Origin of the sequence: Promicromonospora sp. NPDC059942, assembly GCF_042731755.1 — a bacterium.
In the GTDB taxonomy this organism is placed as follows: Bacteria; Actinomycetota; Actinomycetes; order Actinomycetales; family Cellulomonadaceae; genus Promicromonospora.
The window spans coordinates 130,972-173,228 of record NZ_JBHWLR010000006.1 but is presented as its reverse complement, the minus strand read 5'-3'; the positions used below and the strand labels follow the sequence as shown (position 1 = coordinate 173,228).

37 protein-coding genes and 2 pseudogenes are annotated in these 42,257 nt (G+C 72.2%); 28 read left to right on the top strand and 11 right to left on the bottom strand.

Annotated elements, in window-relative coordinates; translation table 11 throughout:
- Window positions 1–138: 138 nt before the first annotated feature.
- The 3 genes from ACFV9Q_RS12070 to ACFV9Q_RS12060 all read right to left on the bottom strand — a co-directional run bounded on the left by ACFV9Q_RS12070 (window position 139) and on the right by ACFV9Q_RS12060 (window position 3,536).
- Complete coding sequence (locus ACFV9Q_RS12070; protein ID WP_377234615.1) at window positions 139–1,305, bottom strand: trypsin-like serine peptidase; 1,167 nt, start codon at window positions 1,303–1,305, stop codon at window positions 139–141.
- Window positions 1,306–1,416: 111 nt separating this feature from the next.
- The gene (locus ACFV9Q_RS12065) at window positions 1,417–2,067 is read right to left on the bottom strand and encodes a response regulator (RefSeq protein ID WP_377232529.1); all 651 of its coding nucleotides are present in this window, start codon (window positions 2,065–2,067) and stop codon (window positions 1,417–1,419) included.
- Window positions 2,068–2,135: 68 nt separating this feature from the next.
- A complete protein-coding gene (locus ACFV9Q_RS12060; protein ID WP_377234614.1) occupies window positions 2,136–3,536 on the bottom strand; it encodes a sensor histidine kinase in 1,401 nt (466 codons plus the stop codon).
- 195 nt (window positions 3,537–3,731) lie between these two features.
- Between ACFV9Q_RS12060 and mtrA the strand changes: the two genes are divergently transcribed.
- Genes mtrA through ACFV9Q_RS12040 form a run of 4 tightly spaced genes read left to right on the top strand, consistent with a single transcriptional unit; the run spans window position 3,732 to window position 7,924 of the window.
- Window positions 3,732–4,412 carry an MtrAB system response regulator MtrA gene (mtrA, locus tag ACFV9Q_RS12055; protein ID WP_026366090.1) on the top strand — a complete coding sequence of 227 codons (681 nt, stop codon included), beginning with the start codon at window positions 3,732–3,734 and terminating at the stop codon, window positions 4,410–4,412.
- 32 nt (window positions 4,413–4,444) lie between these two features.
- Window positions 4,445–6,193 carry an MtrAB system histidine kinase MtrB gene (gene mtrB, locus ACFV9Q_RS12050; protein WP_377234613.1) on the top strand — a complete coding sequence of 583 codons (1,749 nt, stop codon included), beginning with the start codon at window positions 4,445–4,447 and terminating at the stop codon, window positions 6,191–6,193.
- Entirely contained in the window at window positions 6,193–6,510 is a 318-nt protein-coding gene (locus tag ACFV9Q_RS12045; protein WP_377234612.1) for a hypothetical protein, read from the top strand. The genes mtrB and ACFV9Q_RS12045 overlap by 1 nt, the downstream gene beginning before the upstream one ends.
- Entirely contained in the window at window positions 6,494–7,924 is a 1,431-nt protein-coding gene (locus ACFV9Q_RS12040; protein ID WP_377234611.1) for an LpqB family beta-propeller domain-containing protein, read from the top strand. The genes ACFV9Q_RS12045 and ACFV9Q_RS12040 overlap by 17 nt, the downstream gene beginning before the upstream one ends.
- Window positions 7,925–8,036: 112 nt before the next feature.
- Here the strand turns inward: ACFV9Q_RS12040 and hpf are convergent, their stop codons facing one another.
- Together hpf and ACFV9Q_RS12030 are read right to left on the bottom strand one after the other, a co-directional pair.
- Window positions 8,037–8,702, bottom strand: coding sequence for a ribosome hibernation-promoting factor, HPF/YfiA family (hpf, locus tag ACFV9Q_RS12035; protein WP_377228453.1), 666 nt, complete (start codon window positions 8,700–8,702; stop codon window positions 8,037–8,039).
- A gap of 260 nt (window positions 8,703–8,962) precedes the next feature.
- Window positions 8,963–9,706: a ComF family protein gene (locus ACFV9Q_RS12030; RefSeq protein ID WP_377234610.1), complete on the bottom strand. Its 744-nt coding sequence runs from the start codon at window positions 9,704–9,706 to the stop codon at window positions 8,963–8,965.
- 107 nt (window positions 9,707–9,813) lie between these two features.
- On the opposite strand from ACFV9Q_RS12030, the gene ACFV9Q_RS12025 reads away from it, so the two are divergent.
- The 3 genes and pseudogenes from ACFV9Q_RS12025 to ACFV9Q_RS12015 form a co-directional block, all read left to right on the top strand.
- Complete coding sequence (locus ACFV9Q_RS12025; protein ID WP_377234609.1) at window positions 9,814–11,076, top strand: winged helix-turn-helix domain-containing protein; 1,263 nt, start codon at window positions 9,814–9,816, stop codon at window positions 11,074–11,076.
- A gap of 25 nt (window positions 11,077–11,101) precedes the next feature.
- Window positions 11,102–12,607, top strand: a pseudogene (locus ACFV9Q_RS12020) (cation:proton antiporter); the annotation flags it as partial.
- Between the two features lie 132 nt (window positions 12,608–12,739).
- Window positions 12,740–12,844 (top strand): annotated as a pseudogene (locus tag ACFV9Q_RS12015) (DUF3027 domain-containing protein); the annotation flags it as partial.
- A gap of 7 nt (window positions 12,845–12,851) precedes the next feature.
- Here the strand turns inward: ACFV9Q_RS12015 and mnhG are convergent.
- The 6 genes from mnhG to ACFV9Q_RS11985 are packed head-to-tail and all read right to left on the bottom strand — an operon-like array spanning window position 12,852 to window position 19,482.
- The gene (gene mnhG, locus ACFV9Q_RS12010; protein ID WP_377234608.1) at window positions 12,852–13,211 is read right to left on the bottom strand and encodes a monovalent cation/H(+) antiporter subunit G; all 360 of its coding nucleotides are present in this window, start codon (window positions 13,209–13,211) and stop codon (window positions 12,852–12,854) included.
- Window positions 13,208–13,639, bottom strand: a complete 432-nt coding sequence (locus tag ACFV9Q_RS12005) for a monovalent cation/H+ antiporter complex subunit F (RefSeq protein ID WP_377234607.1) — start codon at window positions 13,637–13,639, stop codon at window positions 13,208–13,210. Before ACFV9Q_RS12005 ends, mnhG begins: the two co-directional genes overlap by 4 nt.
- Window positions 13,636–14,250 (bottom strand): Na+/H+ antiporter subunit E, encoded by a 615-nt coding sequence (locus ACFV9Q_RS12000; protein WP_377234606.1) that lies wholly within the window; start codon window positions 14,248–14,250, stop codon window positions 13,636–13,638. The genes ACFV9Q_RS12005 and ACFV9Q_RS12000 overlap by 4 nt, the downstream gene beginning before the upstream one ends.
- Window positions 14,247–15,908, bottom strand: a complete 1,662-nt coding sequence (locus ACFV9Q_RS11995) for a Na+/H+ antiporter subunit D (protein WP_377234605.1) — start codon at window positions 15,906–15,908, stop codon at window positions 14,247–14,249. The genes ACFV9Q_RS12000 and ACFV9Q_RS11995 overlap by 4 nt, the downstream gene beginning before the upstream one ends.
- Window positions 15,905–16,438 (bottom strand): Na(+)/H(+) antiporter subunit C, encoded by a 534-nt coding sequence (locus ACFV9Q_RS11990; protein WP_377234604.1) that lies wholly within the window; start codon window positions 16,436–16,438, stop codon window positions 15,905–15,907. Before ACFV9Q_RS11990 ends, ACFV9Q_RS11995 begins: the two co-directional genes overlap by 4 nt.
- Window positions 16,435–19,482 (bottom strand): Na+/H+ antiporter subunit A, encoded by a 3,048-nt coding sequence (locus tag ACFV9Q_RS11985; RefSeq protein ID WP_377234603.1) that lies wholly within the window; start codon window positions 19,480–19,482, stop codon window positions 16,435–16,437. The genes ACFV9Q_RS11990 and ACFV9Q_RS11985 overlap by 4 nt, the downstream gene beginning before the upstream one ends.
- 309 nt (window positions 19,483–19,791) lie before the next feature.
- Here ACFV9Q_RS11985 and secA point away from each other — a divergent pair, with 309 nt between their 5' ends.
- From secA to nucS, 21 genes are all read left to right on the top strand, one after another.
- Window positions 19,792–22,746 carry a preprotein translocase subunit SecA gene (gene secA, locus ACFV9Q_RS11980; RefSeq protein ID WP_377234602.1) on the top strand — a complete coding sequence of 985 codons (2,955 nt, stop codon included), beginning with the start codon at window positions 19,792–19,794 and terminating at the stop codon, window positions 22,744–22,746.
- A 215-nt stretch (window positions 22,747–22,961) separates the two neighbouring features.
- The gene (locus tag ACFV9Q_RS11975; RefSeq protein WP_377228464.1) at window positions 22,962–24,254 is read left to right on the top strand and encodes a homoserine dehydrogenase; all 1,293 of its coding nucleotides are present in this window, start codon (window positions 22,962–22,964) and stop codon (window positions 24,252–24,254) included.
- A 12-nt stretch (window positions 24,255–24,266) separates the two neighbouring features.
- Window positions 24,267–25,382 carry a threonine synthase gene (gene thrC, locus ACFV9Q_RS11970; RefSeq protein ID WP_377234742.1) on the top strand — a complete coding sequence of 372 codons (1,116 nt, stop codon included), beginning with the start codon at window positions 24,267–24,269 and terminating at the stop codon, window positions 25,380–25,382.
- Window positions 25,382–26,398, top strand: a complete 1,017-nt coding sequence (gene thrB / locus ACFV9Q_RS11965) for a homoserine kinase (RefSeq protein ID WP_377234601.1) — start codon at window positions 25,382–25,384, stop codon at window positions 26,396–26,398. The genes thrC and thrB overlap by 1 nt, the downstream gene beginning before the upstream one ends.
- A gap of 353 nt (window positions 26,399–26,751) precedes the next feature.
- Window positions 26,752–28,614, top strand: coding sequence for a transcription termination factor Rho (gene rho, locus ACFV9Q_RS11960; RefSeq protein WP_377234741.1), 1,863 nt, complete (start codon window positions 26,752–26,754; stop codon window positions 28,612–28,614).
- 145 nt (window positions 28,615–28,759) lie between these two features.
- Entirely contained in the window at window positions 28,760–28,978 is a 219-nt protein-coding gene (gene rpmE, locus ACFV9Q_RS11955) for a 50S ribosomal protein L31 (RefSeq protein ID WP_119142620.1), read from the top strand.
- A 185-nt stretch (window positions 28,979–29,163) separates the two neighbouring features.
- The gene (gene prfA / locus ACFV9Q_RS11950) at window positions 29,164–30,252 is read left to right on the top strand and encodes a peptide chain release factor 1 (RefSeq protein ID WP_377234600.1); all 1,089 of its coding nucleotides are present in this window, start codon (window positions 29,164–29,166) and stop codon (window positions 30,250–30,252) included.
- 75 nt (window positions 30,253–30,327) lie between these two features.
- Window positions 30,328–31,299, top strand: coding sequence for a peptide chain release factor N(5)-glutamine methyltransferase (prmC, locus tag ACFV9Q_RS11945; protein WP_377234599.1), 972 nt, complete (start codon window positions 30,328–30,330; stop codon window positions 31,297–31,299).
- A gap of 19 nt (window positions 31,300–31,318) precedes the next feature.
- A complete protein-coding gene (locus ACFV9Q_RS11940; protein WP_377234740.1) occupies window positions 31,319–32,026 on the top strand; it encodes an L-threonylcarbamoyladenylate synthase in 708 nt (235 codons plus the stop codon).
- Complete coding sequence (locus tag ACFV9Q_RS11935) at window positions 32,023–33,273, top strand: MraY family glycosyltransferase (RefSeq protein WP_377234598.1); 1,251 nt, start codon at window positions 32,023–32,025, stop codon at window positions 33,271–33,273. Before ACFV9Q_RS11940 ends, ACFV9Q_RS11935 begins: the two co-directional genes overlap by 4 nt.
- Window positions 33,270–33,734, top strand: a complete 465-nt coding sequence (locus ACFV9Q_RS11930; protein ID WP_377234597.1) for a hypothetical protein — start codon at window positions 33,270–33,272, stop codon at window positions 33,732–33,734. The genes ACFV9Q_RS11935 and ACFV9Q_RS11930 overlap by 4 nt, the downstream gene beginning before the upstream one ends.
- An 89-nt stretch (window positions 33,735–33,823) precedes the next feature.
- Window positions 33,824–34,765 (top strand): F0F1 ATP synthase subunit A, encoded by a 942-nt coding sequence (atpB, locus tag ACFV9Q_RS11925; RefSeq protein ID WP_377234596.1) that lies wholly within the window; start codon window positions 33,824–33,826, stop codon window positions 34,763–34,765.
- 129 nt (window positions 34,766–34,894) lie between these two features.
- On the top strand, window positions 34,895–35,125 hold the full coding sequence (locus tag ACFV9Q_RS11920; RefSeq protein WP_377234595.1) for an ATP synthase F0 subunit C: 231 nt from the start codon (window positions 34,895–34,897) through the stop codon (window positions 35,123–35,125).
- Window positions 35,125–35,703, top strand: a complete 579-nt coding sequence (locus ACFV9Q_RS11915) for a F0F1 ATP synthase subunit B (RefSeq protein WP_377234594.1) — start codon at window positions 35,125–35,127, stop codon at window positions 35,701–35,703. Before ACFV9Q_RS11920 ends, ACFV9Q_RS11915 begins: the two co-directional genes overlap by 1 nt.
- Window positions 35,703–36,515, top strand: a complete 813-nt coding sequence (locus ACFV9Q_RS11910; RefSeq protein WP_377228471.1) for a F0F1 ATP synthase subunit delta — start codon at window positions 35,703–35,705, stop codon at window positions 36,513–36,515. The genes ACFV9Q_RS11915 and ACFV9Q_RS11910 overlap by 1 nt, the downstream gene beginning before the upstream one ends.
- 56 nt (window positions 36,516–36,571) lie before the next feature.
- A complete protein-coding gene (atpA, locus tag ACFV9Q_RS11905) occupies window positions 36,572–38,200 on the top strand; it encodes a F0F1 ATP synthase subunit alpha (RefSeq protein WP_377220356.1) in 1,629 nt (542 codons plus the stop codon).
- A gap of 3 nt (window positions 38,201–38,203) precedes the next feature.
- Window positions 38,204–39,100 carry a F0F1 ATP synthase subunit gamma gene (locus ACFV9Q_RS11900; protein WP_377234593.1) on the top strand — a complete coding sequence of 299 codons (897 nt, stop codon included), beginning with the start codon at window positions 38,204–38,206 and terminating at the stop codon, window positions 39,098–39,100.
- Window positions 39,101–39,155: 55 nt separating this feature from the next.
- A complete protein-coding gene (gene atpD, locus ACFV9Q_RS11895) occupies window positions 39,156–40,637 on the top strand; it encodes a F0F1 ATP synthase subunit beta (RefSeq protein ID WP_377234592.1) in 1,482 nt (493 codons plus the stop codon).
- Between the two features lie 104 nt (window positions 40,638–40,741).
- Entirely contained in the window at window positions 40,742–41,002 is a 261-nt protein-coding gene (locus tag ACFV9Q_RS11890) for a F0F1 ATP synthase subunit epsilon (protein WP_285108336.1), read from the top strand.
- Between the two features lie 12 nt (window positions 41,003–41,014).
- A complete protein-coding gene (locus ACFV9Q_RS11885) occupies window positions 41,015–41,440 on the top strand; it encodes a DUF2550 domain-containing protein (RefSeq protein ID WP_377228474.1) in 426 nt (141 codons plus the stop codon).
- Window positions 41,440–42,135 carry an endonuclease NucS gene (gene nucS, locus ACFV9Q_RS11880; RefSeq protein WP_377234591.1) on the top strand — a complete coding sequence of 232 codons (696 nt, stop codon included), beginning with the start codon at window positions 41,440–41,442 and terminating at the stop codon, window positions 42,133–42,135. Before ACFV9Q_RS11885 ends, nucS begins: the two co-directional genes overlap by 1 nt.
- Window positions 42,136–42,257 lie beyond the last annotated feature (122 nt).

The window sequence follows — 42,257 nt, the reverse complement described above, 5'->3', positions numbered from 1 at the left end:
CTTTCCCTAGAGGGGCGGTGGGGGGGGGGGGGGGGGGGGGGAGAGGGGGGGAGGGGGCGGGGGGAGAGAGAGAAGAGGCAGGGACGGGGGGGGCGTTTTGCCGCTGCTGCTTACCCGTCGATGCTCATCCGTTGCTGCTCATCCGTTGGTCTGGACGGCGAGCTGGTGCACCGCGCTGTCGAAGTGCGGCGCTCCGATGGAACGGTTCTGCGGGGTCCCGTACGAGGTGACCCCGCGGACGTACCCCAGGCGGGTCTTGTCGCTGTAGTGCCACACCCACGGGCCGCCGGAGGACCCGGTGCCGAAGTTGCACCCGCTGATCAGCGAGGTGCGGGCCGCGACGCTGCTCTTGCGGGTCATGCCCTGGCAGCCCCACATCACCTCGCCGTAGTCACGGTTCGACGGGTAGCCGAAGACCTTCACCGGCCAGCGGTAGTACTGGTCGATCTTCAGCCCGTTGCCGCCGACGGCCGGGACCACGCGCTGCCCCGCCTCGTTCGCGAACGTCGTGATCATCCCGACGTCGCGGTACCAGCCCTGCGCGGTGCCGCCCTTCTGCACCCAGGTCTTGAAGGTGTGCAGGGTGCGCGCCTGGAACGTCCCGTAGGGCGTCGGGTCGGCCGCGTTGCCGTCGTACCTCGGCACGAAGACCAGGTTGCTGTGCCAGGTACCGCCCCGGCCCTCGTGCACGCAGTGGCCCGCGGTGATCACCACCCGCTTCGACTTGGTGTTGATCGTCGCCGCCGAGCAGTAGCTCCCGCTCCCGTAGCCGCCGATGAAGAGCTTGCCGGTGCTGATCGGGAACGTGTTGATCGACTGCGTCTGCGCCCCGCCCGCCGAGGCCTTCTCGGGCGCCACCGGGCGGGTCACGGTCGTGCCCGCCGAGGCGTCGTCGCCCAGCCGGGTGGCCGGGAGGTCGCCCGCGCGGCCGACCGTGGTGCCGGCCATGAGCTCCGTCGCGACGCCCTTGGCCATCTTCTCGACGAGCGCGGGGTCGCCGGGGGCGTCCAGCGGCTTCGCCGCCGCCATCCGCTCCTCGGTCCAGTACTCCAGCACGGCAGGGTCCCCGCCCTCGGCGTCGACCCGCTGCATCTCCTGGGCGGAGTAGGTGCGCCGGGCGGCGCCGTCCGCCTTCAGGACCGGCGCGACGGTCGACACGATGCCGGTGTCGGCGGTCTTGGCCGCCCGGGCCACCGACGCGCCGGTGGCGGTCACGCCCCAGGCCGTCGGAACGACGGCCACCGTTGCCGCGACGGTCACGGTGGCCGCCACGGCCGTGAGGCGCAACCTCTGCGTTCTGCCCATAGATCTCCCCTGTCCACTTGTCCGGTTCATCCGGTCCATGCCGAATCGGACACATCGTAGACAAGAACCGTTAGGGGGTCTATCGCTTTCGGCGGTCGGCTCCGCGCGCGGTCACACGCCGAGGTGCCGGAGCACGGCCAGGACCCGGCGGTGGTCGGCGGCGTCCTGCGGCAGGTCCAGCTTGGTGAAGATGGCCGCGACGTTCTTCTCGACCGCCCCGGCCGACAGGTGCAGCAGGTCCGCGACGGCCTTGTTGGACCGGCCCTGCGCCATGAGGCCCAGCACCTCCCGCTCCCGGGCCGACAGGCGCTCCAGGGCGGTGTCCTGCCGGGCGGAGCCCATGAGCTGCGTGACCACCTCGGGGTCCAGCACCGTGGCTCCCCGCGCCACGCGGCCGAGCGCGTCGACGAAGTCGCGCACGTCGGCCACCCGGTCCTTGAGCAGGTAGCCCACGCCGCGCGCGTCGCCGGCCAGGAGCCGGCTCGCGTACCGGGTCTCCACGTACTGCGAGAACAGCAGCACGGGCAGGCGCGGGTGCCGGGCGCGCAGGCTCAGCACGGCCCGCAGCCCCTCGTCGGTGAAGGTGGGCGGCATGCGGATGTCCGCCACCACGACGTCGGGCAGCGACTCCTCGCGGACCGCCCGGGCGACCTCGCGCTCCAGCGCGATCCCGTCCCCGACGCCGGTCACGGTGTGGCCCCGCCGCGTCAGGAGCGCGGCGAGGCCGTCGCGCAGGATCGCCGAGTCCTCCGCGATGAGCACGCGGAGCCCGGCGCCGGCAGCGGCCGTCGGGCCGGCGCCGGCGCCGGACGTCGGCTCGGCCGGGCCGGTCACGCGCGTCCGGCCGGGCCGGTGGTGGGCAGGGTCACGGTGACCACCGTAGGCCCGCCGGCCGGGCTGGACAGGTCGAACGTGCCGTCGACGGACCGCACCCGGTCGGCCAGCCCGGCCAGGCCGGACCGCAGCCCCGAGCCGTCGGGCGCGACGACCACGGCGCCGCCGCGGCCGTCGTCGCGCACGCGGATCCGGAGCGCCGCCCTGGCGCCGCCGGCCCCGGCCACGGGCTCGACCAGCACGTACACGCCGGAGGCGCGGGCGTGCTTGGCCGCGTTCGTGACGAGCTCGGCCACGCTGAAGTACGCGATCGACTCAAGCGCCGGGGCCAGCCGGCCGTCCGCCTCCACACCCGGGTCCACGTCGACGGTCACGGGCAGGGGCGACCGTGCCGCGAGGGTCTCCAGCGCCACGCCGAGGCCGCTGTCGAGCGCCGGCGGGTGGATGCCCCGGGCCAGCTCGCGCAGCTCGGTGAGCGCCTCCTTGGTCGACGCGTGCGCGGTGTCGACCAGCTCCACGGCCTGGGTGACGTCGCCGCCGTCGGCGAGCTGCTCGCGCGCCTCGCCGAGCTGCATGGCGACCGCGACCAGGCGGGCCTGCGTGCCGTCGTGCAGGTCGCGCTCGATGCGGCGCAGGCGGGCGTCGGCGTCGTCCACGGTGCCGGTGCGGGACCGCTCCAGCTCGGCGACCCGCAGGCTCGCCCGGGTCGGGCTCAGCAGGCCGCTGGTGAGCACCCGGAAGAGCAGGGCGAACATCCGCGTGATCCACGGCCAGCAGAAGAGCAGCAGCAGGCCGGCGAGCGCGGCGAGGGCCAGGCGCGGGGGCGTGTCCAGGAAGTACGCGTCGCCGAACTGCGCCCCGCGGTGCAGCGCGCCGTCGGCGCCGGGCTGCTCCGGCAGGTACCGGTACCAGAACCAGTAGGTGAGGCCGCCCAGGCCGGTGGCCAGGAACGTGATGCTCGTGACGAAGGACAGGATGGCGAGCGGGAACGTGACGAACATGAACAGCAGGGCGCGCCAGCCGGTGGCGTCGCCGATCAGGGAGCCGATCGTGCGCCAGAAGCCGCGCGGCCGCACGTACGGGGCGGGCACGGCGACGTCGAGGTCGAGCAGGTCGCGGGCGAGGCCGCGGTACATCGCGCCCCAGCCGCGGCCGCCGGCCACGACGGCCCCGGCCACGAACAGCCCGACCACCGTGACGGCGATGCCGGCGGTGAAGCTGACCGCGAAGAGCGTGTAGGTCAGCGCGAACGGGGCCAGCAGGAGCACCAGCGTCAGATAGCCCTGCTCGCGCCAGGTGCGGGCCGCGAACGGTGCGGTGAGGAAGCCGGGGCCGGGCCGCGCGGCGCCGTCCGGGACGACGGCGGGTGCGAGCCGGTCGGCGGTCATGGTTGTCATGGTGCCAGGTTCGCCCCTGCCGGGGTGGGGGCGACATGGGGTCGACCGCCGGGTTCTCCGGGGGTTTTCCCCCGTACCGGGGTGTGGTCCACCCGCGGCCCCCGGCATACCCCCACCGGGTGAACCTGGGCCGAACACGCCAGGTCGGGGCGCACGAGGCCGGGTTTGCTGGACCAGGCTGGCACACTGGAGGGCATGAAGGTACGAGTTCTTGTCGTCGACGACGACACAGCACTGGCGGAGATGATCGGCATCGTCCTCAAGGGCGAGGGCATCGAGGCGATCTTCTGCGCCGACGGGGACTCCGCGCTGGGCATGTTCCGGACCCATCAGCCCGACCTCGTGCTGCTCGATCTCATGCTGCCCGGCAAGGACGGCGTCCAGGTCTGCCGCGAGATCCGCGCCGAGTCGGGCGTGCCGATCATCATGCTGACGGCCAAGTCCGACACGCTCGACGTGGTGGTGGGCCTCGAGTCCGGCGCCGACGACTACGTGTCCAAGCCGTTCAAGCCCAAGGAGCTCGTCGCCCGGATCAAGGCGCGCCTGCGCCGCAGCGAGGACCCGGGCCCGGAGCGCCTGGTCGTGGGCGACGTCGAGATCGACGTCACGGGCCACACCGTCATGCGCGACGGCGAACGCATCGCGCTCACCCCGCTCGAGTTCGACCTGCTCGTGGCGCTGGCCCGCAAGCCGTGGCAGGTCTTCACGCGTGAGGTGCTGCTGGAGCGCGTGTGGGGCTACCGGCACAGCGCCGACACGCGCCTGGTCAACGTGCACGTCCAGCGCCTGCGCTCCAAGATCGAGCGGGACCCGGAGAACCCGGAGATCGTGCTGACGGTGCGCGGTGTCGGCTACAAGGCGGGCGCGACACGCTGATGCCGTCCGGCCTGGCCGCGCGGCTTCGCCGAGTGGTCTCACGGGCCCGGGTGGTCACGGTCCGGGCCACCCGCCGCGGGGTCGCGCAGTGGCGCTCCTCCTTGCAGCTGCGGGTCGTCACCACCGCCCTCGCGATCGGCCTCGCGGCGATCGCCGTGCTCGGGCTGTACCTGTCGACGTCGGTGCGGGACGGGATCTACGAGCAGCGGCTCGCGGCGATCGACCGGGAGGCCGCCGCCCTGACGACGCAGGTCTCGGAGAACTTCTCGAACTCCGCGACGACGTCGAACGGCGACCTGCAGAGCCTGCTGAACGACACGGTCTCGACGCTCACCGCCACCAGCGGCTCCACCGCGCAGGACTACTTCCTGCTGCAGGAGCCCGGCGGCACCGCGCAGGTGTCCGACGTCGTGTCCCGGGGTGACCTGACGGACGTGGTCATCACCGACGAGCTGCGCCAGGCGAACATCGCCTCCGAGGACGACCAGGTGCTCCAGGCGGTGGGCATCCCGGCGGCCGACGACCCGGGCGTGGTCCGGCCGGGCGTCATCGTGGGCTCCACGGTCCAGGCCGCGCCCGACGCCCGCTACGAGATCTACTACCTCTACTCCCTGGAGCCCGAGCAGGAGACGCTGTCGTTCGTGCACCGCGTGCTGCTCGCGGGCGGGTTCGGGATGCTGGCCCTGCTCGGCGTCGTCACGTGGACGATGGCCCGGCAGACCGTGACGCCGGTGACGCGGGCCGCGACCGTGGCCGAGCGCCTCGCCGAGGGGCATCTCTCGGAGCGCATGCCCGGCGCGCGCGGCGCCGACGAGATGGCGAGCCTGGCGCGGTCGTTCAACGAGATGGCCGACAGCCTGCAGGACCAGATCCGGCGCATGGAGGAGCTCTCCGCGATGCAGCGGCGGTTCGTCTCCGACGTGTCGCACGAGCTGCGCACGCCGCTGACGACCATCCGGATGGCGAGCGAGATCATCCACGAGTCGCGGGACCAGATGGACGCGGACGCCAGCCGCTCCGCCGAGCTGCTGCTGGGCCAGATCGACCGGTTCGAGTCGCTGCTGGCCGACCTCCTGGAGATCAGCCGGTTCGACGCCGGCGCCGCCGTGCTCGACGCCGAGCGGCGCGACCTGGGCGACCTGGTCATGTCCGTGGTGGAGCAGGCCGCCCCGCTGGCGGAGACCAAGGACGTCCGGGTCTCGGTGCGCCTGCCCGACGGCGACGCCGCGGCCGACTTCGACCCGCGCCGGATCGAGCGCATCCTGCGCAACCTCGTGGTCAACGCCATCGAGCACGCGGAGGAGCGCCCCGTCGAGGTGACGGTCGCGGAGAACGACCGCGCGGTGGCGGTCGTGGTGCGCGACTACGGCGTCGGCATGACCAAGCAGGAGGTCGAGCACGTGTTCGACCGCTTCTGGCGGGCCGACCCGGCGCGCGCCCGCACCACGGGTGGCTCCGGCCTGGGCCTGGCGATCGCCCTGGAGGACGCCCACCTGCACGCGGGCCGCCTCGACGCCTGGGGCCGCCCGGGGCAGGGGGCGAGCTTCCGCCTCACGCTCCCGCGCAGCGCAGGAATCCAGGTGGAGGAGCCGCCGGTGACCATGGCGCCCGCCTCGCACGGGCCCGGTGTGCTCACGGGGCAGGTCCCCGTGGTGCACCCGTCCGCCGGCCCGACCCCGACGCAGATCCCCGACCTGTCCGACCACGACCTGGACGAGCGCGGCGAGCGCGACGAGCGTGCCGGATCGAGATCCGCGACGACCGACCTGGAGGTGCGCTGATGCGCAGGGCAGCGAACACCGCGGTCGCCGTCGTCGTCGCCCTGCTCGCCGCCGTCGGGCTCGGGGCCTGCGCCCAGATCCCCACCTCCGGCCCCGTCCGGGTGGGCACCGCGCCCGTCGAGCCGCAGACCGACATCGCGTTGCTGCCGCGCGGACCCATGCCGGGTACGGAGCCGCAGGCGATCGTGTCGGGCTTCCTCGGCGCGGCCGCTGCCGCGGCGACGTCGCCCAAGGAGTTCCAGACCGCTCGGGAGTTCCTGACCAGCGAGGTCGCGGACGCCTGGGACCCCGGACGAGGCGGTGCGCGTCGTCCGTGAGGCGCCGCTGCCGGAGCCGCTGGAGGGGGAGATCGACCTCGGGACCACCGAGACGGTGGAGATCGTCGTCCGGGCGACGACCATCGCGACCCTGGACAGCACCGGCGCCTACACCGAGGTGGGCAGCCCGCGCGAGGTCGGCTACCGGTTCACGCTCGTCATGGTGGGCGGCGAGTGGCGCATCTCCGCGCTCGACAACGGCGTGCTCGTGCCCGCCAACCTCTTCGCCAACCAGTACCGGGCCACGCGGCTGTACTTCCCGAGCGCGAACGAGATCACGACCCTGGTGCCCGACCTGCGCTGGTTCCCGCGCCGGCTGTGGCAGAAGGTGGCCGTGGAGCAGATCCTCGCCGGGCCGCCCGAGTGGCTCCAGGGCGCCACGCAGTCCCTGGTTCCGGACGGGACCGGGCTCGTCTCGCAGTCCGTCCCGGGCCGGGACGACGCCGACGTCGTGCCGATCCGGCTCACCGAGCAGATCAGCGAGGTGCCGGCGGCGCAGCGCAAGGTGATCGCGGCGCAGCTCTCCGCGACCCTTTCCGAGGGCGCCGGCCGGGTGGTTCCCGTCGAACTGTTCAGCAACCAGAACCGGCTGTCGGTCGACGCGGCCGACGTGGACCTGCCGGCGACGATCGCCCAGGCGATCGTGCTCAAGGACGACAAGCTGTACCGGGTGGACGACGGCCGGCTCGTCGAGCACGACGTGTCCATCGACCTGTCGGGCATCGACCCGACCGCGCTCGCCGTCAGCCCCGGGACCACGCCCATCGTGGTGCGCGACGGCACGGACAGGATCGTCAACCTCTCCCTCGACGAGGGCGAGGGCCCGGTGCCGGTCCTGGAGGGGGCCGACCTGGCGGCGCCGTCGGTGGACAAGTTCGGCAACACGTGGACCAGCGGCGACGCAGGCGAGCTGCGGGTGGCGACGGACACGCTCGACGTGGTCGAGCTGAAGCCCGAGTGGCTCAAGGGCCGCAGGGTGGTCAGCGTGTCGGTGTCGCCGGAGGGCTCGCGCATCGCGGTCGTCAGCGAGACGCCGTCCGGCCGCCAGGTGCAGGTCGCGGGCGTCGTGCGCGACGCCGAGGACGCCCCGGTCAGCCTGGCGGCGGCGCTGTCGGTCGCCGCGCCCGTGGCCGACGTCGTGGAGGCCCGCTGGGCGGGGCTCACCACGCTCGCCCTCCTGACGCGCAACGGTCAGGGCACGTCCTCCGTCTGGAACGCAGGCGTCGGCGGCCTGGCCGGTACCGCCGGGCAGTCGCGCCAGCTCCCGGGGCTCACCGACGTCGCGCAGATCGCGGCGGGCGTGACCGACCAGGGGATCCTCGTGCTCACCGAGGACGGCGACCTGGAGCACGAGGAGACCGGCGTCTGGCAGCCGATCGCCGAGGACGTGGACCTCGTCGCCTACCCGGGCTGACCTGGCTCCTGTTCCCGCGCGGGAACAGGACGGGAACAGGAGGGCGGCGGGGCGGAACCGTATCCGCCTCGCCGCCATCCTGTTCTCGGCTGTGCCTACCCGGCCCGCTCCGCTACGTCAGGTCGGTGACCGGGGCGCCGCCGCACGGGTTGTCGAGCTGGATCACACCGAACGACCAGCCCTTGCGCTTGTAGAGCACCGACGGACGCGACGTCTCCTTGTCGATGAAGAGGTAGAAGTCGTGGCCCACCATCTCCATCTCGTAGACCGCGTCGTCCAGGGTCATCGGGTCGGCGTGGTGCAGCTTCTGGCGGATCACCACGGGCGAGTCGCCGATCGTGGTCTCCACGGAGTCACCCGGCGCGGCCAGCGCTGCCGGGGTCGAGATCTGGGGCTCGGGTCCGCTGGAGCCGCCGTCGGTCAGGATCTCGTCGAGCGGGCGCACGTCCACGGGGGCGAGCACCTTGTTGTTCCGGTGGTCCTTGCGACGGTCCCGGGCTCGGCGGAGTCGTTCGTTCAGCTTGTCGATCGCGAGGTCCAGGGCGCCGAAGCGGTCGTCTGCCGCAGCTTCGGCGCGGATCACCGGGCCCTTGGCGCGCAGCGTGAGCTCGACGCGCTCGCGGTTCTCGGACAGCCGCGGGTTGTTCTCGTGCGTGACCTCCACGTCCACCCGGCGTACGTAGGGGGACAGCAGCTCCACCTTGGCGAGCTTGTCCTCCACGTGCTGGCGAAAACGGTCTGCCACGTCCGTGTGCCTGCCGACAACGACAATTTCCATGTGCGTATCTCCGCTCCGGGAACACTGGGCCACGCCGTCCCTTGCCGGCGGCGCGCGCCCTTCTCTACTGGGTCAGGCACCCCCTGCTGGTGCCGGGCACGTACCACCTCCCGTCGCGGCGCCCGACAACTTCGTCGAGCTCGGATCTTGCGTGGGAGGTTCAGGCTAACTCCGTCGCCTGGGTAACGACAGTCCCAACCAACGGTGAACAAGACGACACAGATCTGTCACACTTTCAGGTTCGGATCGGAACGTCGCTTTCACCCGACGCTCACGTCTCCGAGATCTGAGCGCCGCGTCCCGGGGGCCGGGGTCGCTGCCAGCACGGTTGCTCCCAGGACGTCGTGGCCGCACTCCTCGAGGGCTCGTTCGACGGCGGCGAGGGTCGCGCCGGTCGTGAGCACGTCGTCCACAAGAATGCACACGGATCTTTGTCCGAGCGCCCGCGCCCCGCGTCTCGTCATGCGGACGGAACCGCTCAGGTTGCGCCCGCGGGCCCGCGCGCCGAGGCCCACCTGGTCCCGGCCGCGCCCGGTCCGGACGAGGGCGGGCACCACGTGTGCGGGCACACCGCCGTCGTGCAGCCCCGTGGCCACCGCCCGGGCCAGGACGGCCACGGGCTCGCGGCCGCGCGCCCGGCGCGCGGCCCCCGTGGAGGGCACGGGCACGACCGCGAGCGGTGCACCGCTGGCGGGGGAGAGGACCGGCCCGAGGCGGGCGACGGCCCGGCGCAGCGCGGGTGCGAGGAGGCGGTCGAGGTCGGCCCGCCCGCGGTCCTTCCAGTGCACGACGACGTCGCGCACCGGGCCGGCGTACGGCGTCAGCGCCCACACGGGCACCGGCGGCACGCCGTCGAGCCGGTCCAGGCGGGGCGCGCCGTGCTCGACCCGCGCGAACGGGGCGGCGAGGAGCGCCGCGCACCGGGCGCACCAGGGCACGTCGGGCTCGCCGCACGGGCAGGCGACGGGCAGCAGGAGGCGAGCGAGCTCACGGACGGGACGCACCCGCCCACCCTGCCCGCCGCCGCGCCCCGCCGCCGGTTGTCCACAGGTCTGTGCACGTCGGGGGGAGCGTCGGCGCGAGTGTCAGTGGTGCGCGGCAGGATGGGGCCGTGCAACCGATCCAGATGTCCCTCGACCAGGCACGCCGGGCCGCCGTGGCGGCCCAGGGCCTGCATCGCCCGCGCACCGACGGGCCGCGCACCATGCGGCACGTCCAGGGCGTGATCGACCGGCTCGGCCTGTTCCAGATCGACTCGGTGAACGTGCTGGCCCGCGCGCACCTGCTGCCGCTGTTCTCCCGGCTCGGCCCGTACGACACCGACCTGCTGGACCGGGCCACGGTCTCGGGCCGGCACGCCCGGCGCTCGACCCGGGGCGCGGCGGCGGACCGGCGGCTCGTGGAGAGCTGGGCGCACGTCGCGGCCTACGTGCCCCCGCACGTCTGGCCGCTGCTGGCGTTCCGCCGCCGGTGGTTCGCCGAGGAGTACGACTGGCGCGAGCTGGACGGCGTGCGCCTGCCCGACGCACCTCAGGTCCGCGAGGTGCACGACCTGGTGGCCTCCGAGGGCCCGCTGTCGGCCTCCCAGATCCACGACCGGTTCGTCTCCGAGGGGCGCTCGGTGCGCCGCAAGCGCGGCACCTGGTGGGACTGGAGCACCGAGAAGCGCGTGGTCGAGCACCTGTTCTTCACCGGCGAGGTGGTCTCGGCGGGGCGCAACGCGCAGTTCGAGCGGCTCTACGACCTGCCGGAACGCGTGCTGCCGCCGTCGGCCCTGGTCGAGGTGCCCGAGCTCGAGGCCAAGAAGGCCCTGCTGGAGCTCGGCGCGCGGGCGCAGGGGATCGGCGACGCGCGCAGCATCAAGGACTACTACCGGCTCAAGGGGCCGGTCGCGGACCGGGCCCTGGCCGAGCTCGCCGAGGAGGGCGTGCTGCTGCCCGCGCGCGTGGCCGGCGGGTCCGAGAAGTGGTTCCTGCACCGCGACGCCGCCCGTCCGCGGCGCGCGGCCGGGCAGGCCCTGCTCGCCCCGTTCGACCCGCTGGTCTGGGAGCGCACCCGCCTGGAGCGCCTGTTCGGCATGCGCTACCGGATCGGCATCTACACCCCGGCCGCCCAGCGCACCGACGGGTACTACGTGCTCCCGTTCCTCGAGGACGCGCAGCTCACGGCCCGCGTGGACCTCAAGGCCGACCGCGCCGCGGGCGTGCTGCGGGTCCAGTCGGCGCACGCCGAGCCGACGCTGACGGACCACACGCCGGCCCGGCTGGCGCACGAGCTGCACGCCATGGCCAGGTGGCTGGGTCTGGAGGGCGTGACCGTCGAGGACAAGGGCACCCTTTCACCCGCACTGCGTGCCGCGGCGGCGGTTTCCTGAAACACGCGACAACTAAACTCGGGGCATGGCCACCGCTGCGATCTTTCTGGTAGCCACGGTCGCGGCCGGGCTCGGCGCGGTGCTGCTCCGGCTGCCGCCGCTGGTCGGGTTCCTGGTGGCCGGGTTCGCGCTCCACGCGGCGGGGGTCCAGGAGCCGGCCTACCTCGGGACCGTCGCCGACCTGGGCGTGACGCTGCTGCTCTTCGGCATCGGCCTCAAGCTCGACGTCAAGACGCTGCTGCGCAAGGACGTCTGGTTCACCACCGTCGCGCACCTGCTGGTCAGCGTCGCGATCGCGGTGGGCTTCCTCGGCCTGCTCGGCGTCGTCGGCTTCTCGATGCTCGCGGGCGAGGGCCTGGGCGTCCTCGCGCTCCTCGGGCTCGCGCTGTCGTTCTCCTCCACGGTGTTCGTGGTCAAGGTGCTCGACGGCCGCTCCGACCAGTCCGCCCTGTACGGCCGGATCGCGATCGGCGTGCTCGTCATGCAGGACCTGATCGCCGTCGTCTTCCTGTCGGTCGCCTCCGACCACCCGCCGAGCCCGTGGGCGTTCGCCCTCGTGCTCCTGATCCCGGGCGCCTGGCTGCTGCGCAAGGTGTGGTCGCGCGTGGGCCACGGCGAGCTGCAGGCGCTGTTCGGCGTGGCCGTCGCGCTCGGCCCGGGCTACGCGCTGTTCGAGGCGGTGGGGCTCAAGGGTGACCTCGGCGCGCTCGTCATGGGCATGCTGCTGGCGGGCCACCCCGCCGCCACCGAGCTGTCCCGCAACCTGTTCACCGTCAAGGAGCTGCTGCTCGTCGGCTTCTTCGTCTCGATCGGCTTCTCCGGCGAGCTGAGCTGGCAGGCCGCGATCATCGGGCTGCTCCTGCTGCTCATGCTGCCGCTGCAGGCCATCGTCACGGCCGTGCTGCTGCGCCTGATGCGCCTGCGCAAACGGACGGCGATCCTGTCCGGGCTGGTGCTGGCCAACTACTCCGAGTTCGGCCTCATCGTGGTCGCGGTCGGCTCCCAGACCGGCCTGCTGCACGACGAGTGGCTCGTGGTGCTGGCCGTCGCCGTCGCCGCCAGCTTCGTGTTGTCCTCCGCGATCAACACGCGCGGCAACGAGTTCGCGATGTCGCTCGCCAAGCGCTTCCCGTCCAAGCCCAACGAGTGGCTGCACCGGGAGGAACGGCTCATCGACGTGTCCGGCGCGGAGGCGCTCGTGCTCGGCATGGGCCGGGTCGGCCGCGGCGCCGTCCGGCAGCTCCGCGACGACTACGGCATGGACGTCGTGGGCGTCGAGCACGACCCGACCCGGGTCACCGCCCTGCGCAGCGAGGGCTTCACGGTGGTGCAGGCCGACGCGACGGACATCGAGTTCTGGGGCCGGGTGCGCAGCGCGGGCGCCGTCCGCCTCGCGATCCTCGCCATGCCGTTCCACGCGGCCAACCTCATCGCGCTGTCCCAGCTGCGCGCGAGCGGGTTCGAGGGCACCGTCGCCGCCGTCGCCCGGTACGACGACGACGCGGCCGAGCTCGAGCGGCACGGCGCCGACGCCGTGTTCCACCTGTACGGCACGGCCGGCCTGGCCCTCGCCGACGAGGCGGCCGAGGCGGCGCTCGGGTACGACGCCGCCGAGCAGCTGCGCGACGCGCAGGCGGAGCGCCGGTCCGCCGCGGCATCCGCCGACGAGCCCTCCGGCGAAGCGGCGGACGAGCCGGCCGACGAACCGGCCGACGAACCGGCCGACGAGCCTGCCGACGAGCCCGCCACCAGCGGCGGCGCGGCCTAGCCGGGCCTCACATCTGATCCCGCTGCGCCGAGGAGCGCGCCGGGAAGGCGTCGTCCTCGGTGTCCAGGAGCGTCGCGTCCACGCAGCGCGTGCGCAGCCCGGCCCGGCCGACCATGTAGGCGGCCACCGGCGACGTCATGAGCTGGAAGATCGCGACGAGCAGGAGCATCGTCGCCGAGCCCTTGTCCTGCAGCCGGAGCGCGACGCCCGCCAGGAGCAGCAGCAGGCCCAGGACCTGCGGCTTGGCCACGACGTGCATCCGGGAGAGCAAGTTGTCGAACCGCATCACGCCGACCCCGGCGGAGAACGAGAAGAAGGCGCCGAGCAGCAGGCAGACGGCGGCGGCGACGTCGGTCACGACGGTCATGACTCCTCCCGCCCGTCGACGGCGCCCGAGGGCGACTCGGAACCGGCCGCGCCCGAGCCGGCCGCACCCGAACCGGCCGCGCCCGAACCGTTTGGCCCCGCCCCACCCGGCCCCGGGCCGACCGCGCCCGGCCGCGGCCCGGACCGCTGCGCGGCGGTGCCGTTCTTGGGGGGCTCGACGGCGGCGAAGCGCGCGATCGTCACCGACCCGATGAACCCGACCAGCGAGAGCACCAGGAGGATGGGCACGGACTCGGTGCGGCGGGAGATCGCCGCCTCGACGGCGATGGCGCCCACGAGGGCGGTGGTGAGCACGTCGAACGCCACGGTCCGGTCCAGCATGGTCGGCCCGCGCTCGATCCGGACCACCGCGAGCAGCGCGCCCACGGCGAGGAGGGTGGTCGCTACCACCCCGACGGCGAGCATCATCGGCGTTCCTCCTTGTCCAGGGTGTACGGAGCGAGCCCGACCCGGGCCAGCTCGGCGCTCGGTGCGAAGGCGCGCAGCAGCCGGGCCTCCAGGTCGAGGGTGGCCTTCCGGACGCCCTCGGGCCCGCCCGACGCCGCGATGTCCAGCACGTGCAGCCGCAGGGTCCGGCTGGGCCGGTCGAGGTCGATCACGAGCGTGCCCGGGACCAGGGACGACAGGCCCGCGGTCGTCGCGATGAACAGGTCCGAGTCCGCGCGCAGGGGCACCGAGACCAGGGCGCCGTGCGGCGTCGGGCCGCCGCGTGCGGTGCGGCGCGGGACCACGGCGGTCCACGCCACCTGGAACGACGCCAGCACGAGGTCCCCGACGAACCGGCCGAGCAGGTGGAGCAGCGGGCCGACCCGCAGGGTCGTGGCCGTGCCGATGGGCGGCAGCGGGAAGGCCAGCGCCACGAGCGCGCCGAGCAGCACGCCGGACAGCACGTTCGCCCAGGACAGGTCGCCCCACAGGAGCACCCAGAGCACGGCGCCCACGACCATGGTCGGCCAGAGCGTCACGAGCCGGCGCGCCTGGCGGCGCCACGGGCCCTGGGCGGTGTCGGTGTGGTTCACGGCTCCACCTCCACGGTGTCGTCGGTGACCTTGTTCGACTCGCCGGTGCCGCGCGGCGCGCCGTCGGGGAACACGGCCTCGATGTAGGTGTGCCCGTCCATGACGGACTCGGCCGCCCGGTCGGCGTAGTCGTACAGCGGGCCGGCGATCACGGTGAGCCCGACGCTGACGGCCACCAGCGCCGCCGTCGGACCGACCATGCCCCAGGGCAGGGGCGTCGGCTCGGGCAGCTTCTCGGGGCAGGGCTGCCAGAACGCTTTGTTCCAGGCCCGGACCACCGCGTAGAGGGTGAGCAGCGAGGTGACCACCGAGCCGACGACCAGCACCCAGGCCAGCCCGGAGCCGTCCACGACACCTGCCTCCAGCAGGCCCACCTTGCCCAGGAACCCGGACAGCGGCGGGATCCCCGCCAGGTTCATGGCCGGCACGAAGAACAGGACCGCGAGCCCGGGCGCCAGGGTGGCGAGGCCGCCCAGGCGGTCCAGCGACGTGGTCCCGGTGCGGCGCTCGATGAGCCCCACGACCAGGAACAGCGCCGTCTGCACGGTGATGTGGTGCACCACGTAGAAGATGGCCGCCGCGGTGCTCGCCTGGGTGGCGAGCGCGACCCCGAAGATCATGTAGCCGATGTGGCTCACCAGCGTGAACGACAGCAGACGTTTCACGTCGTCCTGCGCGACCGCGCCGAGGATGCCCACCATCATGGTGGCGAGCGCCAGCACGAGCAGGACGTTCTCCAGGACCTCGTTCCGCGGGAAGAGCAGCGTCTGGGTGCGCAGGATCGCGTACACGCCGACCTTGGTGAGCAGGCCCGCGAACACGGCGGTGACCGGCGCGGGGGCCGTCGGGTACGAGTCCGGGAGCCAGGCGGACAGCGGGAAGATGGCCGCCTTGATGCCGAACGCGAGCAGCAGCAGCGCCTGGATGCCGAGCCGGACGCCGGGGTCGATGTCGGGCAGGCGCTCGGCGAGCTGGGCCATGTTCACCGTGCCGGTGGCGGCGTAGACCAGGCCGACGGCGACGAGGAACACGATCGAGCTGAGCAGCGCGACCACCACGTAGACGCTGCCCGCCCGGATGCGCTCGACGGTCCCGCCCAGCGTGAGCAGCACGTACGAGGCGGCGAGCAGGATCTCGAAGCCGACGTACAGGTTGAACAGGTCGCCGGCGAGGAAGGCGTCCGCCACACCCGCGGCGAGGATGAGGAACGTCGGGTGGAAGATCGCCACGGGCAGCACGTCGCGGCGCACGTCCTCGTCGGCGTCCGGGTCCTGGGCCTCCAGGGCCTCGCGCAGGATCTTCGTGTCCTTGGTGGCGGGCGCCGTCCGGTCGTCGCCGTCGGCGATGCCCTGCGCCATCGAGTAGAGCAGCACGCAGAGCAGCACCACGCCGCTGACCAGCAGCATCAGCGCGGAGAGCGGGTCGGCCACGAGGTTGACCCCGACGGGCGCGGCCCATCCGCCGACGTCGATGACGACCGGGCCGTCCTGGGCGGCGACCACGAGGCCCGCGGCGGCGGCCACCACGACGGACAGCGCGACCACGGAGATGATCCGCTGCGCCCGTTCGTACCGGTGCAGCGCCAGGGCGAGGCCCGCGGCGAACAGCGGTACCAGCACGGGCAGGGGGACGAGCGTCTCGGTGCTCCACAGGTTCACGCGCCATCACCCCCGCGGGTGCCGGCGCCGGGCCGGGCGGCGTCGTCCGACCCGGAGGCGGGGTCCGGTTGCGCGACCTCGTCCCGCACGGCCACCGCCTCCTCGTCCAGGGTGGACCCCGACTCCTCGGCGTCGCTGTCGGCGTACGACGGCGCGTCCGCGACGGCGAGCCGCGCGATGCGGGTGTCCTCCAGGTCGTCCTGCACCTCGTCGTGCCCGTGCAGCTGCCACGAGCGGTAGGCCATGGCCAGCACGAACGCGACCAGGGCGAGCGTGATGACGATGGACGTCAGCACCATGGCCTGCGCCAGCGGGTCGCTCATCGGTTCCGCGGTGGCGCCGGTGATGGGCGGCGCCCCCGCGCGGCCGCCGGCCACGAGGATGGCGAGATTGGCCCCGTTGCCCATGAGCACGAAGCCGAGCAGGACCCGGGTCAGCGACCGTTCCAGCAGCAGGTACACGCCCGAGGCGAACAGCACGCCGACGGTCAGCAGCAGCGCCCCCGAGGGCACGGTGTCGAGCACGATCATGCGCGGTCACCCCCGGTGCGGACCTCGACGCGCCGGCGTTGGCCGATCGACCAGGCGAAGGGTTCCGCCTGCCGGTCCAGCTCGGCGCCGAAGGTGCGCAGGATGTCGATGACCAGGCCGATGACCACGAGGAACACTCCGACGTCGAAGAACAGGCTGGTGACCAGGTGCACGTCGCCCAGCACGGGCAGGTGCAGGTCGAGGATCGTGCTCTCGAGCGCCTCCTGCCCGGCGAGCAGCGCCACGAGGCCCACGCCCGCCGAGAGGAACAGGCCGGTGCCGAGCACGAGGCCCGGATGCACCGGGGCGGCCTCGCCCAGCTCGAACCGGCCGCCCGCCAGGTAGCGGACGGTCAGGGCCAGGCCGGCCACGAGGCCCGCCGCGAACCCGCCACCCGGCGCGTTGTGCCCGCTGAACAGCAAGAACAGGGCGAACAGCATCATGGGGTGGAAGATCACGCGGGTGAGCACCTCGAACAGCATCGACCGCTGCACGGGGTCGAGCGTGGGCCCGGCGAGCAGCCACCGGCCGCGGCGCGCCGGCTGCGCGCTGGCGCTGTCGCCGGGCTGGACCGCCTGCGGGTTCGCGGCCCGGTCGAGGCGCAGGACGTCGCCGCTGCGCTGCCGCAGGAACACGAGGGACGCGACGCCGGTGGCGGCCACCAGGAGCACCGAGATCTCGCCGACGGTGTCCCAGGCGCGGATGTCGACGAGCGTGACGTTGACGATGTTGTGCCCGCCGCCGAAGGTCTCGGCCTCCACGGGGAAGTCGACGGAGACCGGCGTGTGCACCCGCACCAGCGGCGCGGCGGCCACGAACGCCATGACGACCAGGCCCGTGACCACGCCGATCGCGAGCCGCACCCAGCGGCTGGCCGCCAGCGGACGGTCGGAGAAGTACGGCGGCAGGCGGCGGAGCACCAGCACCATGACCACCAGGGTCAGGGTCTCGCACAGCACCTGGGTCAGGGCCAGGTCGGGCGCGCCGTGCAGCAGGAAGAGGGCCGCGTTGCCGTAGCCGGCCACGCCCGCCAGGATCACGGCCTTGAGCCGGCGGCGGGCGCGCGCCGTCAGCACGGCGGCCAGCACGACGACGAGGACGACGACGAGCTGCGCCGGGCGGTCCCACGGCACCAGGGCGAACGGGCCGAGGTGGAGCACGCCGTCGCGTCCCGCGGCGTCCTGCGCGACGGGGAGACCGTTCGGCTCGCCCACCAGGCCGAAGGTGAGCGCGAGCCCGGGTCCCACGGCGAGCGTCACGAGGATGACACCCAGGTAGAAGGGCAGGGACCCGCGCTGCGTGCCGGCCGTGACGTCGCTGGCCAGGCGGTCGAGCTTGCGCATGAAGCGGCGGTAGAGCACGTCGGCGCCGTCGGGGGACCACAGCGAGTCCTGCAGCCGCTCGACGCGGGCGCGCTGCCAGAACGCGAGTCCACCGGCCAGGAACACGGCGACGGTGATCGCGAGGGCGGGCGTGAACCCCTCCCAGAGGGTGAGGTGCCCGGGCTCGCCGGCGGGGTAGGTGTTCGCGTACGGGGCGAGCAGCTCCTGGCCCACCTGGGGCACGAGGGCCACGACCAGGCCGAGGACCGCGAGGACCAGCGGCGGCGCGACCATCCAGAACGGCTGCGGGTGGATCGTGCCGGGCGCGGCCTCGGGCAGCGCGGGGGGAGTGGTCGTCGGCGTCGTGCCGGGCGCCGCGCCGTGCGCCGTCGCGACCTCTCGTTCCAGGGGTTCGGCGGTGGCCGGCAGGCGCGGCTTGAACGCGCCCCAGAGGAACCGCAGCCCGTACGCGACGGTGAGGGCCGAGCCCACGGCGACGACGACGGTCATGACCCGGCCGAGCAGGTCGCCGTCGTGCTCCCAGGCCGCCAGCGCCGCCTCCTTGGCGACGTAGCCGGCGAACGGGGGCAGGCCGATCATCGAGGCGGTCGCGAGCGTGGCGGCCAGGGCGGTGACCGGCAGCCGCCGTCCGACGCCGGCGAGCTTGCGCAGGTCACGGGTGCCCGTCGCCGCGTCCACCACGCCGACCACGAGGAAGAGCGACGCCTTGAACATGGCGTGCGCGCCGAGCAGCGCGAGGCCCGCCAGCGCGGTGGCGCGCGTGCCGTAGCCGAGCAGCACCGTGAGCAGGCCGAGCTGGGAGACCGTGCCGAACGCGAGGACCAGCTTGAGGTCGTGCTGGCGCAGCGCGCGGTACCCGCCGAGCAGCAGGGTGGTGCCGCCGAGCACGAGCACGACCGTGCGCCAGGCCGTGAGGTCCGAGTACGCGGGCGCGAACCGGGCCACCAGGTAGATGCCCGCCTTCACCATGGCGGCCGCGTGCAGGTAGGCGGACACGGGCGTGGGCGCCGCCATCGCGGCGGGCAGCCAGAAGTGGGTGGGCACCAGGGCGGACTTGGTGGCCGCCCCGGCCAGCAGGCAGACGACGGCCACGGTCACGGCCGGCCCCGTCGGCGGGTCGGCGACGACGGCCGACACGCTCCACGTGTCGGCGGCGACCCCGAGGATGACGACGCCGACCAGCATCGCGAGCCCGCCCGCGGTGGTCACGACCAGCGCCTGCATGGCGGCCCGGCGCGACGACGTGCGGTCCGCGTAGTGGCCGATCAGCAGGTAGGAGAACACCGTGGTGAGCTCCCAGAACACGAACAGCAGGAGCATGTCGTCAGCGGTGACGAGGCCGGCCATCGAGCCCGCGAACGCCACGAGGATCCCGCCGAACCGGCCCAGGCCGCGGGCGTCCTTGGCGAAGTAGGCGCTGCAGTACAGGAGCACGAGGGCGCCCACCGCGCCCACGATCAGCAGCATGAGCCAGGACAGGGAGTCGAGGCGCAGGTCGACGGCCAGGCCCAGCGCGGGGATCCACTCCACGCGTTCCGTGGGCGTGCGGCCGGCGTACACGGCCGACGTCTGGGACAGGGCATACGCGGTGGCCCCGGCGGGACCGAGGGCGAGCACCCAGAAGGCGCGTCGACCGAGGCGGGCGAAGAGTGCGGGCGCGGCAAGGGCCAGGACGCCGTGGGCGAGGAGTACCGGAAGCACGTCCGTTCCGTCCTGTCAGGGCTCGTGGACAGGACGTCGTGCCAGGGGTACCAGGTGCGAACCCGGGGTCGAGCACGGGACGGCTTGCCGCGCGAGCGCGGGCGGGTGGGCGATGTGACCACTCTATCCGGTGTCGGTCTCCGGTTCGTCACGAGGAACCCATGACGTGCTCAGGAACCGCATGCTTCCCGTGATCGTTACCCCGAGAGCGAACCCCGTCGGTCCGCCGTCCGCTCTGGGCCACCCGCTCAGGTTTACGGCCTACCATGGGCGACGGCGAAAACTCGACGACGACCTGGGAGAACCCGCGTGTCCATCCTCGACAAGGTCCTTCGCATCGGCGAAGGACGTGTCCTGAAGAAGCTGCATAACGTGGCTGAGCAGGTCAACCGCTTGGAGCCCAGCTTCGTCGAGCTCAGCGACACCGAGCTGCGCGAGGAGACGGCCCGCTTCCGCGAGCGTCTCGAGCACGGCGCCGACCTGGACGAGCTGATGCCGGAGGCGTTCGCGGCGATCCGCGAGGCGGCCCGGCGCACCCTCGGCCAGCGGCACTTCGACGTGCAGATCATGGGTGGTGCGGCGCTGCACCTCGGCAACATCGCCGAGATGCGCACCGGTGAGGGCAAGACGCTGGTGGCTACCACCGCGGCGTACCTCAACGCGCTGTCGGGCGACGGCGTGCACGTCATCACCACGAACGACTACCTGGCGAAGTACCAGGGTGACCTGATGGGCCGCGTCTTCCGGTTCATGGGGATGACCACCGGCGTCATCCTGTCGGGCCAGACCCCGGCGCAGCGCCGCGAGATGTACGCCGCGGACATCACCTACGGCACGAACAACGAGTTCGGCTTCGACTACCTGCGCGACAACATGGCGTGGTCGACGGACGACCTGGTGCAGCGCGGGCACAACTTCGCGATCGTCGACGAGGTGGACTCGATCCTCATCGACGAGGCGCGCACCCCGCTGATCATCTCGGGTCCCGCGGCCGGCGACGCCAACCGCTGGTACACCGAGTTCGCCAAGGTCGTGCTGCGGCTGGTGCCGACCGTGGACTACGAGGTCGACGAGAAGAAGCGCACCGTGGGCGTGCTCGAGCCGGGCATCGCGAAGATCGAGGACTACCTCGGCATCGACAACCTGTACGAGTCGCTGAACACGCCGCTGATCGGCTTCCTGAACAACGCCATCAAGGCCAAGGAGCTGTTCAAGCGCGACAAGGACTACGTCGTGCTGAACGGCGAGGTCATGATCGTCGACGAGCACACGGGCCGTATCCTCGCGGGCCGCCGCTACAACGAGGGCATGCACCAGGCCATCGAGGCCAAGGAGGGGGTGGAGATCAAGGCGGAGAACCAGACGCTCGCCACGATCACCCTCCAGAACTACTTCCGCCTGTACGGCAAGCTCTCGGGCATGACCGGTACGGCCGAGACCGAGGCCGCCGAGTTCCAGGGCACCTACAAGCTCGGCGTCGTCCCGATCCCGACGAACAACCCGCCGCAGCGCCTCGACCAGCCCGACCTCGTCTACAAGAACGAGGACGGCAAGTTCAACGCGGTGGTCGCGGACATCGTGGAGCGGCACGCCTACGGGCAGCCGGTCCTGGTGGGCACCACCAGCGTCGAGAAGTCGGAGCTGCTCAGCGCCAAGCTGAAGAAGGCCGGCGTGCCGCACAACGTGCTCAACGCGAAGGAGCACGAGCGCGAGGCCGCGGTCGTCGCGATGGCGGGCCGCAAGGGCGCCGTCACGGTCGCCACCAACATGGCCGGCCGCGGTACCGACATCATGCTCGGCGGCAACGCCGAGTACCTCGCGGTGGCCGAGCTCTCGGAGCGGGGCCTCGACCCGGTCGAGACGCCGGAGGAGTACGAGGCCGCCTGGCCGGAGTCGCTGGAGAAGGCGAAGGCCCGCGTCGCCGCCGAGCACGACGAGGTCAAGGAAGCCGGCGGCCTGTACGTGCTGGGCACGGAGCGGCACGAGTCCCGCCGCATCGACAACCAGCTGCGTGGTCGTTCCGGCCGTCAGGGCGACCCGGGGGAGTCCCGGTTCTACCTGTCGATGCAGGACGACCTGATGCGGCTGTTCAACTCCGGTCTCGCCGAGTCGATGATGAACCGCGCCGGGTTCCCCGACGACATGCCGCTGGAGTCCAAGATGGTCACGCGCGGCATCATGTCCGCGCAGGGCCAGGTGGAGTCCCGCAACTTCGAGATCCGCAAGAACGTCCTCAAGTACGACGACGTCCTGTCCCGCCAGCGCACGGTCATCTACGCCGAGCGCCTGCGGGTGCTGGAGGGCGAGGACCTGCGCGAGCAGGTGCAGCACTTCCTCACGGACACCATCACGGAGTACGTCACCAACGCGACCGCCGAGGGCCCGCCCGAGCAGTGGGACCTGGACGCGCTGTGGACGGCGCTCAAGGCCGTCTACCCGGTGTCCCTGACGCCGGAGGAGGTCGCCGACGAGGCGGGCGGGATCGACCGGCTCGGCGGCGACATGCTGCTGGAGGAGATCCTGTCCGACGCGCGGGTGGCCTACCAGGCGCGCGAGGACGAGCTCTCGGCCCCGGCCATGCGCCAGCTCGAGCGCCGCGTGGTGCTCTCGGTGCTGGACCGCAAGTGGCGCGAGCACCTCTACGAGATGGACTACCTCAAGGAGGGCATCGGGCTGCGCGCCATGGCGCAGCGCGACCCGCTGGTCGAGTACCAGCGCGAGGGCTTCCAGCTCTTCCAGGCGATGACCGACGCCATCAAGGAGGAGTCGGTCGGGTTCCTGTTCAACCTCGAGGTCACGGTGCAGCAGCCGGGCGCCGAGCAGGCGGAGGACGGCGGCTCCGAGCTGCCCGCGGCCGGGCCGGTCCCGCCGCGCGGCCGCCTGGGCACGGGCCAGCCCGACGCCCCGCCCACCACGCAGATCCCGGTGGTCCAGCCCGCGGCGGCCCCGCAGCAGGGTCAGCAGCCGCCGCCTCCGCGCCAGCGCCGTGCGGCGGGCGCGGCCACGGAGCCGATCCTGCTCGCCAAGGGCCTGGACGCCCCGAGGCAGCAGCAGCCGCTGACGTACTCGGCCCCGAACGAGGACGGCACGGGCTCGGCGTTCATGCAGTCGTCGGACGGCGCGCGCCGCCGGGCGTCCCTGCACGGCGAGGCGACGGCCGCCACGAGCGACGGCCGGACCTTCCCGGGCACGCCGCGCAACGCGCAGTGCCCGTGCGGCTCGGGCAAGAAGTACAAGGTCTGCCACGGGATCAACGAGGCCTGACCGGCCCCGCGAGCCCGGACCGCCGAGGTAGTCACCAGGTGACTGCCTCGGCGGTCTTTTTGCGGGCAGGCCGTTGGGCCAGGCGCCCTGGGGCCGCTGTCGTGAGACAGGGCGCCCGTATGTCGGACGCTCCGGTTACCCTGGTCGCAACGTCCCGACCCGTGCGGAACCGCACCGGGAGCGGACCGTCCCCCGAACACGAAAGCAGGATCGCTGTGCCTGTCCCCGAGCCCGCCCGCGGGCTGCGTGTCGCACTGCTGGGCTGTGGCGTCGTGGGCACCGAGGTGGCCCGGATGCTGCTGGAGCAGGGCACTGATCTCGCCGCCCGCGCGGGCGCTCCGCTGGAGCTCGCCGGCATCGCCGTCCGTGACGCGAGCCGCCCCCGCGACGCCGCCATCCCGCCCGAGCTCCTCACGGAGGACGCCGGGTCGCTGGTGGACGGCGCGGACATCGTCGTCGAGGTGATGGGCGGCACCGAGCCCGCGCGGGCCCTGCTGCTGCGCGCGATCGAGGGCGGCGCCGCCGTCGTCACGGCCAACAAGGCGCTCCTGGCGGCGGACGGCCCCACGCTCTACAAGGCGGCCGACTCCGCCGGCGTCGACATCTACTACGAGGCCGCCGTCGCGGGAGCCATCCCCATCGTGCGGCCCGTGCGGGAGTCGCTCGCGGGCGACCACGTGCGGCGGGTCCTGGGCATCGTCAACGGCACCACCAACTACGTGCTGGACCAGATGGCCACCAGCGGGCTCGACCTCGACCAGGCGGTCAAGCAGGCGCAGGAGCTCGGCTACGCCGAGGCGGACCCCACGGCCGACGTCGAGGGGTACGACGCCGCGGCCAAGGCCGCCATCCTGGCCAGCCTCGCCTTCCACACCCGCGTCTCCGCGGACGACGTCGCCCGCGAGGGCATCACGGGCGTCACGTCCGACGACGTCGCGTGGGCCGCCCGCACCGGGCACGCCGTGAAGCTGCTGGCCATCGCCGAGCAGACCGGCGAGGGTGTCTCCGTGCGCGTGCACCCGGCGCTCGTGCCGCTGGAGCACCCGCTGGCGGGAGTGAAGGGCGCGTTCAACGCGGTCTTCGTCGAGGCCGACGCCGCCGGGCCGCTCATGTTCTACGGCCAGGGCGCCGGCGGCCGGCCGACGGCGTCCGCGGTGCTGGGCGACGTCGTCTCGGCGGCGCGCCACCGCGTGCTCGGCGGCAAGGGCCCGCAGGAGTCCACGTACGCGGCCCGTCCGCTGCTCCCGGCGGACGCCGCCGTGACGCGCTACCAGGTCCGCCTGCTCGTCGCCGACCTGCCGGGCGTCCTCGCCCAGGTCGCGGGCGTCGTGGGCGACCACGGCGTCTCCATCGACACCGTGCGCCAGACCGGGCCCTCCGAGGGCACGGCCGAGCTGCTGCTGACCACCCACGCGGCCCGTGAGGCGTCGCTGGCCGCCACCATCGCGGCCGTGCGCACGCTCGAACCGGTCCGTGAGATCACGTCCGTCCTGAGAGTCGAAGGCTGAACCGTGCCCGTACTGCCCGCAGAACCGAACGTCCCGTCCGCCGGCCCGGACCGCGCGCCCGCCTCGCGCCTGTGGCGTGGCGTGATCGCCGAGTACGCCGACCGGCTGCCCGCCCACCTCCAGCAGAAGATCGTGACGCTGGGCGAGGGCGGCACGCCGCTGGTGCCCGCCCCGGCGCTGTCCGAGCGCACCGGCGCCGAGGTCTACGTCAAGGTCGAGGGCATGAACCCGACCGGCTCGTTCAAGGACCGCGGCATGACGGCCGCGATCTCCGCGGCCGCCGGCCGCGGGGCCCGCGTCGTCGTGTGCGCGTCGACGGGCAACACGTCGGCGTCGGCCGCGGCCTACGCGACGCGCGCCGGCATGGTCTGCGCGGTGCTCGTGCCGGACGGCAAGATCGCCATGGGCAAGCTGAGCCAGGCCGTCGCGCACGGCGCCCGCCTGCTGCAGGTGGACGGCAACTTCGACGACTGCCTCATTGCGGCCCGCAAGCTCGCCGACACGCACCCCGTCGAGCTCGTGAACTCGGTGAACCCGGACCGGATCGAGGGCCAGAAGACCGCCGCCTTCGAGATCGTGGACGCACTGGGCGACGCCCCGGACATCCACCTGCTGCCGGTCGGCAACGCCGGAAACATCACGGCCTACTGGAAGGGCTTCACCGAGTACGCCGAGGCGGGCGTCGCGAGCCGCACCCCGGCCATGTGGGGCTTCCAGGCCGCGGGCGCCGCCCCGATCGTCAAGGGCCACCCGATCGACGACCCGGACACGATCGCCACCGCCATCCGCATCGGCAACCCCGCCTCGTGGGAGCTGGCCGAGCAGGCCAGGGACACCTCGGGCGGCGTCATCGAGGCCGTCACGGACGAGCAGATCCTCGCGGCGCACCGGATCCTGTCGGCCGAGGTCGGCGTGTTCGTCGAGCCGGCGTCCGCCGCCGGTGTCGCCGGCCTGCTGGCCCGGCACGAGCGGGGCCTGGTCCCCGCGGGGGCGCGCGTCACCATCACGGTGACCGGCCACGGGCTCAAGGACCCGGGCTGGGCGCTGCGCACGCCCGACGGCGGCGAGGTCGAGCCCGTACGGGTCTCCGCCGACGTCGTCTCGATCGCCGACGCACTGTCACTCTGATGCAGCTCGGCGCCGACCACGTGCGGGTTCGGGTGCCCGCGACGAGCGCGAACCTCGGGCCCGGCTTCGACTCCCTGGGCCTCGCGCTGGCCCTGTACGACGAGGTCGAGGTGCGCCTGGTGGCGAGCTCCGACGTGGTCGTGGAGATCGAGGGCGAGGGTGCCGGGGAGGTCCCCCTCGGGGAGGACCACCTGGTGGTGCGTGCGCTGCGGCGCACGCTGGACCTCGCGGGTGCCGTGCCCACCGGCATCCACATGACGTGCCACAACGTGATCCCGCACGGCCGGGGCCTCGGCTCGTCGTCGGCCGCCGTCGTGGCCGGGATCGTCGCCGCGCGCGCCCTGCTCGCAGACCCGCGGGCCATCGACGCCGCCACCGTGCTGGGCCTGGCCACCGAGTTCGAGGGGCACCCCGACAACGCCGCGCCCGCGATCCAGGGCGGCGCCACCGTCGCGTGGACCACCGCCGACGGCCCGCGGGCGGTCGGGCTGGACATCGACCCGGCGATCGAGGCCACCGTGCTGGTGCCCGACGTGCGGCTCGCGACCGCCCGCGCCCGGGCCGCCCTGCCCGCGCGGGTCTCGCACGGTGACGCCGCCTTCACGGCGGGCCGCGCGGCACTCCTCGTCGAGGCCCTGGCCCGGCGTCCGGAGCTCCTGTTCGACGCCACGGAGGACCGGCTGCACCAGCCGTACCGGGCGGGCGTCCTCGGCGCCTCCGCCGAGCTGCTGCGCGCGCTGCGCGAGCAGGGCGTCCCGGCCACCGTCTCGGGCGCCGGGCCCACCGTCCTGGTGCTCGCCGGACCCGGGCACCGGGCCGCGCGCGACGCCGTCCTCAAGGACCTCGTGGACGAGACCGCGGGCTGGAGCCGGCTGAGTCCCGGGATCGATCTGACGGGTGCGCGTGCCCGAAGGATTACCGGTAACACAGGTGCGCTATCGTCCGGCTCGTCGGGGGCAAAGAGAAGTCATGTCGGACCAGGATCACCAGCAGTACGGGGTGGTAGTATGCAGTGAACCTTCGGGATAGCACTCCTGAGCCTTGGTGGCGGGAACACGGATTCAACATCGGTTCCCCACCGCCTACCCAGCGACAGTCTCAGCCGCTCAGCCGTGCCCGTAGCAGGCCGTGATCTACGGCCACCGCATCTCGCGAGAAGGCAGACAACGCCCCCGTCAGCCGTCTTCGTCGTACCACTGATGCGAGGTTTTCCGCGTTCCGGCCGTTCGGCGCCGGGCGCCCACTATCCCGCGGCCCGCGATCAGGCGACCAGCCGCAGTTCGAGGGGGAAGGGTCCTTCGTGACAGACACCACCGATAACGCTCAGTCAGCCACCGGCCGTGCGGCCGGCACCGGAGCGCTGAGCAGCATGCGCCTCGCCGAGCTCCAGGCACTCGCCGGAGACCTGGGCGTGAAGGGCACCTCCAGGATGCGCAAGAGCGACCTCGTGGACTCGATCCGCGAGAAGACGGGTGGCGCGACGAAGCGCCCGGCCCGTGCCGCTTCGGCCCCGGAGCAGCTCACCACCGACAAGCCTGCCCGTAGCGAGGCGCCGGTCGCCGCCGCCGAGGTCACCACCTCGGGTGTGCGCGCCGCCGCGAGCACGGAAGCCGACAAGGCCGCCCGTCTCGCCCAGCTGGCCGACGCCGTCGCGGCGCCGCGGGAGCAGAACGGGCGCCGTCGCGGCGCCGGACAGGGTGCCGCCGACGGCACCGCGGACAAGTCCGCAGAGGACAAGGGCCGCAACGGCCAGTCGGCCAACGGCCGCACCTCGCGTGCCGGCAGCGACCGCGGCGCCGAGCGCGCCGGCGACCGCACCGCCGACCGGTCCGAGCGCGGCACCACCCGGACCGCGGAGCGCACCACCGACCGCGGCCCGGACCGCACCGCCGACCGGGCCGCCGCAGGCGAGCTCGACGACGACCGCAACTCGCGCCGCCGCCGGGGCCGCGACCGGGGCCGGGACCGCAAGCGCGGCCGCGGCCGCACGGGTCCGGACGTCGCAGGTCTCGAGAACGTCGAGGTGCGCGAGGACGACGTGCTGCTGCCCGTCGCCGGCATCCTCGACATCCTCGACAACTACGCGTTCGTGCGGACCTCGGGCTACCTGCCCGGCAACAACGACGTCTACGTGTCGCTGAACCAGGTCAAGAAGGCCGGCCTGCGCCGCGGCGACGCCGTCGTCGGCGCCGTGCGCCAGCCGCGCGAGGGCGAGGAGCCGCCGCAGCAGGCGGTCGGTCGCAACGCCAAGGTCAACAAGTTCAACGCCCTGGTGCGCCTGGACACGGTGAACGGCATGACGCCGGAGGAGGCGCGGGAGCGCCCCGAGTTCACCAAGCTGACGCCGCTGTACCCGCAGGAGCGCCTGCGCCTGGAGAACCCCGAGGCGACCAAGCTGACGCCGCGCGTCATCGACATCGTCGCGCCGATCGGCAAGGGCCAGCGCGGCCTCATCGTCGCGCCGCCCAAGGCCGGCAAGACGCTGATGATGCAGCAGATCGCCAACGCGATCACCGCCAACAACCCTGAGGTCCACCTCATGGTCGTGCTGGTGGACGAGCGCCCCGAGGAGGTCACCGACTTCGAGCGCTCGGTCAAGGGCGAGGTCATCTCCTCGACCTTCGACCGCCACGCCTCGGACCACACGCTGGTCGCCGAGCTCGCCATCGAGCGTGCCAAGCGCCTCGTGGAGCTGGGCCAGGACGTCGTGGTGCTGCTCGACGGCATCACCCGCCTGTCGCGCGCCTACAACCTGGCCGCCCCGGCGTCGGGCCGCATCCTGTCCGGTGGTGTGGACGCCGCCGCGCTCTACCCGCCCAAGAAGTTCTTCGGCGCCGCCCGCAACATCGAGGACGGCGGCTCGCTGACCATCCTCGCGACGGCCCTGGTCGAGACGGGCTCGAAGATGGACGAGGTGATCTTCGAGGAGTTCAAGGGCACCGGCAACATGGAGCTGCGCCTGTCGCGGTCCCTGGCCGAGAAGCGCATCTTCCCGGCGATCGACGTCAACGGTTCGAGCACCCGGCGCGAGGAGATCCTCATGTCGAAGGACGAGCTCGCGATCGTCTACAAGCTGCGCCGCGTCATGGGCGCGCTCGACCAGACGCAGGCCGCCGAGCTGCTGCTCGGTCAGCTCAAGAAGACCAAGACGAACGTCGAGTTCCTGCTGCACGTGCAGAAGACGACCCCGGGTGGTCTCACCGAGGACGACAACGTCGGCGAGACCGTCTGACGGTGGTCTGACGACGTCTGACCCACGTCACACCCCACTGCCTCGCCGATCCGGGCGAGGTAGTGGCACAATTACTGGCTGGCTCGCTGGTTCACGTCCTCGCGGTTCTGCAGGGCGACCCAGTGGCATCTCACCAAGGAGCAACATGAGGGCTGGAATCCACCCCGAGTACGTCGTCACCCAGGTCACCTGCACCTGCGGCAACACCTTCACGACGCGTAGCACCGAGACGTCCGGCAAGATCAGCGCCGACGTCTGCAGCGCCTGCCACCCGTTCTACACGGGCAAGCAGAAGATCATGGACACCGGTGGCCGCGTGGCCCGGTTCCAGGCGCGCTACGGCAAGAAGGCCGCCGACAAGTAGCGACTCCGCAGCGCCGGTGGTCCGGTCCGACAACCTCTCCAGGGGCAGTCGGACGCCGGACCACCGGCGCTGTTGCTTTGCCCCCACCCCTTTCCCGTTGAGTGCTGGCTATTTGTTGCCGCAGCGCCGCTCAGAGCACAGATAGCCAGCACTCAACGGGGTAGCAGCTGTAGCGAGGAGAGATCGTGACCGAAGCGTTCGCCGCCGTCGGGCCGCTGCTCAGCGAGCACGCCGAGATCGAGACGGCGCTGGCGGACCCCGCCGTGCACGCCGACCCCGGTCGCGCCCGCACGCTGGGCCGCCGGTACGCGGAGCTCAACCAGGTGGTGGGCGCCTACAAGGCGTGGGAGCAGGCGCACGACGACGCCGAGGCCGCCGCCGAGCTCGCGGCCGAGGACGCCTCGTTCGCCGAGGAGCTGCCCGCGCTCCGGGCGGCCGAGTCGACCGCGGAGGAGAAGCTGCGCCGGGTCCTGGTGCCGCGCGACCCCGACGACGGCCGCGACGTGATCCTCGAGATCAAGGCCGGCGAGGGTGGGGAGGAGTCCGCGCTGTTCGCTGGCGACCTGCTGCGCATGTACCTGCGGTACGCGGAGCAGCGCGGCTGGTCCACGCAGCTCCTGGAGGCCACGGCGTCCGACCTGGGCGGCTACAAGGACGTGCAGGTGGCGATCAAGGCCAAGAGCGTCCAGGGCCCCGAGGATGGCGTCTGGCACAGTCTCAAGTACGAGGGCGGCGTGCACCGCGTGCAGCGGGTGCCGGTCACCGAGTCGCAGGGCCGCATCCACACGTCGGCGGCGGGCGTGCTCGTGTTCCCCGAGGTCGACGACCCGGGCGAGCTCGAGATCGACCAGAACGACCTGCGCATCGACGTCTACCGGTCGTCCGGCCCGGGCGGGCAGTCCGTGAACACCACGGACTCCGCGGTGCGCATCACGCACGTGCCCACGGGCATCGTCGTCTCGATGCAGAACGAGAAGTCGCAGCTGCAGAACCGCGAGCAGGCCATGCGCGTGCTGCGCGCCCGGCTGCTCGCCGCGCAGCAGGAGGCCGCGGCCGCCGAGTCCGCCGAGCTGCGCCGCTCGCAGGTGCGCACCGTGGACCGGTCCGAGCGCATCCGCACGTACAACTTCCCGGAGAACCGGATCGCCGACCACCGTACGGGCTACAAGGCGTACAACCTCGACCAGGTGCTCGACGGCGACCTGGGTCCCGTCGTGCGGTCGGCCATCGACGCCGACGAGGCCGCCCGGCTCGCCGAGGCCTCCGGTGTGTGAGCGGTACCCGATCACCGCGGGTCTAGCGGCTGACGGCGCTGTCGGGCAGGCTTTTGTCGTGGTCGGAGGAGTGCGGTGAGCGCGCAGCTGTTGAAGTGGGCCCATGAGGAGCTGGCCGAGGCCGGGGTCGGGTCGCCCCAGGCCGACGCCGAGGCGCTGCTGGCGTACGCCCTGGGCGTGGACCGGCCGGAGCTGCTGCGGCTGACCGTGCTCGGCCGCGAGGTGCCCGACGACGCGGCCGCCGCGTTCGCGCGCCTGGTCGCCCGCCGGGCCGCCCGCGAACCCCTGCAGCACCTGACCGGCGTCGCGCCGTTTCGGCACCTGGAGCTGGCCGTAGGCCCGGGCGTGTTCGTGCCGCGGCCCGAGACGGAGGAGGTCGCCCAGGTGGCGATCGACGAGGCCGCCAAGGTCGTGGGCGAGCGGGGCGGCGCCGTCGTCGTCGACCTGTGCACCGGGTCCGGGGCCATCGCGCTGGCGGTGGCCACCGAGGTGCCCGGCGCGCGGGTGCACGCCGTCGAGCTGGACAAGGACGCCCACGCGTGGGCGGCCCGCAACGTCGACTCCCTGAGCGCCGTCGCCGCGGGCCTGGACCCTGCCACGGCGGCAGGCCCGCAGGCGGACCCCGAGTCAGCCCCCGAGCGGATCGTCCGACTGGTCAAGGGCGACGCCCGCACGGCCCTGTACGGGGTCGACGGGACGGCCGACGTCGTCGTCTCGAACCCGCCGTACGTGCCGTCGGACGCCGTGCCCGTGGACCCGGAGGTCGCCGAGCACGACCCGGCCGTCGCGCTGTACGGGCTGGGGCCCGACGGGCTGGAGGTGCCGCGCGGCATCACGGACGCCGCCGCGCGCCTGCTGCGCGCCGGCGGCCTGTACGTCATGGAGCACGCGGAGGTCCAGGCGGAGGCGGCGCGGGCGATGGTCGCGGCCGCGCGGGACGCCGAGGGCCGACCCGTGTTCGGGGAGCCGGAGACGCGCAAGGACCTCACGGGCCGGCCCCGCATGGTGGTCGCACGCCGCCTGGATTCCCTCACCTCCGGATCGTGAAAGACTGGTCCGCGTGAGTGTGCCTGTGCAGCCCGTGCTCGACGCCACCGACCCGCAGTCCTGGGGCCCCGCGATCGACGAGGCAGTGAATGCGATCTCCCGTGGCGGCCTCGTGGTCCTGCCCACCGACACCGTGTACGGCATCGCTGCCGACGCGTTCGACGAGGTCGCGGTGGCGGCCCTGCTCGCCGCCAAGGGTCGCGGGCGGCAGATGCCGCCGCCCGTCCTCGTGGGTGAGGTCGCGACGCTCGACGGCCTTGCCACCGACGTGCCCGACGAGGCCCGCAAGCTCGTCGAGGCCTTCTGGCCCGGCGGGTTCACCGTCATCCTGCACGCGCAGCCGTCGCTGCAGTGGGACCTCGGCGACACGGGCGGCACCGTCGCCCTGCGCATGCCGGACCACCCCGCGGCGCTCGCCCTCCTGAAGCGCACCGGGCCGCTGGCCGTCTCCAGCGCGAACAAGTCGGGCAGCCCCGCCGCGCAGGACGTGGCGGACGCCGTGGCCCAGCTCGGCGAGTCGGTCGCCATCTACCTCGACGGGGGAGAGGCGCCCGGCGGCGTCGCCTCCACGATCGTGGACGCGACCGGACCGGTGCTGCGCGTCGTCCGCGAGGGCGCCGTGTCGCTGGCCGAGCTGCGCAAGATCGTGGATGTCGAAGGCCCTGCGGCGTCGCCGGAGGACGACCCGATCGCGCCCCCGGCCCCCGCCGCGGAGGACGACGAGTGAGGGTGTACCTGCTCCTGATGCTCGTGGCCGCGGCGGTCACGTTCCTGACCACGCCCTTCGCGCGCTGGGTCGCACTCAAGTCCTCGGCCATCTCCGCCGTGCGGGCGCGCGACGTGCACTCGGTGCCGACGCCCCGGCTCGGCGGGCTCGCCATGCTGATCGGCATCGTCGTCGCGGTCATGCTGGCGTCCCAGATGCCGTTCCTGTCGGGGGTCTTCGAGGACCGCCAGGCGTGGGGCATCGTGGGCGGCGCGGCGATCGTCTGCGCGCTCGGCTGGGCCGACGACAAGTGGGACCTGGACTGGGTCACCAAGCTCGCCGGCCAGGTGCTGGCCGCCGGCTTCATGGCCCTGCAGGGCGTCCAGCTCATCACGCTGCCGATCGCCGGCACGACCATCCCGTCGTCGCGCATGTCGCTGGTGGTGACGGTGCTGGCCGTCGTGGTCGCGATGAACGCCGTGAACTTCGTCGACGGCCTCGACGGCCTGGCCGCCGGCATCGTCGCGATCGGCGGCGCCGCCTTCTTCCTGTACACCTACGGGCTCACCCAGCAGGCCACGCCGGAGGACTACTCCTCCCTGGCGTCGCTGATGATGGCGGTGCTCGTGGGCGTCTGCGTGGGCTTCCTGCCCTACAACTTCCATCCGGCGACCATCTTCATGGGTGACGCCGGGTCCATGCTGATCGGCCTCGTCATGGCCGGCGCGGCCATCACCGTGACCGGCAACGTCACGCCCGACGTGATGACCGGCTCGCAGGCCCTGCCCGCGTTCATCCCGCTGCTCCTGCCCGTGGCGGTGCTCATGCTGCCGCTGCTGGACATGGGACTCGCGGTGATCCGGCGGCTGGCCGCCGGCAAGTCGCCCATGGCGCCCGACCGCATGCACCTGCACCACCGCATGCTGGCCCTCGGCCACTCGCACCGCCGCGCCGTCGTGATCCTGTACGTGTGGACCGCCGTGTTCGCCTTCAGCGCCGCGGCCCTCGTCCAGTGGGACTGGGAGATCGTGCTCATCTGGACCACGGTGTTCGTGGTGCTCGCGCTGCTGGCCACCCTCGGCCCGCTGCGCAACCGCGGCCGGTTCCTGGACGACGACGTCGCGCTGTCGGGACAGACCCCCAAGGTGCCCGCCGCCGTCGGCGCCGGGACGGCACCGGCGCCCGCCGTGGCGCAGAGCGCGACGCAGAGCGCCGCGGAGAACGGCGGCGTGCAGACCACCGTCAAGACCAAGGAGACCGTCGAATGACCGAGCAAGCACCCGATGCCCCCGACGCCCCCCGGGGTGCCGCCGAGCAGGCGGTGCTGCGTGCGGCCCTGCGCGACTGCCTGATCCTCGTGGGCGGCCTCGCCGTCCTGGGGTCGCTGGTCGGGCTCCTGGTCGCCGGACTGCCCGGGCTCTGGGGCGCCCTGATCGGCGCGGCGCTCGCCGCGTTCTTCTGCGCCACGACCGTGTGGTCGATGCTCTACACCGTCGGCAAGGGGGCGACCACCATGGGCGCCGTCGTGATGGGCAGCTGGCTCGCCAAGATGGTGGTGCTGATCGTCGTGCTGGTGATCATCACGCAGTTCGACTTCTACGACCGGGTCGTCCTGTTCGTCGTGCTGCTGCTGGGGGCCGTCGGCTCCGCGCTGCTCGACTACCGCGCGGTCCGGAACGGCCGCATGCCGTACGTCGAGCCCGAGGCTCAGCCCGACACCAAGCCCTGACCGCACCCCATGAGCGACTCGCGACCTGACGCGGGGTTGCGCAATAAGTCACAAGGGGCCGTGTCATGCGGTTCTACGGCCAGAACCGCATGGGACATAGGTTAGGCTTACGACGAATCCATGACGGCCAGGCCCGACGGCGCGCCCGTTCCGCCACACAGCGGGAAACGCGCGCGGGGCCGAATGACCACCTGGGAGTCCTCCTGTCCACGTATGCGACGTCCGTAATCCTCGCCGCCACTGAAGGCCACGAGGGTGAGGGCGGCTTCCACACGCCGTCGATCGCCGACTTCTTCCCGTCGGGCATCCTCTTCGAAGGCACCATCTTCCAGATCGACCGGCTCTGGATCATCCGGATCATCGCCACCATCGTGCTGCTGTCGGTGTTCATCATCGCCGCGCGCCGGGCGAAGATCGTGCCGGGCCGGTTCCAGGCGGGTGTCGAGTACCTCCTGGACTTCGTCCGGGTGCAGATCGGCGAGGAGATCCTGGGCAAGGACAACGCCAAGCGTTTCCTGCCCATGCTCACCACCATCTTCGTCACGATCCTGGCGTTCAACCTCACCGGCATCATCCCGGGCCTGAACCTGGCCGCCACCTCGCGCATCGGCGTGCCGCTGCTGCTCGCGCTCTGGGTGTTCGTCACCTACTGGGCCGTCGGCATCCGCAAGCACGGCCTGGGCGGCTACCTCAAGGCGAACCTGTTCCCGCCGGGGGTCCCGTGGCCCATCTACTTCATCCTGACGCCGATCGAGCTGCTGCAGATCCTGATCATCCGGCCGGGCTCGCTGATGGTCCGACTGGTGGCCAACATGGTCGCCGGCCACATCATGCTGGTGCTCTGCTTCGCCGCCACGCAGTTCTTCCTGATCGACTCCGCTGGCAGCGGGCTGATGGTCTTCGGTGTGCTCACGCTCCCCGCCGGCATCTTCATGACGCTGTTCGAGCTTCTGGTCGCGTTCCTGCAGGCGTACATCTTCGCGCTGCTGGCCGCGGTCTACATCAACATGTCGCTGGAGGAGGAGCACTGACGGTGCTCGCTCCTCCGGGCGGCGCTGCATAGCTTCACCTGGAAAACCCGCGACGGGCGCAGCACGCGCCTTCGCACACCACGCGACGCCGTACCACCCGGTACGGCGCCCAACGGAAGGAAGACGCAAGTGGACGTCACCACTCTCGCCGCAGTCTCCGGCAACCTGAACGCGATCGGCTACGGCCTCGCGGCGACGGGCCCGGGTATCGGCCTCGGCATCCTCATCGGCAAGACCATCGAGGGCATGGCCCGCCAGCCCGAGGTCGCCGGTCAGCTCCGCGCCACCATGTTCCTGGGTGTCGCGTTCGTCGAGGTGCTCGCGCTCCTCGGTCTCGTCGCCGGCTTCCTGTTCGAGTGATGACGGCGCACTCGAGCGCCGCCACGATCGCGGCGCAGACGGAAGAGCCGCAGGGCATCGAGCTGTTCCTGCCCGCCGGATACGACCTGTTCTGGTCGGCGGTGGTCCTCGTGATCATCGCCGTAGCGTTCTACAAGTTCATCCTGCCTCAGATGAACAAGGTGCTGGACGAGCGCGCCACCCTCATCGAGGGCGGCATCGAGAAGGCCGAGGCCGCGCAGAAGGCGGCCGACGAGGCCCTGGCGCAGCAGCAGGCGCTGCTCGCCGAGGCCCGTGCCGAGGCGGCGCAGGTCCGCGAGGAGGCGCGTGCCGAGGGCACCGCCATCATCAAGGACCTCAAGGTCAAGGCGAGCGAGGAGGCGGAGCGCATCACCGAGACGGCGCACCGTCAGATCGAGGCAGAGCGACAGGCCGCTTCGGTGTCCCTGCGCTCGGAGGTCGGCACGCTCGCGACCGAGCTCGCGTCGAAGATCGTGGGCGAGTCCCTCGAGGACTCGGCCCGGCAGTCGCGCGTGGTCGACCGGTTCCTCGACGAGCTCGAGGCGAGCCAGGCCGTGGCAAGCAACAAGGAGGCGTGATGCGGGGATCGAGCGGGGCATCGCTGACGGCGGCGCAGGAGCGCTTCGAGCCGGTGCTGCGTGCCGCGGGTGCGGACGCGCTGACGCTGGGTGAGCAGCTGCTCACCCTGGTGTCGGCGCTCGACGACTCCGCCGCGCTGCGCCGCTCGCTCGCCGACCCCTCCCGCGAGGGCGAGGCCAAGGCCGGCCTGGTGGCCAGCCTGCTGGGCGGCTTCGACGAGCGCGTGGTCGACCTCGTGTCCGGGCTCGCCCGGGCACGCTGGTCGAGCGACTCGGACCTGGCCGACGCCGTCGAGCGCCTCGGCGTGGATGCCGTGCTGGCTTCCGCCGAGGCGCGCGGCGCGCTGGAGACGGTCGAGGACGAGCTGTTCCGGCTCAGCCGGTCGCTCGTCGGCCAGCGGGAGGCCAAGCAGGTCCTCTCGGACGCCTCGACCGCTCCGGAGCGCCGCGTGGCGCTCGTGGACGCACTGGTCGGTGGCAAGGTCGACACCGTGACCCAGCGCCTGGCGCAGCGCGCGACGTCGTCGCTGCGTGGCCGTCGTTTCGTGCAGACGATCGGGTGGTTCGGCGAGGTCGCGGCGGAACGCCGCCAGCGCCTCGTCGCCGCGGTGACGAGCGCGACGGTGCTGACGCGCGAGCAGGAGCAGCGCCTCGGCGCCGTCCTCGAGCGCTCGTACGGCAAGGCCGTCCAGCTGAACGTCACCGTGGACCCCACCGTCGTCGGGGGCATGCGCATCCAGGTCGGCGCGGACGTCGTCGACTCCACCGTCCTGTCGCGCCTTGCTGACGCTCAGCGTCGTCTGGCCGGCTGAAAACGTGAACAAGAACCTTCCGCCGCGGCTCTCGCGGCCACGACAGGAGAAGAGCAATGGCTGAGCTGACGATCCGGCCGGACGAGGTCCGGGCCGCACTGGACAGCTTCGTGAAGGCCTACGAGCCCCAGGAAGCCGTCACCGAGGAGGTGGGCCGCGTCGCGTACGCCGCGGACGGTATCGCCCGCGTCGAAGGCCTCCCGGGCGTGATGGCCAACGAGCTGCTGCGCTTCGAGGACGGCACGCTCGGCCTCGCGCAGAACCTGGACGTCCGCGAGATCGGTGTGGTCGTCCTGGGCGAGTTCACCGGCATCGAGGAGGGCCAGGAGGTCCGCCGCACCGGTGAGGTGCTCTCGGTCCCCGTGGGCGAGGGCTACCTCGGCCGCGTGGTCGACCCGCTGGGCGTCCCCATCGACGGCCTGGGCGAGATCGCCACCGAGGGCACCCGTGCCCTGGAGCTGCAGGCGCCCGGCGTCATGCAGCGCAAGTCGGTGCACGAGCCGCTGCAGACCGGCATCAAGGCGATCGACTCGATGATCCCGATCGGCCGTGGTCAGCGTCAGCTGATCATCGGCGACCGCCAGACCGGCAAGACGGCGATCGCGATCGACACGATCATCAACCAGAAGGCGAACTGGGAGTCCGGCGACCCCAGCAAGCAGGTGCGCTGCATCTACGTCGCGATCGGTCAGAAGGGCTCGACCATCGCCTCCGTGCGTGGCGCCCTCGAGGAGGCCGGCGCGCTCGAGTACACGACCATCGTCGCGGCTCCGGCGTCCGACCCCGCTGGCTTCAAGTACCTCGCCCCGTACACCGGCTCGGCCATCGGCCAGCACTGGATGTACCAGGGCAAGCACGTGCTCGTCGTCTTCGACGACCTGTCGAAGCAGGCCGAGGCCTACCGTGCCGTGTCGCTGCTGCTGCGCCGTCCGCCGGGCCGCGAGGCCTACCCGGGTGACGTGTTCTACCTGCACTCCCGTCTGCTCGAGCGTTGTGCGAAGCTCTCGGACGAGCTGGGCGCGGGCTCGATGACCGGTCTGCCGATCATCGAGACCAAGGCGAACGACGTCTCGGCGTACATCCCGACCAACGTCATCTCCATCACGGACGGGCAGATCTTCCTGCAGTCCGACCTGTTCAACGCCGACCAGCGTCCCGCCGTGGACGTCGGTATCTCGGTCTCCCGAGTCGGTGGCGACGCGCAGATCAAGGCGATGAAGAAGGTCTCCGGCACGCTGAAGCTGGAGCTGGCGCAGTTCCGCTCGCTCGAGGCGTTCGCGATGTTCGCGTCCGACCTCGACGCGGCGTCCCGCGCGCAGCTGCAGCGCGGCGCCGTCCTGACGGAGCTGCTCAAGCAGCCCCAGTACTCGCCGTACGCGGTCGAGGACCAGGTCGCGGCCGTGTGGGCCGGTACCAAGGGCAAGCTGGACGACGTCGCGGTCGAGGACGTCAAGCGGTTCGAGTCCGAGCTGCTGGACCACCTGCGCCGCAAGACGGACGTCCTGACGTCGATCCGCGAGAGCGGCAAGCTGGAGCCCGCGACGGAGGAGGCGCTCAGCGCCGCCGTCGAGGACTTCCGTGCCGGCTTCCAGCGGGCCGACGGTACCGCGCTCGTCGGTGGTGAGGTCGAGGGTGGCCCCGTCGACGTCGAGCAGGCACAGGTCGTCGTCAAGAAGAAGGCCTGACCCGTGGCCGGTGGATCCCAGCGCGTCTTCAAGGCACGGATCAAGTCGACGCAGTCGCTGAAGAAGATGTTCCGTGCGCAGGAGCTCATCGCCGCGTCCCGCATCGGCAAGGCCCGTGCGCGGACGGCGGCGGCGGCACCCTACGCGCAGGCGATCACCCGTGCCGTCTCGGCGGTCGCCACGCACACCGACATCAAGCACCCGCTGACGCAGGAGGTCGACGGCGCCAAGCGCGCCGCCGTGCTCGTCGTGTCGTCGGACCGCGGCATGGCGGGCTCCTACCCGGCGTCGATCGTCCGTGAGGCCGAGCGGCTGACCCAGCAGCTCGCGGCCGAGGGCAAGGAGGTTCTCCTCTACGTCGCCGGTCGTCGGGCGATCTCGTACTACGCGTTCCGCGGCCGCGAGGCCGTCCGGACGTGGACGTACGGCTCGGAGCGGCCGACGGCGGAGGTCGCGGAGGAGATCGGGCAGGCCCTGCTCGAGAAGTTCCTCGCGGACGAGGACGAGGGCGGCGTGTCCGAGCTGCACGTGGTCTCCACGCAGTTCGTCAACATGGTGACCCAGCGTCCCCACGTCGTGCGCATGCTGCCGCTGGAGGTCGTCGAGGGCGTGGTGGAGGCGGACGAGCACGAGGTCCTGCCGCTCTACGACTTCGAGCCGTCCCCGGAGGCCGTGCTCGACGCACTGCTCCCGCGGTACGTGGACCAGCGCATCTACGCGGCCCTGCTCGACGCTGCCGCGTCCGAGCTGGCCGCCCGCCAGCGCGCCATGCACACGGCCACGGACAACGCCGAGGACCTGATCCGCACGTACACCCGACTGGCCAACCAGGCCCGTCAGGCGGACATCACCCAGGAGATCAGCGAGATCGTCTCCGGTGCCGACGCCCTGGCGTCCTGACCAACCAACAGACTCCCCGCCGGAGGACCCTCCGGCCCACCGAAGCGAGGCAACCATGACCGCCACCACCGTGGAATCCACGGTCGAGCACACGAGCGGCCCCGGCACCGGCCGGGTCGCTCGGGTGATCGGCCCCGTCGTGGACATCGAGTTCCCCGAGGACGCGATCCCCGACATCTACAACGCGCTGACCGTCGAGATCGACCTCTCGGGCCAGGGCGAGGACGAGAACACGTTCACGCTGACCCTCGAGGTCGAGCAGCACCTGGGTGACTCCCTGGTGCGCGCCATCGCGCTCAAGCCGACCGACGGCCTGGTCCGCGGCGCCCTGGTCACCGACACCGGCTCGCCCATCAGCGTGCCCGTCGGCGACATCACCAAGGGCAAGGTCTTCAACGTCACCGGCGAGGTCCTGAACCTCGCCGAGGGCGAGAAGTTCGAGGTCACCGAGCGCTGGCCGATCCACCGCAAGCCCCCGGCCTTCGACCAGCTCGAGTCGAAGACCACGATGTTCGAGACGGGCATCAAGTCCATCGACCTGCTGACCCCGTACGTGCAGGGTGGCAAGATCGGTCTCTTCGGTGGTGCGGGCGTCGGCAAGACGGTCCTCATCCAGGAGATGATCCAGCGTGTGGCCCAGGACCACGGCGGTGTGTCGGTGTTCGCCGGTGTCGGTGAGCGCACCCGTGAGGGCAACGACCTGATCGCCGAGATGGACGAGGCGGGTGTCTTCGACAAGACCGCCCTCGTCTTCGGCCAGATGGACGAGCCGCCGGGCACGCGTCTGCGCGTGGCCCTGTCGGCGCTGACGATGGCGGAGTACTTCCGCGACGTGAAGAACCAGGACGTGCTGCTCTTCATCGACAACATCTTCCGCTTCACGCAGGCCGGTTCCGAGGTCTCCACGCTGCTCGGCCGTATGCCGTCCGCCGTGGGCTACCAGCCGAACCTGGCCGACGAGATGGGCCTCCTCCAGGAGCGCATCACCTCGACGCGTGGTCACTCCATCACGTCGCTGCAGGCCATCTACGTGCCGGCTGACGACTACACCGACCCGGCCCCGGCCACGACGTTCGCCCACCTGGACGCGACGACCGAGCTCTCCCGAGAGATCGCGTCGAAGGGTCTGTACCCGGCGATCGACCCGCTGACCTCGACGTCCCGCATCCTCGACCCGCGTTACGTGGGCCAGGAGCACTACGACGTGGCGACCGAGGTGAAGTCGATCCTGCAGCGGAACAAGGAGCTGCAGGACATCATCGCTATCCTCGGTGTGGACGAGCTCTCGGAGGAGGACAAGACGGTCGTGGCGCGCGCGCGTCGCATCCAGCAGTTCCTCTCCCAGAACACCTACATGGCCAAGAAGTTCACGGACGTGGAGGGCTCGACGGTCCCGCTGTCCGAGACCATCGAGGCGTTCAAGAAGATCTGCGCCGGCGAGTTCGACCACATCGCCGAGCAGGCCTTCTACAACATCGGTGGCCTCGAGATGCTCGAGGAGAACTGGGCTCGGATCCAGAAGGAGTACGGGGCCTGAGGTCTCGTCCGTCCCCCCGTGCGTGATGCCGCCCCGCCGGACCCCTTAGACTCGGGCAACCCGGCAGGGGCGGCAGCACGCCCGCTACATCGGAAGGAGCTCTCGTGGCAGAGCTGAGCGTGGACCTCGTGTCCCTGGACCGCAAGGTCTGGAGCGGTGCGGCGACCCAGGTGAGTGCGCCGTCCGCGGACGGCCAGATCGGCATCCTGGCGAACCACACGCCGCTGCTGGCGGTGCTTCGCCCCGGCACCATCAAGGTGGAGACGGCGTCGGGTCCCGCCGTGGAGGCCCAGGTCACCGGCGGCTTCATGTCCGTCGACAACAACCTCGTCACCCTCGTGGTCGACGAGATCTCCCTGGTCTGAGGGAGAGCGCGCGTGCCCGGCGTCGTATGGATCGCGATAGCGGTACTGGGGGCGCTCGCGCTCGTCATCGCGGCCGGGATCTCCCGGCTGCGGACCCTCTCCCGGAGGGTCGGATCGTTCGACTGCAGTGCCCGGGCGACCGGTAACCCCGAGGGTTCCTGGACGCCGGGCATCGCGCAGTACGCGGTGGGCCGGATCGAGTGGTGGCGGTGCTGGTCGCTGGCACCCCGTCCGGCCCGCACGTGGTACCGGGAGCGGCTCACCGTGACGAGCCGCACCCCGCTGGACCCGGACGAGCGTGGTCAGGGCGACCACTACCTCGTCCAGTGCCGGTACGACGGGCTCGACTTCGAGCTCGACCTCGCTGCCGGCGACTACTTCGGCCTCGCCTCCTGGCTCGAGGCCGCCCCTCCCGGACGACAGGATCTGGTTCTCTGATGCGGCTGGTCGTGGCAGACTGCTCCGCCCTCTACACGGGCCGCCTGACCGCGATGCTCCCGCCGGCGACGCGGCTGCTCGTGGTCAAGGCCGACGGCAGCGTGCTGATCCACTCGGACGGCGGCTCGTACAAGCCGCTGAACTGGATGAGCCCCCCGTGCACCCTGGCGGTGCGCGAGCCCTCCGAGGAGGCCGCCGAGCGCGGCGTCACCGAGGTGTGGACCGTGCAGCACGCCAAGTCGGACGACCGGCTCGAGGTCGAGCTGTTCACCGTGCACAGCGACTCCGCCCACGACCTGGGCATCGACCCGGGCCTCGTGAAGGACGGCGTGGAGGCGCACCTGCAGGAGCTGCTCGCCGAGCAGATCGCGCTGCTGGGCGACGGCCACACCCTGGTCCGGCGCGAGTACCCCACGGCCATCGGCCCGGTGGACATCCTCGCGCGGGACGGCTCCGGCTCCACCGTCGCGGTGGAGATCAAGCGCCGGGGCGACATCGACGGCGTCGAGCAGCTCACGCGGTACCTGGAGCTGCTCAACCGCGACCCGCTGCTGGCCCCCGTCCAGGGCGTCTACGCGGCCCAGGAGATCAAGCCGCAGGCCCGCGTCCTGGCGAAGGACCGCGGCATCAAGACCCTCCTGCTGGACTACGACGCGATGCGCGGCGCGGACGACCCGACAACCCGCCTCTTCTAAACCCACCCCTTCCTCGTTGAGTGCTGGGTGTTTGTTGATAAGAAGACGGGGAGCGGACAGGGGCAAAAAGCCAACGAGGAGGAGGGGGGGGGGGGGAGGGGGGGAAGGGTGGGGGGGTAGGA

Coding starts and splice junctions, on each gene's coding strand:
- ACFV9Q_RS12070 (WP_377234615.1), bottom strand. CDS start 1,305: ATGGGCAGAACGCAGAGGTTGCGCCTCACGGCCGTGGCGGCCACCGTG.
- ACFV9Q_RS12060 (WP_377234614.1), bottom strand. CDS start 3,536: ATGACAACCATGACCGCCGACCGGCTCGCACCCGCCGTCGTCCCGGAC.
- mtrA (WP_026366090.1), top strand. CDS start 3,732: ATGAAGGTACGAGTTCTTGTCGTCGACGACGACACAGCACTGGCGGAG.
- ACFV9Q_RS12045 (WP_377234612.1), top strand. CDS start 6,193: ATGCGCAGGGCAGCGAACACCGCGGTCGCCGTCGTCGTCGCCCTGCTC.
- hpf (WP_377228453.1), bottom strand. CDS start 8,702: ATGGAAATTGTCGTTGTCGGCAGGCACACGGACGTGGCAGACCGTTTT.
- mnhG (WP_377234608.1), bottom strand. CDS start 13,211: ATGACCGTCGTGACCGACGTCGCCGCCGCCGTCTGCCTGCTGCTCGGC.
- ACFV9Q_RS12005 (WP_377234607.1), bottom strand. CDS start 13,639: ATGATGCTCGCCGTCGGGGTGGTAGCGACCACCCTCCTCGCCGTGGGC.
- ACFV9Q_RS11990 (WP_377234604.1), bottom strand. CDS start 16,438: ATGATCGTGCTCGACACCGTGCCCTCGGGGGCGCTGCTGCTGACCGTC.
- thrB (WP_377234601.1), top strand. CDS start 25,382: ATGCAGCTCGGCGCCGACCACGTGCGGGTTCGGGTGCCCGCGACGAGC.
- rho (WP_377234741.1), top strand. CDS start 26,752: ATGCGCCTCGCCGAGCTCCAGGCACTCGCCGGAGACCTGGGCGTGAAG.
- rpmE (WP_119142620.1), top strand. CDS start 28,760: ATGAGGGCTGGAATCCACCCCGAGTACGTCGTCACCCAGGTCACCTGC.
- ACFV9Q_RS11930 (WP_377234597.1), top strand. CDS start 33,270: ATGACCGAGCAAGCACCCGATGCCCCCGACGCCCCCCGGGGTGCCGCC.
- atpB (WP_377234596.1), top strand. CDS start 33,824: ATGGGACATAGGTTAGGCTTACGACGAATCCATGACGGCCAGGCCCGA.
- ACFV9Q_RS11915 (WP_377234594.1), top strand. CDS start 35,125: ATGACGGCGCACTCGAGCGCCGCCACGATCGCGGCGCAGACGGAAGAG.
- ACFV9Q_RS11910 (WP_377228471.1), top strand. CDS start 35,703: ATGCGGGGATCGAGCGGGGCATCGCTGACGGCGGCGCAGGAGCGCTTC.
- atpA (WP_377220356.1), top strand. CDS start 36,572: ATGGCTGAGCTGACGATCCGGCCGGACGAGGTCCGGGCCGCACTGGAC.
- atpD (WP_377234592.1), top strand. CDS start 39,156: ATGACCGCCACCACCGTGGAATCCACGGTCGAGCACACGAGCGGCCCC.
- nucS (WP_377234591.1), top strand. CDS start 41,440: ATGCGGCTGGTCGTGGCAGACTGCTCCGCCCTCTACACGGGCCGCCTG.